We start from the raw sequence: 57,671 nt of genomic DNA, 5'->3' as shown, positions 1-57,671 counted from the left end.
AAGACGGTGAAGCCCGGCGCGACGACGAGAATTATACGTACGTGGCGTCTTGGGAATACCGGGGCGAAAACCAGCCGGAAAAGCTGCACAAAGAACCGTTGAAGTTCGATACGGTTAAGCTGACGCAGCGGAGTTATAAATAAGGTTTAAAGTTTAAAGTTTGAGGTTTAACGTTTCAGACCTTGGACTCAGACGCCAAACGAAATGAATGTTACACTGAAAGTCTGGAGACAAAAAAATAGCCAAACACCGGGCAAAATGGTGGAATATAACTTGTCGGATATTTCCCCGGACATGTCGTTCCTGGAAATGTTCGATGTGTTGAACGAAGACCTGTCGCACAAAGGCGAAGAACCCGTAGCGTTCGACCACGACTGCCGGGAGGGCATTTGCGGGATGTGTTCAATGTACATCAACGGCCGCGCCCACGGTCCGCAAACCGGAACGACGACCTGCCAGCTGCACATGCGGACCTTCAACGATGGCGATACCATTGTAGTGGAACCCTGGCGCGCGCGGGCTTTTCCGGTTATCAAAGACCTGATCGTGGATCGTGATGCGTTCGACCGCATTATTCAGGCCGGCGGCTATGTGTCGGTGAACACGGGATCGGCGCCGGATGCCAACGAGATTCTGATTCCGCGTGAGACCGCCGACGAAGCGATGGATGCGGCCCAGTGCATTGCTTGTGGAGCCTGCGTAGCGGCCTGTAAAAATGCCTCGGCGATGTTGTTTACGGCGGCCAAGGTTTCCCAGCTGGCGGTTTTGCCACAGGGCCAGGCCGAACACAAACTGCGGGCTGAGCGGATGGTTGCCCAGATGGACGCCGAGGGCTTCGGAGCCTGCTCGTTTACGGGTGCCTGTTCGGTGGAATGTCCGAAGTCGATTTCGCTGGATCACATCGCCCGTTTGAACCGCGAATACCTCGGCGCAAAACTGACATCGAATAACGTCTAGATAGCCTGATACCGAATTTGAACGCCCGGTTTTGCAAAACCGGGCGTTTTTTTGTGACCGTTCCCGCAAATTATGGTACGTAGATGTGACTTTTTAATGGTTTCTGCATCACTATTAGGCATACCCTCCTCAACAACCAGCCTGAAAACAGTCTATTAACAGCCGGACTTAACCCTTACGGTACGGTTGAAGATTTTTGTAAATTCTTTGTGACTTTTTCCAATGTCTTGCGTCTGATTAGTGACAAAAAGCTAACAATCTCCCTACCTATGGAAAAGCTAAAACGCAACCGTGCCCAGACTTCTCAGAAAATCATCAATGCACTGGAAGAAGTCGTCGCCGAAAAAGGAATTGAAGGTGTTGGTATCAACCGGATTTCCGAAAAAGCCGGGGTCAGCAAAGTGCTTATTTACCGCTACTTTGGCGGTTTGGACGGGTTATTGACTCATTATATCAAAATGGGTCGATTGTTTCCTTTACTCAGTCCGGCTACGCTGGAACAACTGCGCCCGGTTCACGAGAACGATTTATCCAAACTCTGGTATAAACAAGTGGTGCATACGTACCGGTTTTTCCGGCAGGTTCCGGCCCCTTTTCAGATTCTGAAGGCAACCGTCATGGAAGGCAGTCAGGTGGCCGACGAAGCCAGCAAAGCCTATGACGAAGAACTGACGCGCATCGTTAACCAATTATCGTATGTAAAAGGCGCTGATTTTCAGGCGATTTCTGCCGTCATCACCGGAGCGATGTCTTACCTCACCCTCTTATCGAAGAACAACCGTACCGCCGTTGGGATCAATTTGGCAACGGAAGAAGGATGGCAGCGCATCGAAGACGCAATTCGGGTTATTTATACCGCTTTAAATCGCATGGCGGTCAATTCCGACGACGTATCCCTGGAAGTTCATGAAGCCAGTACGCCTTCGACGTACTGGTGAAACCCAGCTATGAACTTTGGCCCGTCTTTGGATACAGGTTTCCACAGACTAAAGTCCGAAATGCTTCATCGTTCTTCTTCGGTTTCCCAGGAAGAGCGGTAATAATGGCGGAAAAACAGCACCGTGGCGGCTATTCCGCTGGCAATCGCCAGGCCCCAAACCGGCAAGCGGTACATGATCAGCAGAAAATACCCGATAAGCGGCCAGAAGATGCGACCCATAAAACGGTCGCGCTCGTGATGGCGGGTGAGTAGAAAAGTGTATTGCAGCAGCAACAGGCTCAGCCCGAACAACCAGACACCCGCTACGGCAAAAACCGAAACGTCAGCCGGCAATCGGTAAAGAAATAAAAAAGCTTCCGGGCTGATCAGTAAGCTCAGAATCCCTGCGTATGTTACCCCACGTTCGAAGCGCGTAAGCGGTAAATTACGCAAAAGCCGCAGTTGCGTCGCTTCAAACTGATAGAGTTCAAAAACAACGCCCGCGTGAAAAACCGCCGACAACAGCATACCAAGCGCCAACAGTCGGAGGTCATAATCGTCGGTTGGGTACAGAGCAAGGATACCGACAGTCAGCAAACACGAACCGGTTTTGGTCAAAAAAAGCGTTGCTGGTTGTTCGCGAAACAGGTAACGGATGAAAAAGAGGGGGTATGGCGTCGCAAACCGTTGCCGAAACCACGCCCCCAGATGACCCGTAAACTGCTCCGGATTAGGATTCCGCAAGGCCCGCTCTACAAACGGGATGGGCAAAAGGGAAAGAAAACCAACCACCACGATCAGTATTTCGCTAGCGATGGTGGTGGGCTGTTGCTGACCTACCCAACCCATAAAACCGGCGTAGAGAACAACGGGGGCCAACAATTGCAGGTGCAGCAGATACACAATCAGCCAGCGCCGGCCGACGGAAACCAGCCGAAAAAACTGCAACAGATCGTTGGTCTGGAACGTCTGCCAACTGAAGCGGATGGCGTACAGCGTATAAAGCAGCCAGAGCGCGATGTAGCCGGACAGAAAAAACGGGTCGTGCAGGACATACGTGGCCAGCGCAATGTGTTCGTTTGAACTCATGAATCCAAACCCCAGCAGCAGCACCACCAGAAACAGACCGGTATTCTGGAGGTAGAACTGCCGCACAAGGATCTTTTCCGGTACGATCCACAAGGCCATCATCGTCAGACCGGTTCGGGAAGAAGGTTCAGGGTTTGGTTCTGGACAATCCAGACGGAATCGATGGGCAAATCGGACGGATCGACGTCCTGATGCGTTGACAGCAGAAAGCTTACCCCCTGTTGCTGGTTGTGACGAATGCGCTCAAGGACGGTTTTGGTGGTTGCCTGGTCGAGCGTAATCAGCGGCTCGTCGAGTAAAATCAAGGCCGGATTGCCCAGAAAAGCCAGCACCAGCGAGGTCTTTTTGAGCATTCCGCTGGAATAGGTGCCAATGGGCGTTTTGATAAAATCCCGGATGCCGAACCGCTCAATCAGTTCATCCGATTGTCCGGCGGGCGCGCGTTTGGTGGCCGCCACCCAGCGAATCAGTTCCCAGGCCGTCAGAAAAGCCGGATACATCGGTTCGGCTTCGCCGTAATTAACCCGCAGGCGGTATTCAACCGGTTGCCGTCGAACATCATATTTCGCCTGGAGCATCAGATGGCCCTCAAAAGGGATCAAACCCGCAACGGAACGAAAAAAAGTCGTTTTGCCCGAACCGTTACGACCTTTCACCCAATGAATTCCGGCTGAAAAATCGGCTTGGGGAATGGTCAAAACCAGGCGGTTTTGATACGTTTTTCTAAAATTCCGGACGGCCAGCATTAGCGGGAAACAACAACCTGCTTCTTTTTCGCCAGCTTATCCACTACATACTCGCCAACGTGCCGACCCTGCACGTTCCCAAGTTCCAGCGCATCCCGGAAGTGAATGCCGCCGTATAGACGACTGTAAGAAGCTTCGTTGGCCGCATCCCGGAACGATTTGAACGAACGAACTCCGTGGCCGTACGGATTTTCGGTTGAATCGGTAAACGCGACATTGTCGCCGTACAGCAGCGTTAGCACCTCAGCCGCAGCGGCCGAAATGACACTGTGGCCGCTGGTGTATTCCGGGAAAGGCGGAGTTTGCAGATAGGGCGTCCATTTGGGATCGATGAATTTATTGATCACGGTTTCGGGCCGGATGCGGTTGCTCCGGTATTTTTCATCCCAGCAACTGATAAAACCGTCGGCCAGGGCAAAGGACGTCAGGGTATATGCCTGCACACTTTTGGCAAAATCGGCTTTTTTCAGCCGGGAAACCGTTGCGGCAATGGCCAGCCAGTGACCACCCGGCGTCATCTTCTTGGAAGCGTACGAAACGTGGCCGGCCACATTCATGACGAAGGCGTTGTCGTCCCAGAAAAAAGCAATTTTGCGCTGCTCTTCGGTTTGATCAATGCCCAATTGATACACTTCCTCGGCGAGTTTGTAGAACGGGCTGCCCTTGGTCATGTTGTACGGAATGGCTTTGGGCGGCATAAACTGCGAGCAGGTATCCATCACCCAGCAGCGAATTTGCATCCATTTGGGCTCGGCGGCTTCCATATAGGCCGGGGGTGTGGGCACCCAGGTTCCTTCGGCGTTGGTCACGGTATGCTTGAAGCCGCGCGTTTGTTTGTAATGGTCTTTCCCGGCAAATTCCATGATGTGTTTGGCCACCGCTTCGCCGTAAGCCATGGAGCGCTCGATGACTTCCTCAGGAACGCCAATTGCTTTGTAATCCTGGTAAAACTTCTTCTCAAACTCATCGAACATGTCGCCGGAAAACGTCAGGTTTCGCCCGACCGTCAGAAAGGCTCGGGTGCTGGCAAGCGGAAAACAATATTCCTGACCGGGTTCCGGTTTAGGGGGAGCCGAGAAGTTCCGGAGTTTGCCCGCCAGCGATTCATAGCCCGGTTGACTCGGCAACATCGCTTCGTAACCGGCCAGATTGGCGTATCCGTAAATCCGGCTGGCGACGGGTGGGGAGAAAATATCGTGAATGATTACATCCGTCAACTGTTTAACACACTGATGATAACGCTCGGGTTCTGCGGCTTTGGCGTTGTATTCGTCGGGAGTCGCTCTGGGCTGGCAACCGGCCAAAAAAGAAAGGCTACCAATCAATATAACCCATGCTATGGAATTCTTCATGAGCAATTCTGGTCAATAAGGATACAAGAGGACTACAAATTTACCTTAAAAAAAGTATATCTCAGCACTGGTCCGTATTTTGCTTTACGGTTTTTGGGCGATACGGCTAGAATTGGCTTTTGTTTGCCGAAAGACCTGAAGGGTTGTGTCGTTGCGGGCTACCAGCCAAAGCGGCACACCGGCTACCTGGATAGGTTTAATGTCACGAACTTCACCCTCGAGCACAAAACCGCTGGCAAAGGGCGAAAGGGCCGAAAACCGGCTTGAATCGGACGCTTTTTTTCCGTTGTTTTTGATCACTAAGCCGTAATTCGCATCGTAACGCCCCTGATACGTACTGACCCCGTAAAAGTTACCGCCCGCCAGCACATCCGGAAAACCGTCGTTGTCGATATCAGCCGCGCGGAGGGCAAAAAGTTTGGAAACCTGCGCCAGCATCGGCAGGGGATGCACCACAAAATGCCCGTCACCACGGTTTTGCAGATAAACCGACGCAAACTGGTTGACTTCGTAGGTTTCGGCGCCCTCCAGTTCGTCGTCTTGAAACACTTTTTCAATCGGTTGGCTGGCAAATGACGTATAATTCGTAAACCGTTTGTTGATGATGCCCGGCATCTGCCGGCCCAGTTCGTCTTTGAAATTGACCGGATACCAGGCTTTTCCGTCCCGCTGATAAGCCAGAACCTGATCGACACTGCCGTTTTTGTCGAAATCTTTCACCCACATTTTCAGTTTCGGATCGGCCTGTTTGATGAACTTGGTATTCAGGCCGAGATTGCCCGCCATCAGATCCAGATCACCGTCGCCATCGAAATCGGCGGCTGTCAGGCATTGCCAGAAACCGTTCAGGGAAGCGGTTTCGTCCACGATGCTTTTAACGGCCTCGAGTTTACCGTTCTGTTTGGCAAAAACCCGGATGGGCATCCAGTCGCCGGCCACCACCAGATCGAGGTCTTTGTCCTGATCATAATCCATCCAGATGGCATCCGTCACCAGGCCGACCTTGCGCAGCTCCGGTGCCAACTGATCGGTTTTATCCAAAAACCGCCCTTTCCCATCGTTGATCAGCAAGTACGAGTTCGGAACTTTCCCGTAGGCAAACGCCACCACGCGACCACCCACAAACAAATCCAGATCGCCGTCGCCGTCGAAATCGACCGGACGAACGCAACTTTTGTTGTCGTACATTGGCGGCAGGCCGTTCGAGCGCGTAAAACCGCCTTTGCCGTCGTTCAGGTACAGCCGGTCGAACTGTTCGGGCATTTTTTCGAAGAATTCGTTGCCACCCGACACCACGTATAAATCCAGATCTTTGTCGCCATCGGCATCGAAGAAAACCGCATCCACATCTTCGTAGGTCGAATCGACCCGGAAAGCCGGTTGGGAGCTGGTCAAAAACCGCCCGTTGGGTTGTTGAATCTGCAAACTTCCGGCCTGCCATTTGGCGCCTGCCGCGTAAAAATCATCCAGTCCATCGCCGTTCACGTCGCCGACGGCCAGCTTCGGTCCTTCCATCGACACCTTGAAGGGCATCAGCGATTCGCGGACAAAATCGAAATACGTATTTTCCTGATGCTGGTAAGCCATGGGCATCTGGCTGGTCACGTCTTCCAGCAGCGGTTGCGGGTCCGGGGCCGTAAACCGGAACGCGCCCACATTCCGCTGAGCCGCCGTTTGTTTCAGCACCAGCGTCTGATTGGTCTTCACCGCCGTCTGAATTTCCATTTTTTGGCTGGGCCAGATCACGATCAGCGAATCGACGGTATCGAACTCCCCCAACCCGAACGTCAGCACCGGTTCGACGGACGACTGAAAACCGCGCGTTGGCATCAGTTGCTGGAGTTGCAGACCGGTTTTGGTTTTCAGGATCACTTTTGCCCCCACGCCAAACGTGTTCCCCGAGTCGCCCTGAAGCTTGATTTTCAGCCAGTGATGGTTGGGGAAAAGGTCGTTTGCCTGATTCTGATAGAAACCGGCCGGGTCGTTGATGTCGTTGGTGACCAGGTCCAGATCGCCGTCGTTGTCCAGGTCGGCATAAACCGCCCCGCTCGAAAACGTCGGTTTTTCAAAGCCCCACGCCAGCGACTTGTCGGCAAACTTCAAGTCCGGGCTGCCTTTGTAAAGGTAATTGTGCACCTTGCCCTGGGGCATCACGGCAATTGCCTTCTGGTCCAGGACTTTGGAGGTTTCGATGGCGTAACGCAGCGAGTCGTCCGACGCATACTTGACGTAATCGAGGTCGTTGGGCCGCCGGACAATGCCGTTGGAAATAAACAGGTCCTTGATGCCGTCGTTGTCGTAATCGGCCAGCAGCGGTGCCCAGCTCCAGTCCGTTGCCGCCACGCCCGCCAGCGCGCCCACCTCGATAAACTTCCTGCCCGACTGACTGATTTGCAAACAGTTCCGGCTGTATTGGTTCATATAGCCGAAGCTCAGTTTATACAGGTAAATGTCCAGCGGATCTTCGCCGAGCGACATTTTCTCCACGGTTTCGTCTTCGGGGTACATATCGAGCGTCACCACATCCGGAAAACCGTCATTGTTGACATCCGCCACATCGTTGCCCATCGAAAACCGGCTGACGTGCGCAAACGCTTTCCGGACGCTCTCCGTAAAACCGCCTTTGCCGTTGTTGATGTAGTAGTAATCATCCTCGTGAAAATCGTTAGAAACGTAAATATCTTCCCAGCCATCGTTGTTCAGATCCGCCACCGAAATTCCCAAACCGTAACCCATAGCCGCCCCAAAAATTCCGGCCTGTTCGCTGACATTAACGAAAAGGGGAGCGAGGGATTGGGTCGCTTTCTGGCCACGTCCTTTCGACGCTTCCTCGTTTCCGGTTTTTCTTTCTTCCCGCATATTCCGGTACAGGTAATCGCCCGATTCGTTCTGCCGGAGGTTGCGGGCCGTCACGCGGTCGTAGCTGCGGGAGGTATGGACGGCGTGGTTGAGCAGGTACATGTCCAGATCGCCGTCGTGGTCGTAATCGAAAAAGGCGGCCTGAGTCGAAAAACCGGTAAAATCCAGACCGTAATCAGCCGCTTTTTCACTGAATGTGCCGTCCTGGTTGTTGATGTACAGTTCGTTGGAACCTTCCAGCCCTTTGAAGTTACCGACGGCGCACACGTAAATGTCCAGCCAGCCGTCGCCGTTCACATCGGCCATCGTTACGCCCGTTTGCCAATCCGAAAAGCCTTCGACTCCCGCTTTCTGCGTAATGTCTTCAAATTTCATCCCGCCTTTGTTGAGATACAGCTTGTTTTTGCCTTGATTCGAGACAAAATACAGATCGGTCAGGCCATCGTTGTTGATGTCGCCAGCCGCCACACCCGCACCGTTGTAAAAATACAGGTAATCAATGATGTTGAATTTGTCGGTGTTCTGGACCTGATTGGTAAATCCGATGCCCGTCCGGGTAGAATCCAGCGACTGAAAAAGCGGATTTTCGGAAGAAGAGGTCCGGCTTTTGCAGCCAAAAACCAGCACCGTTACGCTTATAAAGAAGAGACTGATTTGTTTCATTATCATAAATCTGAACCAGGATTCCGCAGGTTAAAGGGGATGAGCTGCCGCAACGCATTTTTTAGAGCCGGTTTTTCGTTTCCCGCGTCATCCGACGGGCCCGCCCGGGCGGTGCAAGGCAGCTGCTTCCTTTAATCCAGTTTATAAACTTGCACTCGATCATTATTTTTGGCCGCCACAAACTGCCCTTGGTTCAGCCGGGCCAGATGCCGCACCTGGCCGTGAACAATGAACCCGGAAGCCGTCGGACCGAGCGGTTCGAAGCGGCCCTGTCCCTGCCCCAGCAGCACCAGGCCATAGCTGGCATCGTACCGGCCAATTTCGGGCAAAACATCAAAAAAATTACCGGTCAGCACCAAATCCGGTTTTTGGTCGCCATTGACATCGATTATTTCAATGCCGCAAATGGGCGAAAGCTGCGCTTCTTTCGGGAGCGGCTGGAAAATCAGGTCGCCCTTGCCGGAATTAAGTAATACCGCTGATTCGCCCGTATAAGCCCGCTGCACCACGGCGCTTTGCAACTGTTTTTCGTCTAGAATTTCGGTGAGTTTTTTGCCCGCGAAATCCGTGAACTTGATATACTTTTTCTTGATGCTGGGCATTTCCTTCTGTAAATCCTGCTTCAGCACCATCGGGTACAGCGTGCCGGTTTCGTCGGCGCAGTTGATGATTTGCTCCAGACTACCGTTCTGATCAAAATCCGCCGTATAAAGTTCCGCCGGAATCTGGGCCGTGGCTTTGATCCGCGAATTCAACCCCAGATTGCCAACCACCAGATCCAGGTCACCGTCGCCGTCCACATCACCCGTTTTGAGGCAGTTCCACCAGCCGGAAGCGGGCGTGGTTGAGTTGGGCAGTTTGACGGTTTGCGGATTGACGAGCCGCCCGCGCTGGTTTTGAAAAACCGTAACCGGCATCCAGTCGCCAACAACCACCAGTTCCGGAAAACCGTCGGCGTTTAGATCGGCCCAACTGGCGTCGGTCACCATGCCCAGCTGCGCGACCTCGGGCAAATACCGCTTCGTAAAATTTTTAAAGTTTCCGGTCCCGTCGTTCGTCAGTAAATAGCTGGCCGGATTAAAACCGTACTGCCCCGGAATCAGACGCGTGCCCACAAACAGGTCGATATCGCCGTCGCGGTCGTAATCCGCAGCCGCCACGCAGGAACCACTCGCTTTCAGGTTCGGCAGGCGTTCGTCGCGCGTAAAACCGCCTTTGCCGTCGTTCAGATACAGCCGGTCGAGCAATTCATCGGCTTCGGCTTCAAATTCGTTGCTGCCCGAAACGACGTATAAATCGAGGTCTTTGTCGCCATCGGCATCGAAGAAAACCGCATCGACGGCTTCGTAAGTGATATCCTGCCGGAAAATAGAGGGTGTTTTTTCACTAAACCGCCCATTGGTCTGCTGCACAAAAAGCCGGTGCGGTTTGCCGAAAGCGCCCCCCAGAAACACATCGTCCAGCCCGTCGCCGTTCACATCGCCGGTTGCCAGGGCCGGGCCGCCCGTCGAGAGCATTTGTTTCAGCAGTGGATCGCGGTTGTAGTCGACAAACGGATTTTCTTCGTGCTTGTAATTCAGGCCCGAAACGGCCGTAATGTCCCGAAAGAGTGTTTTCGTACCCGGTTTTTCGGGTTGCCAGAAACCGCTTGCCTCTTGTTGATTGAGCGTGAGCAGTTGGTTGGCTTTCGGCTGGCGAAGGGTCTGCTGCCGGTCGTCCGGCCAGATGACCGTCAGCGAATCAATCGGATGGGTTGACCCCAGGCCAAACACCAGATTGAGGTCGACCGACGACTGAAAACCGCGATTGGGCATTTGCTGCAATACCTGCATCTGGCCCTGCTGGTACAGAAAAACCCGGGCGCCGATGGCGTTGCGATTGGGGGCTTGGCCAACGAGTTTGACGCGCAGGTAATTGGTTTTGTTTTGCTCGACCGACCGGTTTTTGAAAACCGAAACCGGTGAGTTGACATTGTTGACAATCAGGTCCAGATCACCGTCGTTGTCCAGGTCGCCGTAGGCTGCGCCGTTCGAGAAATTCGGGTCGCCCAACCCCCAGACCGCAGCCTGATTGGAGAATTTTAGCTGGCCGTCGTTGCGAAAGGCATAGTTCGGAATCGGCTCCGAGGGCGCTTTATCGAGAAACTCTTTGAAATTGAATTCGCGCTGACGGGCAATCTGGGCCATATTTTCGCGGTCGGCCAGGAAGTGAATAAAATCCTGATCGGTCACGTCCTTGGCAATGCCGTTGGCCACAAAAATGTCTTTCTGGCCGTCGTTGTCCATGTCGAAAATCAGGGCGCCCCAACTCCAGTCCGTCGCGTGTACGCCCGAAAACCGGGCAATGTCGCTGAACAGCGGAATGGTTGTTTTGCCGCCCAAACCGGATTCATTGCCCTGATTCAGATGCAGCATATTCTGCATATACTGGTAATGAAAATCCCGTGCGAGTTTGATTTCCTGCAAATCGTAATTCTCGAAGGCCCCGGTTTTTTTCAGCCGCACATCGTTCCCCGGCAGCATGTCCGTCACGAAAATATCCAGTCGCCCGTCGTTGTTGATGTCGGCCACGTCGGCCCCCATCGACGAGAGGCTGAGGTGCGGCATGGCGTCTTTCACCGACTCCCGAAAGGTGCCGTCGTGGTTGTTCAGATAAAGGTAATCCCGTTCGTAAAAATCGTTGGAAATGTAGATGTCCAGCCAGTTATCATTGTTTACATCGCCGATGGTGATGCCGAGACCAAAACCGATCAGGCTGCCATAGATCCCGGCTTCCTCGCTGACATCTTTAAAAGGCGAAAATGAAGAAACGGAGGAGGGGGGAAGGGTTCCTTTCGTTCCTTCCTTTCCGCTTTTTTCCCGGTTTATTAAATCATTCCTGAAAAGTTTGTGCCCACCCAGGGGGTCGCGTTCGGCGCGGAGGTTGACGTAACCCAATTTCCCGACGGGCAGAAAGCTGTTGTTGAGCAGGTACATATCGAGGTCGCCGTCGCGGTCGTAGTCGAAAAAAGCCGCGTGGGTGGAATAGCCCTGGTCATCTAAACCGTATTCTTTGGCCTTTTCGGTGAAGGTTACCGCGCCATCTTTCGCCACGCCCGTGTTGATAAAAAGTTCGTTCCGCCGGTCGTCGCCGGGGCGGATGCCGGCATTGCAGACGTATAAATCCAGCAGGCCGTCACCGTTGACATCGGCAAAGGTGGCACCCGTGCTCCAGGCCCGTTTTCCGGCTACCCCGGCTTTGGCCGTTATGTCGTCAAACTGCAGGTTGCCCCGGTTGAGGTACAGTTTATTTTCGCCCATGTTGGCAATCAGGAAGACATCGGGCAAGCCGTCGTTGTTGACATCACCGATGGCGACGCCCCCTCCGTTGTAAAAATTCCGGTAATTGAAGATGTTGAAATCCTTGTCATCAACAACCGAATTGATAAACGGGATGCGCGTCGTTTCCGCTGATAGTTTTTCAAAAAGCGGTTCCTGCGATGAAGAATCTGAAGATTGACAACCGATCAGGGCGGGAAAAAACAAAAAGAGAATCCAATAACGCATGGACGGTGGCTACCAGTAAAATCAAGTCTTAAAGATACTCAATAAATCGCATCCAAAGTTGGTTGGCCGGCTCGAAGATGGGGAATTCACAAAACTGAAAAAGCCCGGAATTCCGGGCTTTTTCAGAAAAGGATCACTTTTTTAGTTATACCCCGGATTCTGTTTCAAATTAGGGTTGAGTGAAATCTGATCTTTCGGAATCGGGAACAAGGTCCGGTAGGCTTCTGATGCGGGTTTAAAGCGCCATGCTTTGTTGAACTGCCCGAAGCGAATCAAATCCTGACGGCGGTGGTATTCCCAGGCCAGTTCACGGCCCCGTTCGGCCAGAATTTCGTCCAGTGTCAATTGAGCCGCCGTGTAATCCGCTACGCCCGCCCGTTTCCGGATGACATTGAAATCCGCCAATGCGTCGGCAACTTTACCGAGCCGGAAATTCGCTTCTCCGCGCATCAGATACACATCGCCCAAGCGGAAAATAACAAAGTCGTTACTCATGTCGTTGGTCGTGTTGTTCTTCTGAATCTCGTATTTCTGGCTCCGGGCTCCGGCCAGACGGCTGGCGGGTCCGGCCGGCATTTCGAAGGCGGGAATTTCCGGAGTAATCACCATCGGGGTACCGTCGTCGTCCATCGCTTTTCCGGTGGCGTCATACTGCTGACCAACGATCCACATTTTCTTCCGCAAATCCTGGGCCGAGAACGAATTGTAAAACTCGATAACGGTAGCGTATCCGTTCCAGGGCGAGGCCGGCAGGTTGTAGGTCAACTGGTGTTTGTAGTGGAGCGTGGCCATGTGAATGGTAAAACCGCCCCGCTTCGAGTTGTCAAAAGGCGTCGCCAGGATAATTTCGGGCGAGTTCTGATTCTGTACTTTGAAGTTGTCCAGCAGATCCGCCGTCAGTGAGAACTTGCCCGACCGGATGATGCTGTCGCAACGCGTCGCGGCATCGGCCCAGCGGGCCGTACCGGTATAAATCTGCGCATTGAGGTACATCTTCGCCAGAATCATATTAACAACCGATCGGTTGAAACGACCATAATAAGCGCCCCCCACCGTTGAACTCAGTTTGGGATACACCTCCAGCAGCTCTTTCTCAATCCAGGTAAACACTTCCGTGCGGGTTTTCTGCGCGGGCGTTGTTGTGCCAACCTGATCAGCAATAATCACATTGCCGAACATGTCCATCGCCTTGTAGTGGAAGAACGCCCGCAAAGCCCGGAGTTCGGCTTTCGTCGTTTCGTCCGTAATCGACCCCAACTGCTGGTTGATGGACGTGATGTTGTTATAACACCAGGTCCAGGGACCGTTGAACTGGCCGTTGTCGGTGGTGGGGTCCCAGGTGTGCTGATAAAGCCGTTTCCAGTTATCACCATCTTTCCAGTCACCACCGCGCGTGGGAACAATCTGTTCGTCCGTTGTAGCGTTCAACGCCTGGCTGTTGCCGTAATAATCGGCCAAACCGCTGTAAAGTGGGCCAATCAGGGCTGCCTGCTGTTGGGTTGTCTGTCCAAACTGGTCAGTCGGGATGACATCGTACGTTTTTTCGTCAAGGTCCGTACACGACTGGCCTGCCATCAGCAGAACCAGACTTACGCCCCAAACTTTTATGGTTGAATTAAACATTTTAGTGGCTGATTGTTAGTTGATTACGACGATTAGAACGTCAGGTTAACACCCAGTTGGAACGACCGCGTTTTCGGGTAAATGTTGCTAACGTCTAGCCCAATGTTGTTGGGAGACTGGCTTTCGTTCTGCAAATCCGCTTTTACCTGAAGTTCCGGATCGACTCCCTTGTACTTCGTGATGGTGAACAGGTTGTTTCCACCGATGTAGATACGAGCCGCCGACAGGTATTTGCTGGTCGTCGGGATGTTGTATCCGATTTGCCAGTTATCCAAACGGGCATACGTTCCGTTTTCCAGCCAGTACGTCGACAACACGTTGGTACCATAGTCTTTCGGCAGATCAGCCACCCCGCGCAGCATGTTGGTTTCCAGAACCGAGCCCGGTATCAGCAAGTTGGAGCGCAGGTTATTCAGGATTTTGTTGCCAAATGAACCCCGCAACTGGAAGTTCAGGTCAAATCCTTTGTACGTAAAACCGTTGATGAACGAAGCCGTCAGGAACGGTTGCGGATTACCCTGACCAACCGGGTTTTGTGCTGCAATTCCCGCAGCGGCATCGGCCTTGCTAACGTCCGTCGTAGGCTGATCGCCCGTACCCGGTTTTAGCAACACTTTGCCATCGGCGGTGTATTCCACAAACGTAGGCACATTGTTGAACTCGCCCAACGGACGGCCCGGCCACAGGTAGGAAGCGAAAATATCCGACAGACCGCGGCCACCAAATGCGTTAAAACGAATCAGGCCGGAGTCAAAATCGGCGCTTTTAAGATTAACAATTGTGTTTTTGTTGTAAGCACCCACGATGCGGGCGTTCCAGTTGAAATCGCCTTTCTGGATGATGTCACCCCCGAAGGAAAGCTCAACACCCCGGTTGCGCATGGTTCCCACGTTGGCCCAGATGAAGTTGGTGAAGTATTTCACCCCATCAGCCGGTACCGAATAGCGGTACAGCATGTCTTTGGTCGTTTTGTTATACACTTCCAGCGTTCCTGAGAAGCGACCGTTGAGCAACTGAAAATCCAGACCCGCGTTGGAGGTTGTCAACACTTCCCATTTCAGGTTCGGGTTGGCATTCTGGGTAATCCCGTAGCCCGGCAAAAAGTCGGCCACACCGCCATCGTAGTACGTTCCTTTCTGGCCATACAACTGGAGCGATTGATACGGTTTCAGGCCTTCCGAATTCCCGGTTTGTCCCCAGCCCAACCGCAGTTTCAAATAGTTCAGCGTGGTAGATTTCGGGAAGAAGTCTTCGTTGGTAAGCGTCCAGCCCGCGCCCACCGATGGGAAAATACCCCATTTGTTGTTGGCACCAAATTTCGAACTTCCGTCGCGACGCACCGTGGCCGTCAGGTTGTATTTGTCATTCATGTTCACGGTGGCCCGGGCAAAGAATGACGCGAGGGTGGTGCTGTTGCGGTAAGAGGTGGCGTAGTTCGAAGCCGGACTCAGCAGTGTACCAGCCCCCAATCCCAGGTTATTGTAGGATAAGGTGTTGGTAAGATACTGCGTATTGCGGGCCTGAAAACCGTCATAAACGATGTTCTGGTAGGAGTATCCCCCCAAAATATTGAAGTTGCTGTTGTTCTGACCGAACGCTTTGGTATACGTAGCGGTCAGTTCCAACAGCTTGTTATTGCTCTGGTCCATTTTCCGGAACGCTTCGCCATTCGACGACTGGAACGCTTTGATATTGCGGTCACGCGAGCGGCTTTCGTCCGTATTCTCGTTCTGGAAGGCACCGTTTACCCCCAGCGTTAGTCCGTCAATAACCTCGTAACGCAGATTAACCCCACCAATAATTAACCGCTTTTGCTGGTCAAACTTCTGGCTGTTGAGCATGGCAACGGGGTTGAACAAATCGAAGCTACCACCTACCTCGTAATAACCGCCCACATTATTGGCTCCGGTTGGATCCGTAATGGGCAAAGTCGGCAGGAAGGTAACGGCCCGGGCAACAATTTCACCGTCGTTCAATTTGGAGTTGGTGTTGGTCACCGCCAGGTTATACTGGATGTTCAGGCGGTTATCAATCGCTTTCTGATCGAGGTTGATCCGGGCGGTCATCCGGTCAAAACCGGTGTTCTTGATAATACCGTCGCGACCGATGTAGTTAAATGAACCCCGATAACTGAACGCGGGCGAACCGCCGGAGATAGCCAGGTCGTGGTTGGTAGTAACCCCCGTCCGGGTAATTTCATCCACCCAGTCGGTGTCGTAGTTGCCCGCCGGAAACCGAAGCCGGTCGGCGGTCAGGGCACCAGCGCCCTTGATGGTCGTTACGGCATCCCGATAGCCTTGGGCATCCAGAAGATCCAGGCGTTTCGAGATGGTTTCAGCCCCGATGTAATTGTTGAACGTGATGGTGGTCCGTCCGGACTTTCCGCGTTTGGTGGTCACAATGATAACCCCATTGGCGGCCCGGGAACCGTAAATAGCGGCTGCCGAGGCATCTTTCAAAACATCCATCGATTCGATGTCCGTCGGTGAAACCGTCTGAATCGGAACGCCAATGACGCCATCGACGACGTACAGGGGATCGCTACCACCGGCCAGCGAGGTATATCCCCGCAAACGAACGGTTGGTGCCTGGTTGGGGTCGCCCGACGGCATCGTAATCACCAAACCGGCTACCTTGCCCTGAATGGCCTGCAAGGGGTTCGGCACAATACCGGGGTTGAATTCCTTTGCCGTCACCTGCTGAACGGAACCCGTCAGGTCTTTCCGCTTGGCGGTTCCGTACCCCACAACGACGACTTCTTCCAGTGATTTGGTGTCGGAAGTCAAAATCGCATCGACCACCGAGCGGTTGCCAACGGCAATTTCCTGGTTTTGCAAACCGATAAAGCTGTAAACCAGCGTAGCATTATCGGGAACATTGCTGAGCGTGTATTTACCGTCAGCATCGGTGGTCGTGCCGCGGGTGGTGCCTTTGATCTGGACCGTCACACCCGGCAGGCCAACTTTTTCTTCCGCGGAAGTAACGGTACCGGTCACAGTCCGGTCCTGAGCGGATACCTGGTTTAGACTCAGGCAGAAAATGAACGTAAGTGATAACAGAAAACCAGTGAGCCACTGGATCGGGCTGCCTTGAACCGTCCGGGCGTTGTCGGGCCGGCTTACCTTTTTACGTTCATGATAGAATCTGATAGAAGGATTCATCATAGGTTAACAGATAGAAAGTTTGAAATGAACACGATGTAATCAGGAGTAGGACTTACAAGGTAAAATCACAGTAAATCAGCGCATTAACGGCTTGAGCAAACAAACTGTTTTGTGAAATTGCTTTCATAACTGGTAACCTTGTAAGATTTTATAGAACATAATCCTGATACTTTTCAGCAAATTACAATAAATAATCTGTATAATACAATGTTGAATCATATAAAATTATTCTGAGAATTTTTTGGCATCGTTGTTACCGGATAGTTTGGGGACGGTTATTTTTCTGAAATGCCGGTCAGCGGGAAAAAAACCGGGAAATCGGAAACGAATCAGGAATAAAACAGGCGGCTCATTTCCGTACTGTACCCTGTCTGATAAATTGTATTATTCAAATACGCTGTATTGCCCAACAGTTTCCATATTTCGGCCAGCGTACTGGAAAAATTTGTACCTTTAAGGCCAAAAAACCGGCCCTTTTTTCCGGACCCGGTTTTATTCTGTCTTGGATAAAGTCTTTTATGGTTACTCAGGAGACGTTACAACAGCTTTCTACGCAGTTAGAGGGCGAATTTTACACCGATTCGACCCACCGTACCTTATATGCCACCGATGCTTCAGCCTACCGCGAAATGCCGCTGGCGGTGGCGGTTCCGAAGTCGATTCAGGATCTCAAAAAGTTAATTGCGTTCGCCCGGGAAAACCGCACCTCCCTCATTCCGCGAACCGCCGGAACCTCGCTGGCCGGGCAGGTGGTGGGCAACGGGATTATCGTCGATGTTTCGAAGCATTTCACTAAAATCATTGAACTCAATGAGCAGGAAGGCTGGGTGCGCGTGCAACCCGGCGTGGTGCGCGATGAGTTGAATTTATTCCTGAAACCGTACGGCTTGTTTTTCGGCCCCGAAACCTCGACGGCCAACCGGGCGATGATTGGCGGCATGGTCGGCAATAATTCGTGCGGCTCCAACTCGGTGGTGTACCGCTCCACGCGGGAACATACGCTGTCCGTCAAAGCCCTGCTGGCCGATGGGAGCGAAGCCGAATTTGGGCCGGTGGAAACCCGGGCTTTTGACCGGCTGATTGACGCCGGTACGCAGAAAAACGGGAGCGCGTCGCTGCTGGATAAAATTTACCTGAAAACCAACGAGATTCTGGCCGATTCGGACAATCAGGCCGAAATCCGGCGTCAATTTCCCAAACGCAGCATCGAACGGCGCAACACCGGTTATGCACTGGACGAACTGCTGGAAACCGCCCCGTATACCGAGGGCGCAGATTCCTTTAACTTCTGCAAACTGATTGCCGGTTCGGAGGGAACGCTTTGTTTTCTGACCGAAATCCGGCTGAACGTTGTGCCGCTGCCGCCGAACGAACTTGGGCTGGTTTGCGTGCATTTCAACAACGTGGACGAGTCGCTGCGGGCCAACCTGATTGCGTTGAAATACCAGCCCCGGGCCGTCGAACTGATCGATCATTACATTCTGGAGTGTACGAAAGATAACATCGAACAACGTAAAAACCGGTTTTTTGTCCAGGGCGACCCGGGCGCGATTCTGGTGGTGGAATTTGGCGGAACAACCCGCGACGCGATTGCGCAGCGGGCCGTCGAAATGGAAGCCGATATGCGGGCGGCCGGATTAGGCTACCATTTCCCGGTTTTATACGGCGAGGATACCAAGAAAATCTGGACCTTGCGGAAAGCCGGTCTGGGCTTGCTGGCGAATTTGCCGGGTGATGCCAAAGCCGTGGCGGTGATCGAAGATACGGCCATCGACGTCCACGATTTGCCCGACTACATCCGCGATTTCAACGCGGTTTTGACGAAAAATGGAATGTCGGCGGTGCACTACGCCCACGCCGGTTCGGGCGAAATCCACCTGCGCCCGATTATCAATCTGAAGACGAAGGAAGGCCACCAGCAATACCGGCTGATTGCCGAAGAAATTGCGCATCTGGTCAAAAAATACGACGGTTCGCTTTCGGGTGAACACGGCGACGGTCGGCTCCGGGGGGAATTTATTCCGCTGATGGTGGGCCCCAGGAACTACGAGCTGATGCGGGAAATCAAGCAAACCTGGGACCCGTACGGTATTTTCAATCCCGGAAAAATTGTGGAAACGCCCCCGATGGATACGTTTCTGCGGTACGAAGCCGGGCAGCAAACGCCGGAGTTCAAGACGTTTTTCCGGTTTCACGACCAGACGGTTTTGCAACATGCCGAGCAGTGCAACGGTTCGGGCGACTGCCGGAAAACCGAGTTGTCGGGCGGCACGATGTGTCCCAGCTACATGGCCACCCGCAACGAAAAAGAAACGACGCGGGCGCGGGCCAATATTCTGCGCGAAATGCTGACGTTGTCGCCGAAAGAAAACCGGTTTGATAACCAGGAGATCAAGGAAGTGTATGATCTGTGTCTGGCTTGTAAGGGCTGCAAAGCCGAATGCCCGTCGAACGTCGATGTGGCCAAGCTGAAGATGGAATTTTTGCAGCATTACCACGATGCCAATGGCGTGCCGGTTCGGAGTCGGCTCATCGCCAATTTCTCGAGCCTGTCGGGACTGGCCTCGTGGGTGCCCTGGGCGTACAATGCGGTTCTGGGAACCGAATCGCTCCGGCGGGTGGCCAACCGCGTGATCGGTTTTCACCCCGATCGCACCATGCCGCTGCTGCATTCGACGACGTTGCGGAAGTGGATTGAAAGGAAAAAAGGAGGAGAGGAGGAAAGGAAAAAGCAAGGTTCTTCCTCGAAAGTTTACCTTTTCTGCGACGAGTTTACGAATTACAACGACGTGGAAGTCGGGAAAAAGGCGGTTTTGCTGCTGAAAAAGCTGGGTTACGAGGTCATCATTCCGGAACACGGCGAAAGCGGGCGGGCGGCTTTGTCGAAGGGGTTGCTGCGGCAGGCCAAACGGCTGGCGGAAAAAAACGTCCGGATGCTGAAAGACCTGATTACCACCGAAACGCCCCTGGTGGGCATCGAACCCTCGGCCATTCTGACGTTCCGGGATGAATACCCCGATCTGGTCGATGAATCCCTGCTGCCCGACGCCCGGCGGATTGCCGAAAGTGCGCTGACGTTCGAGGAGTTCATGGCCCGCGAAATCGATAAGGGCGCGATTCCAAAAACCGCCTTTACGACCGAAAAACGATTGATCAAGCTGCACGGACACTGCCAGCAAAAAGCCGTCTCGTCGCTGGTGCCGTCCAAGAAAATGCTGTCGCTGCCCGAAAACTACACCGTGCAGCTCATTCCGTCGGGGTGCTGCGGCATGGCCGGTTCGTTTGGCTACGAAGCGGAACATTACGAAGTTTCGATGAAAATCGGGGAGCTGGTGTTGTTTCCAACGGTCCGCAAACAACCTGAGGACGTGATCATTGCGGCTGCCGGAACCAGTTGCCGCCACCAGATCAAAGACGGAACCGGTCGCAAAGCCAAGCACCCGGCCGAAATTCTCTACGAAGCCTTAGCCATTACCGCATGAGAAACCAACCAAGGGGCTGGCTGGCGGGCCTGGCGCTGATGATTGTGGCCGGACTGGCCCTAACGCACAACCTGCCCTGGCGCTATGATGTCGCTTTTGGCGACGAAATGACCTACCTGGCTTCGGGCCTGGCCTACCGTTTTCCGCCCGATCCGTATCTGGCCCAGTGGGGTTCGCTGTATGCGGCCTGGTTACGGTTTTTGCAGGTTTTTACGCCCGATACACTCGATCTGTTTTATCTGAACTGGCGGCTGTTGGTCATCCTGACCGGCGCTTTGCTGTTTCTGTATTTATACCTGCGCCGGTCCGGTTTTGCGGTCAGTTTGTTTTGCGCGCTCTGCTTTCAGTTTTCCACGCTGAATGTCGAACTCGACCCCCGGATTTCGGCGTTTACGCTTTGCCTGATTCTGGCGGGTTTGGGCGTCATTCAGGCGCGGGACTGGTCGGTTCGGAACGGGCTGCTGCTCACGGCCCTGACCGCTTTGCTCTGTGCCTACGTCCGGCCGGAGTTCTACGTTTCCATGCTGCTGGCCTTCGGATTGGCCGTCGGCACGTTTCTGCTGCCCCGGTTTCGGAACGGGAAAGTGTCGTTGCGGGCGTTTTCGGGCATTCTGGGATTTGTGGCGCTGGCGGTTTTGATGCTGCTTTTGTTTGGGTATCCGCTGGCGCAGGACAACCAGGGCAGCAACCGCAGTTTCCAGGCGTTTGTGCAGCACTTCAGCATCAACTACAACACCTGGCAAAACCGCCCGATTGACATTCCGATTGTTGACCAGTTCAAGCTGATTGCGGAGGTGTTCGGGCCGGAGGTCAAGTCGATGCGGGATGCGTTTCGGGTGCATCCTGATCTGGTTATCAAGCATTTCTGGACGAATATCATCAACACCACCAAGGCCGAATTCAAAGTTTTAGGTAGTTTGTTTTTTGAAACGCCCCTGAAACACCTGAACTCGCCCTACCGGAAATGGATTCTGGCGGTTTTGCTGGCCGGAGTGGGTTTCTTCCTGATCGACTGGCGGGGAACGTTCCGGCAAATGACCGCAGGCAGAATCCGCCTGACCAGCAGGGAGTTGGCTCTCCTGATTTTACTTTTACCGTCACTGGGCTCGGTCGTGCTGGTTTTTCCGCGAACGCACTACCTGTATTTTCACGCCGTTGGACTGATCACGATCCTTGCTTTTTTTCTGGGATACATCAAGTTACGCGTCGTGCAATCGCCGGTTTGGCTGGGCGGGCTGGCCAGTCTGATGATGATCTGGGTCGCGTACCAAACCGTCCGGCAGCAGCAGGAAATCCGCCCGACGCCGGTGGCCGATAACATCCGGTTTATCCGTTCGCTCCCGATCAACGGCACGGTTTCGTCGCTGGAGCGGGAGTGGTACCGGGTGTTTCTGTACGGGCAGGAACAGAAACCGCGCTGGATTCGGGTGGAATTTTACCGGCCCAATACCGACTTCGGGCGTTTCCTGAAGGAGCAGAACGTTAATTTCATTCTGATGACCCGCGACATGCAGCACTATTTTGCCGGTGACAGCGGTTTTTCGGCTTTTCTTTCGGAACCGGGCGGTTTTGTGCGCTTAAAAAGTCCCGAACCCGGTAGTTATCTTCTAATTCGGCCGGAACTGCTGGCGAACGCGCCGGCCGTTTCGTTGCGGTCAGGCCATTAAGATGGTAAAAATCCTGAAGGTGCTCCTGGCGGTTTTAATGGTCGTCACCTGGCTGGCCCTTGGTATCCTTGTCTTCCTTGCCCCAAGCCTATGGGGCAAAGTCGCCATCATTGGAAGTGGCGTTCTCATCAATAGTTTGCTGGCACTCGGGTACAGCTACCTTGGTGACCGTCCGAACAGTCTGCGCGACTGGTTTAAAATGTAGCGCCTGAACAGGTAGAATGATGCGTTCAAAACGTTATAGTAAAGAGTATCAACAATCAACTTCATGAATAAACTGTTTTTTTTAATTGGTATCCTTTGTGCCGTCGCCGACGTTCGGGCCCAGTCCGGGTCGGCATCGAAATACGATCCCCACGAGCTTTTTCACCCGCTGTTCAACATGCAGCCCGGGAATGATTACCGAACGGGTGGGGGCGCTCCCGGTCCGCGTTACTGGCAAAACCGGGCTGATTACAAGATCAATGTGCGGCTGGACGACGAGCAAAACCTGCTGAGTGGCGAAGTCGAGATTGCGTATAAAAACAACAGTCCCGAAGCGCTGTCGTTTCTGTGGCTGCAACTGGATCAGAACGCTTTTTCGGATACGTCGCGGGCGGGCAAGACCACGCCGATTCGCGGGGGGCGCTACGGCAATTCGGGCTTCATGGGCGGTTTTACGATCCAGGCTGTCACGGTCGATCAGGGCAAAAACAAAACCGCCGATTATCTGGTCAGTGACACGCGGTTGCAGATCCGGCTGAGCGAACCGCTAAAACCGGGGGGCGATGTCGTCAAGGTGAAAATCGAGTATTCCTTTAAAATTCCGGCGTACGGCTCCGACCGCATGGGTACATCGCAAACCCGCAACGGGCTGATTTACGAGATGGCACAGTGGTATCCGCGCATGTGTGTGTACGATGATATTGAGGGCTGGAACGTGCTGCCGTATCTGGGCGCGGGGGAGTTTTACCTGGACTACGGTGATTATGAATACGCCATTGATGTCCCCTGGAATCACATTGTGGTCGGTTCGGGCGAGTTGCTGAATGCCCAGGAAGTGCTGACTTCCGAGCAGCAACGGCGGCTGGCTCAGGCGCGGAACAGCGACAAAACCGTGTTGCTGCGTGCTAAAGACGAAGTAAGCAATCCGCAAAGCCGGCCCAAACAGTCGGGGCGGTTGACGTGGCGCTTCCGCTGCCAGAACGCGCGGGATGTGGCCTGGGCCACGTCGAAAGCGTTTGTGTGGGATGCGGCCCGGATCAACCTGCCGAGCGGAAAAAAAGCCCTGGCCATGTCGGCTTATCCGGTGGAAAGCGCCACCGACGATTCCTGGAATCGCTCGACGGAATACGTGAAGGGCTGTATTGAATTTTACTCGAATTACCTGTTTGAATATTCGTATCCGGTCGCGACCAACGTGGCCGGTATTGTGGGCGGAATGGAGTATCCCGGTATTGTTTTCTGCGACCGGCGCGATAAAAAAGACGCGCTCTGGAACGTCACTGATCACGAATTCGGCCACAACTGGTTTCCGATGATCGTGGGCAGCAACGAACGGAAATTTGCCTGGATGGACGAAGGTTTCGATACGTTTATCAACATGTTATCCACCGAAAATTTCAACAAAGGTGAATACAACCGGCAGAAGGGCACGATGCACGACATTGCTCCGGCTTTGTTCAACGTGGATGAACCGATCATGACCATCCCGGATGTACTGCAACCGCTGCATTTGGGCGTGATGGGCTACTATAAACCGGGTATGGGCTTGAAAATGCTGCGCGATGTGGTACTGGGTCCGAAGCGGTTTGATTTCGCGTTTAAAACCTACGTACAGCGCTGGGCCTTCAAACATCCGACACCGTATGATTTTTTCCGGACGATCGAGGATGCCGCCGGTGAGGATCTGGGCTGGTTCTGGCGCGGGTATTTCTACGAAAACTGGAAACTGGATCAGTCCGTCAAAGACGTTCGGTATGTAGAACAAGACCCCCAGAAAGGCTCCGTGATCACCATCGAGAACCTGGAGAAATGGGCTATGCCGGTTATTGTCGAAGTAGAGGAAGTAGGCGGTAAAAAAACGCGGGTCAACCTGCCGGTCGAAGTCTGGCAGCGGGGCGGCACCTGGAGTTTTAAACAGCCGACGACGGCCCCCATCAAAACCGTCACCATCGATCCGGATGAGCAGATGCCGGATGTCAATCCAAGAAACAACACCTGGAGAAACAGCTCGGCGCCGTCTTCTTCAACGGCCAATTAAGAAAGGAATGATGAATTAGGGATGATGAACGATGAATGAATGCGCTGCGGTAGCCAATTCATCGTTCATCATTTTGCATTCACCACTCTTTTTTTACGCTTCCACCAGCATCGCGCCAAACGAATAGCCTCCGCCAAAAACCGTCAGGACAATGTTATCGCCCTTCTTGAATAGATCCCGGTTTTCGGAAAGGGCAATGGCGCAACCGGCGCAACCGGTGTTGCCCAGCTTCTGAATGTTGGAGAGTAGCTTCGATTCGGGCAGTTTCAGCGTATTGATCACATTCAGGCTGATGCGCAAATTGGCCTGGTGCGGAATCAGATAAGCCACGTCGTCGATCGTCAGGTTATGTTTTTCGAGGACCTGCAAACTTACTTTTGGCATGTACTGGCAGGCATTAATGAAGACATCGCGGCCGTGGGGCATGATAACGCCCTTTTCCAGCGGTTTCAGCATCACACCGGTCGTGGCTTTTCCGCTGGTGGCGGCCCCGCCGGTGATGATCGTGCGGATGGTCATGTCCTCGTCGCTGATTCGCTCTTTCGAGATCAGCAGCGCCGACGCGCCATCGCCCCACAAATGCCCCGATACCGTATCCAGTTCGTTGTTGTACGCCGTATTGTGCTCGGAAACGACCACGACGGCCAGCGACGCCTTGTTCAGGGCGAAATAGCCTTCAACCACTTCAACCGCGTTGATCAGCGATGAGCAGGCGGTGGAAATCGATATCACCGGAATGTCGGCAACGCCCAGATTGTGCTGAACAACGTGCGCCAGGGTGACGATGGTGTCGTATGGGGTGTAAGTCGCACCTACAATGAGGTCTATTTGGGAAGGCGAAATCGCGGTATTGTCGAAAAGACGCCGAACGGCTTCCAGCGCCATGGTGTTTGTATTCTCATCCGGTGCTGCTTTGCGACGCTCCCGAATGCCGGTCCGTTCGATAATCCACTCACTCGATAATCCGTTGAGTTTTGTAAAGTGTTCGTTGCCAACTACTTCGCTGGGGAGGTAATGACTAACTGCATGAATATACATCATACGAAATAAAAGAAGGGAATCAAGCTTGGTGATTCCGCACCGAAAATTAAGTATTTCCGGGAAAGCGTAGTATTGAAAATTAGAACAATACTATAAAATCTTTCTTTTTTTATGAAGTGATTGTAGTGACAACTTTTCTGCTACGCGAAGCGGTGCCCGTACGGATTCGGTCAGGCTAATAAATCAACCGTCTGGTCGTAAACTTCCCGGAGTGAAAGGGTGAAATCGAGCGTCTGATGGGTCAGCGAATCGTCGGCCCGGGTCGTTTCCTGACGGAGGGTCCGGAAACCATTTCCCGGCGTGTACCACGCTTCGACCCGCACCTGTTCGGAGTCAATGAGGATCTATTCCTGAAACGAAGGAATGTTCCGGTACAGCATAAATTTCTCGCCCCGGTCGTAATTTTTCGTGCTGTCCGACAGAATTTCGACAATCACCGTAGGATTGAGCAGGGTATCGAAAGCTGCGTCCAGTAGTTGCGGCTCTCCTCAGACAATCACCAGAGCGGGGTAGGTATACGGGCTGTTCGAGGGAATGTGCAGCCGCATGCAGATGAAAAGCTCTGGCAGCGTTTCCCTCTTAAGTAAAAGCCTATTCCAATCGATAAATTTTCCTTGATCCGGTTGGGGTTGCGGGATGCCCCCGCCATTGCGAAAATATCACCTTTGAACTATTCGCTTTTGTACTCCGCATTCCGTTCGAGTTTCAGGTAAACGTCTTCGGGGTAGTGCGGTTTCGGCTGGGCAGACACGGGGTGTCGGTTTAGGGTGTGCGGCATACGGTTTTCCGTTTCCGGCAGGCTGACGCATTCCGGAAAGAATTGCGAAGCACCGTAAACGGAAAACCGTATGTCAGCAACCGTCAATCAATCAAAACCGCCCGGCCGCTCTGCACGTCGTTTTCGACCACTTTGTATTTCACATCCCGCTTGATGGTGCCGTCCATGTACTGAACGCTCACTTTCTCGTTGCGGTTGGCCACTTTGATGGATCGAACCGGCGCCTGTTTCTCGGCGGTAGCCATCTTGCGGGCGTATTCCTGCGGGCCACCGGCGACGGGTTCTTCGTGGTCTTCTTTGTTGGTGTGCAGTTCGGGTTGCGGCTCCGGACGGCGCTGAACCGGGGCTTGCCGAACCTCCTGCTGCACTTCCTCGGCTTCCTGACCCGGAATGTCGGTTTTGGTCAGGAAACTGATGGTGTCGAAATTGACTTTACTCAAAAACCGCTTGAACAGTTCCACCGACTCGAATTTATAAACCAGCAACGGATCTTTCTGCTCAAAAACCGCATTCTGGACCGATTGCTTCAGGTCGTCCATTTCGCGCAGGTGTTCTTTCCACTCCTGATCGATCACCGAGAGCGAAACGGCTTTTTCCATTTCCGTAATCAACTCACGCCCTTCGGTTTCGACGGTTTTGCGGAGGTTCGAAACCACCGTCAGTTCGCGCAACCCATCGGAGAACGGAACGACAATATCCTGAATCTGAGCGCCCCGCTCGGCCAGAATAGCCTGCAAAACCGGCCCTGATTTCTCCCGGATGGCGTGGTTCTTGTCGTGATAGTGGGCATCGGCCTGTTCGTAGAGCTTCTGCGCCAGATCTTTGGCTTTCAGACGGCTGAATTCGTCGCGGCTGATGCTGGTTTCAAAACCGAGTGCCGTCAGCGTTTGCAGCGCAAATTCGTCGTAATTACCTTCGTTGTTGTTCGCCAGATCTTCGCAGACGTCGAACATCGTGTTGGCAATGTCGAGGGCCAGCCGGTCGCCGAACAAGGCGTTCCGACGGCGTTTGTAAATGGCCTCGCGCTGGTAGTTCATCACGTCGTCGTATTCCAGCAGCCGCTTCCGAATTCCGAAGTTGTTTTCCTCGACTTTCTTCTGTGCCCGTTCGATGGATTTGGTAATCATCGAGTGCTGAATCACCTCGCCTTCTTCCAGCCCCATCCGGTCCATGACCTTGGCAATCCGGTCGGAACCGAAAAGCCGCATCAGGCTGTCTTCCAGCGAGACGAAAAACTGCGTAGTTCCCGGATCGCCCTGCCGACCCGACCGACCGCGCAACTGGCGGTCGACGCGCCGGGATTCGTGCCGTTCCGTACCGACAATGGCCAAACCGCCCGCGGCTTTCGATTCCGGCGTCAGCTTGATGTCCGTACCCCGACCGGCCATGTTGGTCGCAATGGTCACCGTACCCGGTTTTCCGGCTTCGGCCACAATTTCGGCTTCCCGCTGGTGCTGCTTGGCGTTCAGAACCTGGTGCGCAATTTTCCGCAGCGACAGCATCCGGCTGAGCAATTCCGAGTTCTCGACCGAGGTTGTACCGACCAGAACCGGGCGGCCTTTTTCCACCAGACTCACAATCTCATCGACAACCGCGTTGTATTTCTCCCGAACCGACCGGTAGACTTTATCTTCCTCATCTTTCCGGACAATGTTCCGGTTGGTCGGAATCACCACCACGTCCAGTTTGTAGATCGTCCAGAATTCCGACGCTTCCGTTTCGGCCGTACCGGTCATCCCGGCCAGCTTGTGATACATCCGGAAGTAGTTTTGGAGCGTAACCGTTGCGTACGTCTGGGTGGCATCTTCCACCTTCACGCCTTCTTTGGCTTCCACGGCCTGGTGCAAACCGTCGGACCACCGGCGGCCTTCCATGATCCGGCCCGTCTGCTCGTCGACAATCTTGATTTTACCATCCATGATGACGTAATCGACGTTGATCTCGAACAGCGAATAGGCTTTCAGCAACTGGTTGACGGTATTGATCCGCTGGGTTTTCACCGAATAATCACGAATCAGGGCTTCTTTGTGCAGAATTTTGTCTTTCTCGTCCAGGTCCGTGCTTTTGTCGATGTTGTTCATGTCGATCGACAAATCGGGCAGGATAAAAAAGTTGGGATCTTCACCCGAGCCGGTGATGTAGTCAATGCCTTTTTCGGTCAAATCGATGCTGTTGTGCCGCTCGTCGATCGTGAAATACAGCGGTTTATCGGCTTCGGGCATCAGCTTCTGGTTTTCGGCCAGGTAGACCGATTCCGTTTTCTGCATGATGGCCTTGATCCCCGTTTCGCTTAAATACTTGATCAGCGGTTTGTATTTCGGCAACCCCCGGTGCGCCCGGAAAAGCGACAAGCCGCCTTCCTTTTCGTCGCCGGCGGCAATTTTCTTTTTGGCATCATTCAGCAGGTCCTGCACCAGTTTCCGCTGTACTTCGGCCACGCGGGAAACGCGCGGTTTCAGTTCGGCAAACTCCTGTTCGTCACCGCGCGGCACGGGACCGGAGATGATCAAAGGCGTCCGGGCGTCGTCGATCAACACGGAGTCGACCTCATCGACCATCGCGTAGTGGTGCTTGCGCTGCACCAGTTCGTCGGTGCCGCGCGCCATGTTGTCGCGCAGGTAATCAAAACCGAATTCGTTGTTGGTTCCGTAGGTAATATCGGCCAGATACGCCTGCTTGCGCGAGAAGGAGTTCGGTTGGTGCTTATCGATGCAATCGACGCGCATCCCGTGGAACTCGAACAGGGGTGCCATCCACTCGGAGTCACGTTTGGCCAGGTAGTCGTTGACGGTTACAATGTGGACCCCGCGGCCAGCCAGCGCGTTCAGGTAAGCCGGAAACGTCGCAACCAGCGTTTTTCCTTCCCCGGTTGCCATTTCCGAAATCTTGCCCTGGTGCAAAACCGTACCCCCGATGATCTGGACGTCGTAGTGCACCATGTCCCATTTGATCTGGGTTCCGGCCGCATCCCAGCTGTTGGCCCAGTAGGCTTTGTCGCCGTTGAGGGTGATGTGTTTTTTGCGGGTGGCAAACTCGCGGTCGAAGTCGGTGGCTGTTACTTCCAGTTGTTCGTTTTCTTTCAGCCGCTTGGCGGTTTCTTTCACGACGGCAAACGCCTGGGGCAGAATATCGAGCAGAACCACTTCCAGCTCTTTGTTGCGGTCGGTTTCCAGTTTATCGATCTGGTTAAAGATGCGCTGTTTGGCATCCACGTCCAGGTCGGGCTGGTCGGCCACCTGCTTCTGGAGATCGGTCAGCTGGGTATCGATGGGCTGCAACCGTTGCGCAATAATCTGCTTCAGTTCAGCGGTTACATTCCGGAGTTCGTCGTTGGAAAGAGATTGTAATTTCTGAAACTCGGCGTTCACCTTGTCGACGTACGGGAGCAGTTCGCGGATGTCCCGATCCGACTTGGTGCCGAAGAGTTTGGTAATTCCCTTGGTTATGAGGTTAATCATTCGAATATCAATTAAACGGATGTTTCAATAAAGTTCTGCAAAATTAGGGGTTTGCGCCATAGAATAGTAACAATTTCTGAATCAGTTTCATTGCGATGCCCCCGGAGATTTTGGATAAACGGCCGGATCAAATGAAAAACCGGTATTTATGCGCGTTGACCTTTCGCTAAATGAGTTGAAAATGGAACGGTACTATTTCGTAAACTGAGCTGAAAATCGGGTCTTTAGTGCGACCGGCCGCACCGGTCATATACTCCTACAACGGTATTTTCTGCCAAATCGCTATGGAAAAATTGAGGGTATTGCTCTGGAACATGGAATGGATGAACGATTTGTTCGATACCGCCGGCAATTTCCGGCCGGACGATGCCATTCCCCAACATTCGCCGGATACAACCGTCCGCACCCGGCGTGATCAGCTGTCGGGCGTGATCGACGAAATCGATCCGGACCTTGTGGTGGTGGTCGAAGGCCCCAACAGCGACCGGGAATTGCAGCGGTTTTTCGACGATGATGTTACCGGGACCTGGATCACCAAAGTCCAGCCGACAAAAGGGTCCTCGCAACTGGTCGGCTGCGCCCTCCGCACCGATCGCGGCAAATTTGATGCCGACAACCCGCTAACCTTTTTTGATACGTTTAATCCCGAAAAGTTTCCGGAATTCCAGCCGTTCGAGATTGATACGGAAGACGACGGCATTATTGAGCGGTATCGCTTCGAGCGTTCTCCGCTTTACGTCGAAATCCGGACGGCGGGCGGTTTGCCCCTGCGGTTTTTAGGGCTTCACCTGAAAAGCAAAGGAATTTTTGATGCCTACGAATGGAGCAAATGGTGGGAAGTGGCCGACGCCAACCGCCGGAAGCTGCTGGCGCAGGCTACCCAGATCCGGCTCAAGTTTCTGGACCCCTATTTGACCGACGAGGCCACCCGTGCCATTCCGCTGATCGTTTGTGGCGATATCAACGACGGGCCGGGGCTCGATGCCAGCGAGAAACGGATTCTGGGCAGCGCCATCGAGCGGCTGATGGGCACGGTCTGGTTCCCGAACCGGTGTCTGGGCAATGCCCTGTTCGATCATTGCCTCAAGCCGGCCGACCAGCAGAACCTGCGGTTTGAAAAAATTTACACCACCAGTTTCCACGATCCGATTTTCAACAACGTCTGGCACAAGGAGTGGATCGATCACGTGCTGTATTCCCGCAACCATCCCCAGCCGTGGGTGACCAGCGCCCGGATTTTCACCGAAATGCCGGATGGGCAGAAAATCTGGACCAAGTATCCGCACGCTTCCGACCACATGCCGGTTCAGGTGGAGATTCGTTTATGAAAAACCGGATTTGAATTTCTTGTTGAAAAGTTGCGGGAAGGATTGTAAGTTGGGATGAAATTAGGACGGGATCAGGTTGGATTCTGTCACCTTACTTTCTATCTGATTATTCCTGAACCTTCATGACTTCCCGCAGAAAATTCCTTCGGCAATCGACCCAACTGGCCACCGGGGTTGGGCTGGCCACCAATTTACCGGCTGATTTACGGCTTTCACCAGCCCAAACCGCCCCGACCGACGAGGTTGTTGTTGGCCTGATTGGCTGCAACAACATGGGGTGGTCCGACCTGAACTCGATGCTGAAACATCCGGGCGTTCGCTGCCTGGCGTTGTGCGATGTGGACAGCAACGTGCTTAACAAACGCGCGGTCGAGCTGGAAAAAATGACCGGCAAAAAACCGGTTTTGTACAGCGATTTCCGGAAACTGCTGGAAAACAAGGCGATCAACGCGGTGATTATCGGGACGCCCGACCATTGGCACTGTCTGCAAACCGTCTATGCCTGTCAGGCCGGAAAAGATGTGTATGTGGAAAAACCGCTGGCCAACTCCATTGAAGAATGCGACCTGATGGTGGAAGCCGCCCGGAAACACAACCGGATTGTGCAGGTGGGGCAGTGGCAGCGCAGCGCTCCGCACTGGAACGCGGCTTTGGATTTTGTGCGTTCGGGCAAGCTTGGCCGCATCCGCTCGGTCCGAACCTGGGCGTTTATGCCGTACGGAAAAACGTTTCCGGTCAAACCCGATGCCGCCGTTCCGGCGGGTGTCGATTACGACATGTGGCTCGGCCCGGCCCCGAAACGCCCCTTCAACCCGAACCGGTTTCACGGCAGTTTCCGCTATTTCTGGGATTATGCCGGTGGTCTGATGACCGACTGGGGCGCCCACATGATCGATATGGCCTTGTCCGGCATGAACGTGACGGCCCCGAAATCGGTGGTGGCCCTGGGTGGCAAATACGGTTTTCCGGACCACGCCAGCGAAACGCCCGATACGCTGCAGGTGGTGTATGATTACGGCAATTTTACGATTCTCTGGGAGCAGTCGCTCGGCACGGGACGCGGCCCATTCGACCGCGACCACGGCGTCGCTTTCATCGGTAATCTGGGCACGGTCGTGATCGATCGGTCGAAATGGGAGCTGTTTCCGGAAGTAGACGCGGGCAATTACCTGATTCCGGCCCAGCCGCCGAAATTCGGCAGCGGACGGGACCTGGACCAGCACACGCTGAACTTTGTGACCTGCGTCCGAACCCGGCAGAAGCCCAATTGTCCGGCGGAAGTGGGCCGGGATGTGGCCCTGCACGCCCACCTGGGAAACATTGCTTACCGGTCGGGGCAGAAGTTGTTTTGGGATGCCGAAAAAAACCAGCTCGCCAACAGCGAAAAAGCCGCTGAACTGGTCAAAGCCCATTACCACGGAACCTGGACCGTTCCGAAAGTATAAGCCGCTCCGCTCAATCATATTTGTAACCGAAAATAGTGACCTTCGGAACCGCCGGTCTTCTAAAGAGGTATGTTTGTACAATAAATATTGATTGACCGGAAGAACGCCTATGAAAACGACTACAAGCCTGGCTGGAGTTCTGCGACGTGTTTTACTGCTGCTTGGTTGCGGATTGGCAGGAAACCAGCTTGCCGTAGCCCAGTGTACCACAAAAAGCACCAAGGATCAGACCGTTGACTTTCGGTTGACGTACGATAAAACCAGCCAGCGAATCACGGCCTGGTACGTGCCCTCATTATCGAGTACGCACCGGTTGGTAACCGGGCAGTTCAGTATCGTGACCCCCGACGGCTTTACGTCGCCGGAGGCCGGTTCCGGGCGGGATTCTCGACTGGAAATCACCAACATCAACGGGGCCTGGCAGGATTTCGTGTTTGACAACGATCTCTTTATGTCGAAAAGCCTTTCCCCGCTGGCGTCGATGGAAGGAGCCGCGGTTCATCAGGTTGGAATGGCTCCGCAGGCCATCGATGTCGGGGCCGTGACGGCCGGCGTTCCGGTTCCGCTGTTTTCGTTTCCGTCCACCGCGCAGGAAGGGACGGTGCGGATTGTGGAAGCGGGCGAGCCCATTCAGAAAGATATTCTGAAACGATTTGGAGGCAACATCGGCAATGAAATTTCCATCCAGGCGCCGGTCAAGGCCTTCGTTCGGGCCGAACAACGCTACTGCAAAAACGACGTTCAAAAAATAATCGAGTTTAAAAAACCGACTCTGGTCGATCTCACGGCCGGAGTAACCAGCAAACCGGCCGGAACGCCGGGCGTACAAACCGTGGGCGTGGCCGGGCTGGATGAGTTGCTGGGTGCGGAACAATTGATGGTAACCCCCAATCCGGCGACAACCGAACTAACCGTGCGGTATCAGCTGCTGACGGCGGGGAACGCGGGCGTTGACCTGGTCGATGCCCAGGGCCGGACGGTTCAGACCCTGGTGGCCCGCAAACACCACGGCATCGGAAAATACCAGTTGAAGATAAGCTTGCAGGATGTGGCCGCCGGGATGTATTTCTGCTCCCTCAAAGGCGAAGACGTTCAGAAAGCCGTCAAAGTAATGATTGCCAGATAGTCAAAAATGTCCTCAGAATGGAAAACCGGAAACGATCTGATTTCCGGTTTTTTTATGCCCGTCTGTCCGCTTTTCCGCTGTCCGTCTGAGGACGCCAACTGTCCGTATTTGGACAGCCGCCCGAACTAGATCCCGCCAGTTAATGCCGTAAGGGCTTGTTTGCCGGTTTGGCAAAGGATTTGTACGATAAAATAGAGACTAATCCCGGAGCCATGCGTCGTACCTACTTAGGAGAGTTTGAAGAAGTTGTTTTGTTGATGGTGGCCATTCTGGACGGCGAAGCCTACGGCGTTACCGTCAGCCAGGCGCTGGAAGAACACACGGGGCGGCTGGTCACGTTTGGCACCGTTCACAACACGCTTATTCGCCTGGAAGAAAAAGGCTTCGTCAGCTCCGAACTGGGGGGCGCCACGGCCGAGCGCGGTGGACGACGAAAGCGGCTTTTTCGGGTAACGGCCCTGGGCAGCCGGGCATTGCAGGAAATTCAGCACTTGCGAAGTCAGCTCTGGCAGTTGGTGCCGCCGAATGCGCTAAAAGTAAGCGGTTTATGAACGCGCCCCAAAACCGTCCCGGCAACTCGGTTGCTCCACCCCGCTGGGCGCACCGGCTGCTGACCGGACTGCACCCGGCCGAAACGCGGGAAGAAGTCGAGGGCGATCTGGAAGAACTGTACGTGTCCTGGTACCGGCGGTCCGGAAAAAACCGGGCAACCGTTCAGTACGTCATTAATGTTGTGTCGGTGTTGCCGCCGTTTGTGCGCCGACGTCAAAAACCGACTCCCGATTCTCAACACTCCTTTTTTCATCCTGCTATGATTCGGAATTATTTCAAACTTGCCTGGCGAAACCTGGCCCAAAGTAAAGCGTACTCGGCAATTACCATCTTCGGGCTGGCACTTGGCCTGGCGGTCAGTCTGTTTAACCTGCTGTACGTTGTGGACGAGTTCAGCTACGACCGGTTTCATACCAAAGCGGAGCGCATTTACCGGATCAACAGCACCATCACCTACGCCGGGACCGAGTCGGAGGGGGCCGTGGCGCCAACGCCCATGGGACAAACTCTGAAACGGGATTTCCCCGAAGTGGAAGAAGCCACCCGGCTGGGAAAATACGGCAGCCATCTGATAAAAAGCGGCCAGGATATTCTGCGTGAGCAGAACGTTTTATACGCCGACTCAACCGTTTTTGACGTCTTTACGCTACCAGTGCTGGCAGGGAATCCCCGGAAAGCGTTGACGGAGCCGCAGTCGGTGGTCCTGACCCGAAGCACGGCGATCCGGTATTTTGGCTCGTTGAATGCCGTAAACCGGGTTTTGACGTTTGATCATGACGATGTTCGGCGCGTGACGGCGGTTATTGAAGACATTCCGGTTCAGTCGCACTTTCAGGCCGACTTCATCCTGCCTTTGTACGCCACCAAAGATGCCAAAGTTAATAAATGGGGCAACCATATTTTTAACACTTACGTGGTGCTGAAACCGGGCACTAGCCCCCGGGCGGTCGAAGCCAAATTTGAACGGATCCTGCAGACGTATGTTGACCCGGCCTTGCGGCAGTTTTTTCAAACCACGCTGGCCGACACCCGAAAAGCCGGTAATAACTTCACGTATTCGCTGATGCCCCTTCGGGATATCCATTTACATTCCGACCGGCAGGGCGAGCTGGCCCCCAACAACAGCATTGAATCCGTCTATCTGTTCGGGGTAATTGCTCTGGTAATTCTGCTGATTGCCAGCTTTAATTTTATCAACCTGACCACCGCCCGCTCGGTCAAACGGGCGCGGGAAGTCGGCGTGCGCAAAGTAATGGGGTCCAACCGGGCGGACCTGATGATTCAGTTCCTGTCCGAATCGTTGCTAATTACTTTCCTGGCTTTGCTGGCGGGATTGGGCGTCGTTTATTTGCTCCTGCCGACCTTTAACACCCTGGCCGCCAAAACGCTTTCTTTTTCGCAGCTGCTGAATGGCGCGTCGCTGGCTTATCTGCTGGCTGGCGCGGTCCTGGTCGGTATCCTGGCCGGGGGGTATCCGGCGTTGTACCTGTCGTCGTTTCAACCCATCAAGGCGCTGAAAGGAAAGTTGTGGGCGTTGCCCCAGCGCCAGAGTCTGCGGACTTACCTGGTGGTTTTGCAATTTGCGCTGTCCATGCTGCTCATCATCGGCACGTTGCTCATCAATCAGCAGCTTCATTACATCCAAACCAAAAAAATAGGGTTCGATAAAGAGCAGGTCGTGGTCGTAAAAACCGATCAGTCGACCGAATCCGAAGTCGTCACCTTCCGAAATGAAATGCTGCGGAAGGCGGCCGTAAAAACCGGAACCGTCAGCGGTTTTCTGCCCGTAACCTCCCAGCGCTGGAACGATATGTGGTATCCGGAGCGGGCCACCGACCAGAAGCTTTCCGTAAACATGCAGGAATGGAAGGTTGACCCCAACTACATCCCGACCTTCGGAATGAAGCTGGTACAGGGACGGAATTTCCGCGCGGCCGGGGCCACCGATAGCGCAGCGGTTATTATTAATGAGCGCGCAGCCAAACGGTTTGGCTACCAGAATCCGGTGGGAAAAATCATCCACAAAACCGGCGGGGAACAGCTGACCATTATCGGCGTCGTGAAGGATTTTCACTACGAATCGCTCCGGGCAACCATCGAACCGGTTGGGCTGGTGGTAAACGCAGGGATGCTGGGCCGCGCGCTTGAAGAATCTTCCCGGGCTGCGGTTTCGTTTCGGCTCAACACCGCCGACATTCCGGCCGTACTCGCTTCGATGGAACAAACCTGGAAGCAAGTGGCGCACGGACGCCCTTTTGAATACTCTTTTTTAAGGGATGATTTCGATGCCATGTACCGCGCGGAGCAGCGAATTGAGCGGTTGTTTACGGTTTTTGCCACCATCGCCATTTTGATTGCCTGTCTGGGACTCTTCGGCCTGAGCGCGTTTGCGGCTGAACAGCGAACGAAAGAAATCGGAGTCCGCAAGGTCATGGGGGCATCGGTGGGCAGTCTGGCGGTTTTGCTGGCCCGCGATTTCTTAAAACCAGTCCTGATTGCCATTGTTCTGGCTTCGCCGGTGGCCTGGTACGCCGTGAGTCAGTGGCTGAACGATTTTGCCTACCGGATTACCATTTCGTGGTGGATCTTCGCGCTGGCGGGCGTACTCGCGGTCGGTATTGCGTTGCTGACGGTCAGTTTCCAGAGCATCAAAGCCGCCTTGATGAATCCGGTGAAAACGCTGCGAAGCGAATGAAAATAAGGAAGTAGCGAATGTGACGCATGACTAACGAACAGTGGACCACTTCGCTATTCGGGGTTCGCTATTCACTATTCGTTGGTAAAAAACCGCTCCATGAAACCCTCAAATCATCCCCAACCACCCCGCTGGGCCAACCGGTTTTTGCGATGGCTTCATCCTTCGGATACGATCGAAGAAGTCGAAGGCGATCTGGAGGAATTATACGGATACTGGTACCGGAAGGCTGGCGAAACGCAGGCGGTTTTACGGTATTTACTCGGTGTTGCGTCGGTGTTGCCGCCGTTCGTGCGCCGACGTCCGAAAAACCGCTCCGATTCCCAACCCTCCAACCTTCATCCCGACATGATCCGGAATTATTTCAAAATTGCGCTGCGGCAACTGGTCAAAAACAAAGTGTATTCGCTGATTAACATCGGCGGGCTGGCATTCGGGCTGGCCTGCTGTCTGCTGATTACCTTGTATGTCTACGATGAGTTGAGTTACGACCGGTTTAACGCGAACTACAGCCACATTTACCGCCTGATCGAAAGGCAGAAACAGCCCGGCGGTATTTTTGACGTGGCCGCTACACCCGGACCGCTGGCGGCTACGCTCGCGAAGGATTTTCCGGAGGTGGAGCGGGTGACCCGGGTTGGTCGCTGGAGTGGCTTGCTCAGTCAGGAACGTCAGTCGATCGAATCGAACCAGATGCTGGTGGTCGATCCCGGTTTTTTCGGAATCTTCAGTTATCCCTTACTGCTGGGCAACCCAAACACGGTTTTTCGCGCGCCCGACGAAGTGATTTTCAGCGAAGCCACCGCGCAGCGGTTTTTCGGTCCGAACTGGCGGACGAAAAACGTGCTGGGGCAGTCGTTCAAGCTCAACAACGAGCAGACGCTCACGCTGGTGGGCGTGGCGCAAAACCCGCCCGAGCAGTCGCAGATTGAGTTTGAGGTGCTGATGCCGTTCAAATGGCTCGAACGCTACGACGAGTGGAGCCTGAAATGGAACAGCAACAGCTACCACACCTACGTGCAGCTCAAACCCGATCCGTCGGGCGCCCCCGTCAACCCGGCCGCGTTCGGCGCGAAAGTCCGGACCCAGCTCAGGCGGTACGATGCGGGCAATGAAACCCCGCTTTTGCTGCAACCCCTGTCGGAAATCTACCTGTACTCCAAATTCGCTTTTGAGACCGACCACGGAAAACGCAGTGACATTGTTTACATCCGCATTCTGGTGACGGTCGGCTTAATCGTGCTGGTGATTGCGGTGATTAATTTTATCAACCTGGCCACGGCCCGGGCCTCGCAGCGGGCCAAAGAAGTCGGCGTCCGGAAAAGCGTGGGGGCGCAGCGGTCGAGTCTGGTGACCCAGTTTCTGGGCGAGGCCACTCTGATGACCGGTTTTTCCATGCTGCTGGCCCTTGGGCTGGCCGAAGGGCTTTTGCCCCTGTTTAACAGCTTGGCCGGTAAAACCCTGCAAATACCGTATCAGCTTCCGGTTTTCTGGCTGATTCTGGTCGGCTTAACCGCTGCCGTTAGTGTATTAACGGGCCTATATCCGGCTTTTTTTCTGTCCTCCTTCCGGCCCGTCAGCGTGCTGAAAACCGGGCTGGCGGGTTACTTTTCCAGGGGAAAGTCCGGTCGGAGTCTGCGGCAATCGCTCGTGGTGGGGCAATTTGTGTTGTGTATTGCGCTGGCGATCAGTACGGTTGTGATTTACCGGCAACTGGCTTACATCCAGCAGGCCAAACTGGGCTTTGACAAATCGCAGTTGTTGTATGTGCGGCTCAAAGGCGATCTGAGGGGCCAGGCGCTGCAACTCCGGAGCGCGGTGGAACAGGTGCCGGGCGTTGCCCGAACCGCCCTGGCGACGAGTAATCTGGTGAACATGAACAACAGCACCCCCATTGAATGGGAGGGGCAGACGCCGAAGGATGAGTTCCTGATCACGCAGATGAACATCGACGCCGATTTCGTAAAAACCGTGGGAATGTCGCTGGCTGCGGGGCGGAATTTCTCGACTCAACTGACGACCGACACCTTGTCAACCCTGGGGGCCTATCTCATTAACGAAACGGCCGCGAAACGCATGGGCTGGACACCCGCCGGGGCGCTGGGCAAACGGGTTAAATTCTGGGGAACGGAAGGGCGGATTATCGGCGTTCTGAACGACTTCCATTTCCGGCCGCTGCACGTGGCCATCCAGCCTTTCCTTTTCCGGTTTCGGCCGAAGGAGTTCTATTTTACGCTGCTGGTCAAGACCAAACCGGGTTCGCTGGCGCCTGTTCTGGCCGACATCGCGAAAGCCTACAAAAAAACTAAAACAGACTATCCGCTCAGCTATGGGTTTGTGGATCAGGATCTGGACGCGCAGTACCAGGCGGAACAACGCATTGGCCGCATTGTGCTCTGCTTTGCCGTGCTGACGATTCTGATTTCCTGTCTTGGTTTGTTTGGCCTGACCGCGTTTACCGCCGAGCAGCGCACGAAAGAAATTGGCATTCGGAAGGTGCTGGGCGCGTCGGTCACCAGCATTGTGGCCCTGCTTTCCAAAGATTTTCTGAAACTCGTGCTTATCGCCCTGCTCATTGCCAGCCCGATTGCCTGGTACGCCATGAATCGCTGGCTGGAAAATTTCGCCTACCGGATCGTTATTCACTGGTGGGTGTTTGCGCTGGCCGGCTTGCTGGCCGTCGGGATAGCCCTGTTGACGATCGGTTTCCAGAGCATCAAAGCCGCGTTGATGAATCCGGTGAAAACGTTGCGCAGTGAATGAGGGAGCGAAATAACGAATAATGAATATCGAATGTTGAAGTAGCGCTGCCTGACTTCGTTATTCGTCATTCATTATTCGTTATTTTCAACGGATCACCCCTCCGCCCGCAGTACTTCCAGGGGTGGGCGAACCAGTACCCCGCGGCTGTTGAACAAACCGATGAGGATAGTCAGGCCGGTCACGATGCCAACCACCGCAAGCAGCGGGACAAAGTCGGGCGTGAACGGCACTTCAAAGACGAAATAAGCCAGGCCCCAGGTGCCGAACAGCGACAAAACGATGCCGGAAAAAGCCGCCAGCATTCCCAGGAACAGGTATTCGATCAGCGTAATGAGCAAAATCTGACGGCGGTTGGCGCCCAGCGTCCGCAGCAGCACGCTTTCCTGAATCCGCTGGTATTTGCTAATGATCACCGAACTACTTAGGACCAGCAAGCCGGTGATGATGCTGAACAGGGCCATGAACCGGATAACGAACGAAACTTTTTCCAGCACCTCGTCGATGGTCTTCAGAACCAGCCCGAGGTCGATGGCCGACACGTTCGGGTAGCGCAGCACCAGATCGCGCTGAAACCGGGCCGACTGCTGCGTGTTATCGACGCGGGTCATCAGGACGTGAAACTGCGGAGCCTGTTCGAGCAAGCCGGTCGGAAACACAATCAGGAAGTTGGTTTGCACCCGGTTCCAGTCCACTTCGCGCGTGCCGCCCACGATGGTCGGAATCAGCGCGCCCTGCACGTTGAACGTCAGCGTGTCGCCCAACTTCAGTTTCATGCGTTCCAGATAGCCTTTTTCGACGGATATATACGCGTTTTGGTTGGCTTGGTACGGCGCTTTTCCGGCGGTTAGTTTTTCCGAACTACTAAGCGAATCGCGGTAGGTCACGCGGTATTCGCGGGTCAGGGCCCAGTCGGGAAATTTGGCGCTGGTGTCTTTCTGAATGGCTTCGACCGTCCGGCCGTTGATTTCGGCCAGCCGCATGGTGACCACCGGAACATGCTGGACCACCGGCAGGTGATGCTGCCGAACCAGTTGCTGGACCCCGGTTTTCTGCTCGTTCTGAATATCGAACAAGATCATATTGGCCTGATTTCCGCTCGCGGACAGTTGCACCCGGCTGAGCAGAAGGGTCTGCGTCAGGTACAGGGTCGCAATCAGAAACGCCCCCAGGCCAATCGAGATCACCAGGATGAGCGTCTGGTTATGCGGGCGGTAGAGATTCGCCAGACTTTGCCGCCAGATGTAACTCCACGAAACCGGGAAAAACCGGCGAACCAGCACCATCAGCAGTTGACCGATGCCGGTCAAAACGCCGAAGGCAAACGCCAGCCCGGCCGTAAAACCGAGGGCCATCGGAAAGTCGCGAATCTGCCAGTACGCAAAACCGGTAATCGCCAGGACAATCGATCCGTAAACCGCCCACTGAAGCGGGTCGCGACCGGCCACATCTTCGTCGTAGGAACTGCGCAGGGTGCGCAGTGGAGCAATTTTCCGGATCACCAGCAACGGCAGCAACGCAAACAGAGTCGCGATGACCAAACCGGCCCCAACGCCCTGCGCTACAGCTTGCCAGGAAACCGTCGTCACGACTTCAACCGGCAGGAAACTTTCAAAAACCACCGGCAGCAGCAGTTGTAAAACCGTACCCAGGGCAGCGCCAAGCAGGGCGCCCACAAAGCCCATCAACGACGTCTGGATGAGATAAATCAGAAAGGCCTGACGCCCACTGGCACCCAGACACCGCAAAATAGCCACCGACGCGACTTTTTCCTTGACGTACAGATGCACCGCGCTGGCAACGCCCACGCAACCCAGCAGCAGAGCCACAAAGGCTACCAGATTCAGAAATTTGGTGAGGTCGGCGAAGGCGCGGCCGGTTTGTTCCTTGCGCTCCGTGACCGTATCGGAATTGATGCCCAGCTTGTCCAGACGGGACTCGATGCGTTCAACGTATTGATCAACGTCAGTTCCGGGTTTAAACTGGTAATAGGATCGGTAGGTTGCCCGGCTGCCGCGTTGCAGTAAGCCGGTTTCCGGCAACAACGCATACGGAATAAAAACCGTCGGAGCCACGGTGGTCGTCACCGCCGTCTGACCCGGAATTTTCAGAACCCGCCCCGCCACGTAAAACATCAGCCGACCAATTTTCACCGAATCCCCCACCTGAGCGTTCAGCTGAACCAGCAGTGCATCATCGACCAGCGCCATCCGTTGCCGGTTCTGGTTGGCTTTCCGAAACAGGCTGACGGCATTGGCGGGCTGGGTTTCCCAGTCGCCGTAATAGGGAAACCGGCCCTGCACGGCTTTCACCTGCGCCAGCCGGACGCCCCCCGAACGCGGAAACATCGCCATCGACGCAAACGCCACCTCGCGGCTTCGCTCGGGGGTGATGCTGGCCAGAAACTGCTCGGTTTTTTTAGAGATTTCCTTGTTGGAAGTCAGCACCAGGTCGGCGCCGATCAGTTCGCGGGCCTGCTCATCAACGCTGCGGGACAGGTTATCGCCGAAGGAATTGATGGCCACTAGGGCCGCAATACCGAGCACAATGGCCGACATGAACAGAAACAGCCGCTGCCGGCTCCGGCGGCTGTCGCGCCAGGCCATTTTCCACAGCCAGGGGTCAAAAACCGAGCTGCGCTGGGGAATTATTTGGGGAAGTTGACGGTCCATCAGTTGGTGGCGATGCGGTTTTCCGTGAGCGTATCCGACACGAGGTTGCCTCCTTTGATCCGGATGATGCGCTGGGTGCGGGCGGCCAGTTCGAGGTCGTGGGTGACCAGCACCAGCGTGGTGCCGGCTTCGCGGTTGAGTTCAAAAATCAGATCGACGACGGTGGCGCTGGTATCGGTGTCGAGGTTGCCGGTGGGTTCGTCGGCAAACAGAATTTTGGGGCGGTTGGCAAACGCCCGCGCCAGCGAAACCCGTTGCTGTTCTCCGCCCGAAAGCTGCGTCGGATAATGATGACCGCGCTGTCCCAAACCGACGCGCTCCAGCAATTCCTGGGCGGTTTTTCCCGCCCGTTTTTCGCCCCGCAGTTCCAGCGGCACCATCACGTTTTCCAGCGCCGTCAGCGTAGGCAGGAGCTGGAAATTCTGGAAAATAAAACCGACGTATTGATTCCGGACAGCCGCCCGCTCGTCTTCGCTGAGGGTGTCTAACCGGATGTTATTCAAGTAAATACTCCCCGAGGAGGCCCGGTCGAGCCCGGCGCATAAACCGAGCAGGGTGGTTTTGCCGCTGCCCGACGGGCCGACGATGGAAAACGTATCACCGGCCTGAATGTCAAAGCTTACGGAGTTTAATACGGTTAATGTACGACCTCCGCTCTGGTAGGTTTTCGTCAGGTTCTCAGCACGCAGAATACTCATAAGTTAAAATTTAACGGAATAAGGGAATAACCAATTCGGTGCGGTTTTATTCACCCGGCCGGACAGATTATTTGATAAAGGGCACGAAATGGGGCTAAATGGATAAAATACCGTTATTTTTGCTGGAGTCGTGCGGAATAGCAACCTAAAAATTGCGTCAACAATGAATTTACCGAAAACAAAGGGAAAATACAACGTTTGGGTGGCCGGGTGGCTGCTGGTGGTTGGGCTGTGGGGGTGTAATTCCAAAACAGAAACCAGCCAGGCAAATGAAGAAAAACCGGCCACGGCTGCCAGCGATCCTGAAAAACCGATGGCCGAAACCAAGAAGACCATTCTGTTTTTTGGCAACAGCCTGACGGCGGGTTACGGCCTGAACCCCGCCGAAGCTTTTCCGGCGCTGATCGGTGAAAAAGCCAAAGCCGCAGGTTATGATTATCAGGTGGTTAACGCCGGGTTGAGCGGAGAAACAACGGCGGGCGGCAAAAGCCGGATTAGCTGGGTGCTGCGCAAACCCGTTGCGGTTTTCGTCCTCGAATTAGGCGGCAACGACGGCCTGCGCGGCATTCCGCTCGACGATTCCCGAAAAAACCTGCAGGCCATCATCGACACCGTTCGGTTGAAAAGTCCGCAGGCGCAGCTGGTGATTGCCGGAATGCAGATTCCGCCGAATCTTGGTCCTGATTATGCCGCGCAGTTCCAAACCCTTTTTGCTGATCTGTCCGCCAAAAATAACGCCGTTCTGATTCCCTTTCTGCTCGAAAACGTTGGCGGCATCCGGAAACTGAACCAGCCGGACGGCATTCATCCGACGGCGGAAGGGCACAAAATCGTGGCCGAAAACGTCTGGAACGTGCTGAAGCCGGTTCTTCAGAAACAGCAATTGTAATTTAACCTTTCTGGCTTAAACCGGTCAGGTTTTCAAAGCCTGACCGGTTTAAGCGTATTCTTTCCCTACCGCCGTGCGCAAACTCCTGAATAACCTGACTTTCCGCGTCCTTGTCGCCATCACGCTCGGGATCATCGTCGGCCATTTTTTTCCGGCCACGGCGGCTAAGCTCAAACCGCTGGGCGATCTGTTCATCAATCTGATCAAAATGGTGATTGCACCCATCATTTTCCTAACCATTGTTCTGGGAATCAGTAACATGGGCGATCTGAAGAAGGTTGGGCGGGTCGGTGGAAAGGCGCTGCTGTATTTTGAGATTGTAACGACGCTGGCGCTGATCATCGGGATTGTGATTGCCAATGTCATCAAACCGGGTGCGGGGGTGCAGACGGCGGCCGTGCAGGGCGGGGATGTGTCGGCCTATACCTCGCAGGGCAAAGAGCTGGACTGGGTCAAGTTTTTCCTGCACATCGTGCCCGACAACGCCATCAAATCCTTTGCCGAGGGCGAAATTCTGCAAGTGCTGGTTTTTTCCGTGCTGTTTGGCGTCGGACTGACGCGCATGGGCGAGAAGGGGCACTCGCTGATTCTGACCTTCGAGAAACTGTCGCGGGTCTTTTTCAATATTCTGAACGTGGTCATGATTCTGGCTCCGCTGGGTGCGTTCGGCGGCATGGCGTTTACCATTGGCAAATACGGTTTGAGCACGTTGCTGCCGCTGGCGAAACTGATGGGGACGGTTTACGCAACCATGTTTTTGTTTATTTTCGTGGTGCTGAACCTGATTCTGCGCTACTACCGCATCAGTTTGTGGTCGGTTTTAAAATACATCAAGGAAGAACTGCTGATCGTTTTCGGAACCTCGTCGTCGGAATCGGCTTTGCCGCAGGTGATGGACAAGCTCGAAAACATGGGGTGTTCGCGCTCGGTGGTGGGGCTGGTGATTCCGGCGGGTTATTCATTCAACCTGGACGGCACGACGATTTACCTGTCGATGGCGACGATTTTTCTGGCGCAGGTTTTCAGTGTGAACCTGACGCTGGGGCAGGAACTGACCATCATCGGGATTCTGATGGTGACCTCAAAAGGGGCTGCGGGCGTTACAGGCAGCGGTTTTATCGTCCTGGCGTCCACGCTGACGGCGGTTCGGGTCATTCCGGTTGAGGGGCTGGCGTTGTTGCTGGGCGTAGACCGGTTTATGTCGGAAGCCCGGTCGATCACCAACATTATCGGCAATACCGTCGCAACGATTTTTATTGCCAACAACGAAAAGGAATTCGACCGGAAGAAAATGCTGAAAGCGTTTGGGCAACTGGAGAAAGAAGAACTAACCAATTATAACTATTAATGCTTTCGATTGGGAACCCGGATTTACCAGATCAAATGGATCAAATCCGCGTGAATCCGTTTGATCCGTGTTCCCAATCCTAAAAAAGCCTTTGCGGTCGTTATAAAAAATGTATTTTTGTTTGCAGGAGCCGTAAACAGTATCAGTGCAATCAACGTAAAGGAATGAGAGTTTCGGGGATTTGGGCAGGAATTGTTGCCATTTTGATCATTGTCGGGTGCGATTCGAGTGAAGACAAAAAATTAAAGCGTTCGGCGAACGCGATGTCCAATTGCGCCGAAGAACAGAAATTATCGGCGGCCGAGGAACGGACCATCCGCCAGCAGATTAACGCCGACGCCAAAATTCAGCAAATTGAAGCCATCATCCGGGGAAAAGTTCGGGCGGGTTTCAATGGCAACGTGCTGATTGCCCAGAAAGGCGTCATTCTCTACAAAAATTCGTTTGGACTGGCGCACCTCGAACGTTCCTCCCGCGACTCGCTCAACGAAAACTCCAAGTTTCAACTGGCGTCCCTTTCCAAAACGTTTACGGCCGTTGCCACACTCAAACTGATCGAAGCCGGCAAACTGAGTCTGAAAGATACGGTTCAAAAATTCTTCCCGGATTTTCCCTACCACGGTATTTCGGTCGAAAATCTGCTATCGCACCGGAGCGGTTTACCCAACTACGCCTACGCGTTTGAAGACAGTATGCGGATCAATTTTTACAAGTTTGAAAAACCGTATCCGAGCAATACCGAAATCATGTACTGGTTTGCCAACGTGCACCCAACGCCCCAGCGCTATAACATTCCGGGCCGGACGTTCAGCTACAGCAACACCAATTACTGCGTGCTGGCGGCCATTATCGAAAAAGTTACGGGAATGTCGTTCGACCAGTTTGCCAAGAAAAACATTTTCGAGCCGCTGGGCATGAGAAACACCTGGGTGTCTACGACCCGCAACGATTCCATCAACCAGTACCGGACGGCGGGCTACCAGTGGAACCGCCGGATTCCGAAAGATTATTACGACAACGTGGTGGGAGACAAGGGGATCTACTCCACCGTCGGCGATTTGTTCAAGTGGTACCGCGCCCTGAACGGCGACTGTCTGCTCCGGAAAACGCTGCTGGCCGAAGCGTTCCTGCCCCGGAGTTTTGAGCGGAAGGGTACCAAAAATTACGGATACGGTTTTCGGATGTACGTCAATAACCAGAACCAGCCGGAATACATCTACCACACGGGTTGGTGGAAAGGCTACAACAGCCTGTTCTGGTTCAGTCCGAAAGATGATTTTGTAATCATTCTGCTCGGAAACCGCTACAACAAGTCCGTGTATCAGGTCAAAGAGTTACTCGAAGTGCTGCACGGTCATCCGTCCAATGCCGAACCGGAAGCCGAAACCGGCGAAGTGGACGTTTAGGCGGTTTCTTTCTCAATATCCTGGTTATAGTGCAAACCTCGGTTATCGTGCCGGGCCATGGCGGCTTTGATCACCAGATACGCCACTTCGATCATGTTGCGGAGTTCACAAATCCGGTTCGACACTTTCGACTGCCGGTACAGTTCTTCGTGTTCCAGATAGATGAGTTCCAGCCGGTCCATTGCCCGCTTCATCCGGCGGTTCGTCCGGACAATGCCCACGTAATTCGACATAATCGATTCCAGTTCACGCTGCATTTCGGTCACGAGAACCAGCTCTTCGGGGTGCGTTGTTCCGGCGTCGTTCCATTCCGGCAGGTTTTCGGGAATGGCGGCTTGCGCAACGTTCTCGACGGTTTTCAGATACGCCCGGTGGCCAAAAACCACAGCTTCAAGTAAGGAATTGGAAGCCAGCCGGTTCGCGCCGTGTAAGCCCGTGCAGGAACATTCGCCGGCGGCATACAGGAAATTAATGTTTGTCTGCCCGTATTCGTTTACCTTGATGCCCCCGCAGAGGTAATGCTGCGCCGGAACGACGGGAATGTAATCTTTCCGAATATCAATGCCCAAATTGTCGCGGCAATAAGCCGTAATGTTGGGGAAGTGTTCCACGAATTTTTCAAAATCGAGGTGCGTCACGTCCAGGTAAACGTGCGGATCCCCGGATTTTTTCATTTCGGAGTCGATGGCGCGGGCCACAATGTCGCGCGGAGCCAGCGACAGGCGCGAGTCGTAGTTTTCCATGAACGTCTCGCCCTTGATCGTCTTCAAAATACCGCCAAAACCGCGTACGGCTTCCGAAATCAGAAAACTCGGTTTTTTGCCCGGTTCGTACAGGGCCGTTGGGTGGAACTGGATGAATTCCATGTCCTTACAGATCGACTTGGCGCGGTAGGCCATCGCAATGCCGTCGCCCGTCGCGATGGTCGGGTTCGTGGTGCTTTGGTAGACATTTCCGATGCCGCCCGTCGCCAGCAGGGTCGTTTTGGCCAGGAACATCTCCACGCGCCCGGTTTGCGTATCCAGCACGTAGGCGCCGAAGCAGCGGTTATCGGTATCGTAGCGGTGGACGGTTTCGCCGAGGTGGTGCCGGGTGATCAGATCGACGGCGTAGTAGTGCGTAAAAATCTCGATGGCGGACAGCGACTGCGCTTTTTCGAGCAATGCCCGCTCGATTTCGGCCCCGGTGATGTCCTTGAAATGCAGAATCCGGTGGTCGGAATGGCCGCCTTCCCGCGCCAGGTCGTAGTCGCCGTCGTCTTCCTTGTCAAACCGGGTGCCGTAGTCGATCAGTTCGCGAATCCGGTCAGGGGCTTCCCGCACCACAATTTCGACCACCTCGCGTTTGCTCAGAAAGTCGCCCGCAATCATCGTGTCCTCGATGTGTTTTTCGAAGGAATCTTCCTCGGCCCACACGGCGGCAATTCCGCCCTGTGCATACTTGGTGTTGGTTTCGTCGGCCCGAACTTTCGTAATGACGGCAATGCGGACGGGGTGGCCGGTTTCTTCAAAATGAATCGCCAGTTTGGTGGCGTAACTCAGCCCGGCAATGCCGGAACCGATGACGAGGAAATCGAAGTGTTGGGGCATAGGAGGTAAAGAGTATTACTGCCACTGTACAGAAAGGGTGTACAATGGAAAATAAGCATCTTTGCTGACGACCGTTGCATCTTCTACGATTGCCTGAGCGATCAGAAGACGGTCAAACGGGTCATGGTGATGAAAAGGCAATTTAGTGAGTTCGATAATATGGCTGGGTAAAATGGGCATCAAATCAATCGCCAAACCGGGCAACTCATTGACAACATCCTGTAGCGAACGGGTTAATGAAATCTTTCCCAGACTTTGTTTGATGCCTATTTCCCAAATACTGACAATACTTACAAGGAGCTGATTACCCGGTTTCTGCAAATCAGAAAGGGTTTTAGCAGGAATTAATGATTCCTTTTCAAGCAACCAAAGAAGAACATGCGTATCCAGTAAGTACGTCATAGATCAGTTTACCTGTAATCCTTAAAATCATCCAAAGGGGCGTCAAAATCATCAGCCATGTAGGTGACAAGGCCTTTCATCGTGCCGAATTTTCTTTCTTTGGTTGATCCCGATAATTCGGATGATACTTCTGTAGCTAAAACGGCTTGCAAAGCCTGTTTTTCTACCGGAGAAAGCTTTTTAACGGCTTGAAGTAACTCCTCAAACCCAACTTGTACGGTCAGCTCCATAACGTTTTCATTACAATCCCTTACTCATTTCCAGCATCCGCAACACCGAGGCTTCGGCTTTCACGCGGATCTCTTCCGGGACAAAAATCTCCGGTTTTTCGTAATACAACGTGTTGTACAGCTTTTCGAGCGTATTCATTTTCATGTATGGACACTCCGAACAGGCGCAGGTGTTGTTTTCGCTGGCCGGGGCCGGAATGATCTTCTTGTTCGGAACGGCCTGCTTCATTTTGTGCAAAATACCGGCTTCTGTGCCGACAATGAACACGTCGTCGGGCTGCTCCACCACGTATTTCAGCAGGGCCGTCGTCGAGCCCACGAAGTCGGCCTGGCTCAGAATGTGTTCCTGGCATTCGGGGTGGGCGATGAACTTGGCCGCCGAGTATTTCTGCCGCAGGGCCATCAGTTTTTCCTGCGAAATGTCAATGTGGACAATGCAGGCGCCATCCCACAAAACAAGATCCCGACCGGTTTTTTTGGCCACAAACCGACCCAGGTTGGCATCCGGTGCGAAAATAATCTTCTGGTCTTTCGGCAGGCTTTCGACGATCTTGACGGCATTGGACGACGTACAGATAATGTCCGACAGCGCCTTGATTTCCGCCGAGCAATTGATGTAACTGATCACGATGTGATCCGGGTGTTGCGCCTTGAAAGCCGCAAACTCGTCGGCCGGGGCCGAATCGGCCAGCGAACAGCCGGCGTTCATATCCGGAATGATCACTTTCTTGTCCGGCGAGAGAATCTTGGCGGTTTCACCCATGAAATGCACCCCGCAAAACACAATGATCTCGGCGTCGGTAGCGGCTGCCTGCTGCGACAAACCCAGGCTGTCGCCGATGTAATCGGCCAGGTCCTGGATGTCACCGTCAACGTAGTAATGGGCCAGAATCACGGCGTTTTTCTCTTTCTTCATCCGCCGGATTTCGTCCATTAATACCTGTTTATCTTTCGGTGTCGAGCGGCTGATGTAGCCGATCTGCCGAATTTCTTCCTCTAACGTAAGTGGAATCGTTGCCATAGTGAGTAAACAAATTTGCGCAAAAATTATTCGCCAAGCGTTTTTTGAACCAATGTGACCAGTTGTTTGAGCGTGGAAAGATGTACGGGTAATCGCTCATAGACGTCATCAAACACCGATTCTTTATAAACATGACTCAGCAGATTTCGGTCGTTGATCGTTTGAAAAAGAGCATCCGTCATCTCTGAACAAATTCAGAAAGTAATGCCGATAGACCAATTTGGGGGCCTTAGGTGACTCTCCACCCAGCTCGTCCAGGATCTGCTTCACGGTTTTCCAGCCTAATTCGGTACAATACTCAAACTTGTGAATGCAGGCATTTTTATAAATATCCAGCTCGATGGCATCTCGGCCGCTGTAGTCGTACTGCAACACCTTTTCAAAGCCGTCAACGGCGCGTATTAATTCATCAATTTTTCTGCGGAGAGGTTCGCTGGGTTGTTCCACCATTGTACAGAATTTGAAGCAATACGTTTAAAATCTGGATCCCGAATTTGAAAAAAATCTACCAAATCAACGGGATACAGCAAATCACTTTCGTCAAAAATGTCCTGCAATTGACTTAATAAAGTTGGACTAACGGGTTCAGGACCAATAATTCCGATGTCGATATCGGAACGACGACGCGCTTTTCCGGATGCCTGGCTCCCAAACAGAAAAACGCCAAACCGGGTGGTGTCGAGATGGTTCAAAATAACTTCCCGGCAATAGCGTAACGCATCTTGCTGCCGTTCACCAAACGTTTTCATAACCTAATACGCTTTCAGGCTCATGTCCAGACTTTTAACCTGATGAGTCAGCGCGCCCGATGAAATATAATCGACGCCGGTTTCGGCGTAGGCCCGCAGGTTGGCGTCGTTGATGCCCCCCGAGGCTTCCGTCACGATGCGCCCGTCGATCAGTTCGACCATTTTTCTCAGTTCGTCCGGTTCAAAATTGTCGAGCAACATCCGGTCCACCTGGCCCAGCCGCAGCACGTCTTCCACTTCCCGCTGATTCCGCACCTCCACCTCAATCGGTAATTTCCGGCCCGTCGTTTTCAGATACGCAACGGCTTTGGTGACGGCCGCTTCGATGCCACCCGCGTAGTCGATGTGGTTGTCTTTGATCAGAATCATGTCGAACAGGCCAAACCGGTGGTTGACCGCTCCGCCGATTTTGACCGCCATTTTTTCGCAAACCCGGAAGTTGGGCGTTGTTTTGCGCGTGTCCAGCAGTTTGGCTTTGGTGCCTTCCAGCAGGTTCACCATCGTCCGCGTATGGGTCGCAATCCCGCTCATGCGCTGCATGCAGTTCAGCACCAGTCGTTCCGCTTTCAGAATCGACTGCGCCCGGCCGCTAACCGTCAGCACGATGTCACCGTAATGAATGGCCATGCCGTCCTGAATATTGACGTGGACTTCCAAATCCGGGTCAACTTCCCGAAAAACCGCTTCGGCCACTTCCACCCCCGCCAGAATACCGTCCTGCTTCACCAGCAAGCGGGCGCGTCGCTGCGCATCCGCCGGAATCGTCGAAAGGGAGGTGTGGTCGCCGTCGCCCACATCTTCGGCCAGGGCCAGTTGAATGAATTCCTGTAAGATCATGTCTACTTATTTCGGCGAAAGTTAGTGGACTTCTTGAAAAATGCCTTAAAAAAACCGATTTGCTTTCTTGCGGAACAATTGCGAAATTTGTTGCCCTCGTTCCGACGAACCGATTTTTAACCTTCTTTATGAAGCAACAACAGCGTACGGACTTTATTCGTTTAACGAGCCTGTTTCTGACCGGCTTGCTGCTGCTGGTGGCGTCGGGCGGTCCGTCGTGGCTGTGTGTTGAACAACTGCCGGCCAAGCAAACTGTTCAAACGCCGAAAAACGAGAAAAAAACCGGTAACACGCCGGAAGCCACGGTACAGGCTACTTCGTTTGATGCGGTCGTAACGCCCGCGCTGACGTTCGGATTTTCGCAAACGGTTTATCTGCTGCCGCCACCCGTCCTGTTTTTTGTCCTGAAACAGACGGTTATTCCCCGCTTTTTTGAAATACCGTATTTTTATTTTTCGTTTTTCTGCTACGTATTCGGGCATCACATCGCTATTAATGCGCCCTGATCGCTGTTTTTTGAAGTGAGAAGCCCGCCCAGGGAGAAAAACCAAAAACCGGCCATCGGACGGTTTTAGTTTCCTGCTTCCGCTCACACTTCCTTTTCCTCAATTTTCTAGTGTCTTACATCTTTTCTCTTTATTCTTAATTAGAATGCAAAACCGAGTCGGAATACTCATTCTGACGGGTGTAATTGCGCTGTTGTGCGTTTACTACCTGTCGTTTACGTTCGTGTCGAACAGCATCAAAAATGACGCGACAAGCTACGCTACCCTGGCAAACGGGAATGTCGATTTTGACAAAAAACAGCATTACATGGACTCGCTCTGGAAAGAGCCGGTTTATCTGGGCAACACGCTGGAGGAAGTAACGGCCCGCGAATTGGGTCTGGGTCTCGACTTACAGGGCGGGATGCACGTTGTGCTGGAAGTATCACCCGCCGAGATTCTGCGCGGTCTGGCCGGGGGCACCCGTGATCCGAAGTTCGAGCAGGCGCTGAAGAAAGCTACCGAAGACCAGAAATCGAGCCAGTCGAAATTTGTGGATCTGTTTATCAATGCCTACAAAGATGCCGCTCCCAACACCAAGCTGGCGACGATTTTTGCCAACAGCGCCAACCGGGGCAAGATCAACTTCCAGTCGTCGGACGCCGAAGTCCGGAAGCTGATCAACGAAGAAGTAGACGGTTCCATCAGCCGGGCGTTCCAGATCATTCAGGCGCGGGTCGATAAATTTGGCGTTGCCAATCCGAACATTCAGCGGTTGCCGGGTTCGGGCCGAATTCTGATCGAATTGCCGGGGGTTGACAATCCGGAGCGCGTGCGTCGGCTGCTGTCCGGAGCCGCCAAACTGGAATTTGCCGAAGTCTACACGCTGAGCGATGTTGCCGGTGGACTGGACCAGCTCGGTGCTTACCTGGTGCAGATCGAAGCGGAACGCAAACAGGCGGTTGCCCAGAAAGCGGGCGGAACCACCGCTTCGGCCTCTACGGATACGACGAAAAAAGACAACTCCCTGGCGTCGCAGCTGGCGCAGAAGAATCAGCCGGCCAAGGGAGATACGGCCAAAACCGATACCTCGGCAACAGCCGCCCAGAATGCCGCGCTGACGAGCCTGTTCGTGCCCATTTCGCAAAACCAGCTGGGCGTTTACCTGAAAGATACGGCCCGTGCCAACGACATTCTGAGCCGGGCGAACGTGAAAGCGCTGTTCCCGGTTGATGCGGTTTTGTTGTGGGATCGCAAAGCCATCGTGACCAACGACAACAAGGAAATCCTGCCGCTGTATTTCATCCGGAAACCGGCGGGCAAAGCACCGCTGGAAGGCGATGTGATTGTGGATGCCACGAACGACTACGACGACCGGGGCCGTCCGGAAGTGACCATGCGGATGAACGCCGAAGGCGCCCGCAAATGGCGGACGTTGACGGCGGCTAACATCAACCGCCCGGTTGCCATCATCCTGGATAACCTGGTGTATACGGCGCCAACGGTCCAGAACGAGATTCCGAACGGGAGCTCCAGCATTTCGGGTAACTTCACCGTGGATGAAACCAAGGACATGTCCAACATCCTGAAAGCCGGTAAACTGCCCGCTCCGACGAACATCGTCGAAGAAGCGGTGGTGGGTGCTACGCTGGGTTCCGAAGCGGTTTCGGCGGGGGTCATTTCGTCCCTGGTTGGCTTGGTCATTGTGTTGATTTTTGTGGTTGCCTACTACGGCAAAGCCGGTTTTATTGCCGACATCGCCCTGTTTGTCAACCTGTTCTTCCTGCTGGGGATCATGGCTTCGCTGGGGGCGGTTTTGACCATGCCCGGTATTGCCGGTATCGTGTTGACGATCGGTATGGCCGTCGATGCGAACGTCTTGATTTTTGAGCGGATCAAAGAAGAACTGGCGCTGGGCAAGCCCTTCAAGCAGGCCATTGCCGACGGTTTTACCAATGCGTATTCGTCCATCATCGACTCCAACGTAACAACGCTGCTGACCGGCGTGATTCTGTTCATCTTCGGAACGGGTCTGATCCTCGGTTTTGCCACCACGCTCGTAATCGGTATCCTGACCTCGCTGTTTGCCGCCATCTTTGTCACCCGGATTATCCTGGAGCAATACGTGAAAAACGGCAAAACGCTGGCGTTCGGGACCAGCTGGTCGAAGAACCTGTTCAAAGACTCCGCCTTCGATTTCGTATCGCGCCGGAAACTGTATTACACGATTTCATCGACCATCATTGCCCTGGGGATCATTTCCGTCATTTTCAAAGGATTCGGTCTGGGCGTTGACTTCAAAGGGGGCCGGTCGTATGTGGTGCGGTTCGAGAAAAATGTGACCACGGATGATGTCCGGAACGCACTCGAAAACGAACTGCCGGGTTCGCTCGAAGTAAAAACCTACGGCGGAACCGGCGTAGGCGGTGCCAATCAGGTTCGGGTAACCACCAGCTACCTGGCGGATGCCACCACCCCGGAATCGGATAAAGAAACCGAGTCGAAACTACTCGCCGGTGTTGCTAAAATTCAGGGCAACAAAGGCCGCATCGAAAGCTCGCAGAAAGTCGGCCCGGCCATTGCCAACGACCTGATCTACTCCGCGCTCTGGTCGATTCTGCTGGCCGTTGCGGTGGTATTCGGGTATATCCTGATTCGCTTCAAAAAGCTGGCTTTCGGCTACGGAGCGGTGGTGGCCCTGTTCCACGACGTTCTGATCATTCTGGCTATTTTCTCGATTGGTAACGGTTTTCTGCCATTCTCGCTGGACATTGATCAGGCGTTTATCGGTGCTTTGCTGACCATCATGGGGTACTCGATGAACGATACCGTGGTCGTTTTCGACCGCGTTCGTGAGTACCTGCGGGATACGAAAGGCCGGAAAGAAAGCATTGCCGTGATCATCAACAACGCCCTGAACAGCACGCTGAGCCGAACCGCCGTAACCGGTCTTTCGACGATGCTGGTGCTGATCGTCCTGTTCATCTTCGGTGGTGAAACCATTCGCGGATTCTCGTTCGCAATGTTGATCGGGGTTATTGTCGGTACGTATTCGTCCCTGTTTGTGGCAACGCCGATTGTGGTCGATTCCCTCAGCCGGGATCAGCTCAACGAAGCAGCCGCTACCCCGGAAGTAGCGGTAACCGGAAAAGCCGCCCGCTCCAAGGCGTAAGGGTTCCAGACGGAAAAGGGATAAAGACTTAATGATCTTTATCCCTTTTTTATTTTCCGTTTTCCGGTATTGACTAAGGCTACAAAAGCGTTATTTTGCAAAACATTTATTTCGAAAAATTTTATTCGGTTCTATATGGAGTCTACCAAAGCATCAACACCAGCGACAAATCAACTTTGGGCGAAGAAATCGATCTCGAAGCTCATGGAAGAAACGGCGGCCGAACCCGGAAGTTTGGACCCGATCGGCCATGAAGGCGGTGGTCTGAAACGGACGCTGAACGCAACGAACCTGGTCGCGCTGGGAATTGGAGCCATCATTGGAGCCGGGTTATTCGTGCGGACGGCAGCTGCGGCCGGTGGCCATGCCGGGCCGGGCGTTACCATTTCGTTCGCCATTGCGGCTTTTGCCTGTGCGCTGGCCGGTTTGTGTTATGCCGAATTTGCGTCGATGATTCCAATTGCCGGAAGTGCCTATACCTACAGTTATACCACCATGGGCGAGTTCGTCGCCTGGATCATTGGCTGGGATCTGGTGCTGGAATATGCCCTGGGAGCGGCCACGGTTTCGATTGGCTGGTCGCAATACCTGAATGCCCTTTTCTACGATTTTTTCGGGTTTCACATACCCTATCGATGGTGTCACTCTCCTTTTCAAATCAGCGACGGGCTGGGCATGTACACCGGAGAAGCCGGAGTGCACGGTCTCATCAACCTGCCCGCCGTTTTTATTCTCCTGATGCTGAGTTTGTTACTGATCCGGGGTACACAGGAGTCGGCTTCTTTCAATAACATTATTGTGATTGTCAAAGTAAGCATTGTCCTGCTGATCATTGCGCTGGCCTGGAAATACATCAATCCGGCCAACCACGTTCCCTACCTGATTCCGGCCGATGCCGGAACCGCTACGCTGAGCACCGGCCAGGTCCACAACTACGCCGATCCGCTCAACCACGGCTGGCTGGGCGTTCTTCGGGGCGCGGGGATTGTCTTTTTTGCGTTCATCGGTTTTGATGCGGTTTCGACAGCCGCGCAGGAAGCCAAAAATCCCCAGAAAGATATGCCGGTCGGCATCCTGGTTTCACTGGGAATCTGCACGGCCCTGTACATTCTGTTCTCCCACGTATTAACCGGTATTGCACCCTACAAAGATTTCATCGGGCACGGGGGCGAAGCATCGGTGGTGTACGCCATCAACCACTACATGCCGGGTTTCGAGTGGCTGGCTTCCCTGGTAACCGTGGCAATTCTGGCCGGTTTTTCCTCCGTGATTCTGGTGATGTTGCTGGGGCAGACGCGCGTGTTCTACACCATGAGCAAAGACGGTCTGGTACCGGCGGTTTTCTCCCAGTTGCATCCGAAATACAAAACGCCGTTTCGGTCGCAGTGGCTGTTTTTTGTGTTCGTTTCCATTTTTGCCGCCTTCATTCCGGATAGTGTCGTTGGTGATATGACCAGCATCGGCACCCTGTTCGCGTTTGTTCTGGTCTGCATCGGCATCATGATCCTGCGCAAAACCGATCCGCAGCTTGTTCGTCCGTTCAAAACGCCGATGTACATGATTGTCTGCCCGTTGGGTGCCCTTGTGTGTCTTTCCATGATTCTGAGCCTGGGCTGGGAAAACTGGACCCGTCTGATTGTCTGGATGGTGATCGGATTGCTTATTTATTTTGTTTACGGCCGTTACCACAGCAAACTCCGCTCCTGATACACGGGCTGGCTTGACCTGATCAGGGAACTAAAACTCCTAAAACTCTACCGAGTTTTAGGAGTTTTTTATTTTTACACGAGTAGCTTTGCAACTAGCCAACCGGAGGTATGAACGAAGTAGCGGGCTTTGCAGCGGCAGGAATGGTGGGCCTGGTGATTGGGCTGGCGGGCGGGTGCGGCTCCATCCTGAGCGTGCCGGTTTTGGTGTACCTGTTTCAGCTCCAGCCCTTGCTGGCAACGCAGTACTCCCTGTTCGTTGTGGGAGCCACTTCGCTGGTCGGCTCAGTCGGATACGCCTTTAAAAAGCAGATCGATTACAGCGCAACGGCGGCTTTTGCCCTCCCAGCGTTTTTGTCGGTATTCGTCACCCGCCGGTTTTTAGTCCCGGCCCTGCCGGATCCGCTTTGGCAGTACGGTTCTTTTGTTTTGCCTAAAAACGAAGCCATTCTCTATTTTTTTACCTTTGTCATGGTCATAGCCGCGCTGGCGATGCTGCGACAGCCGGGTCAGGAGCCGCCGGAGGGTGGTCGGCCCCGGTTGAGTCTACTGGCTCTGAACGGTCTGGGCGTTGGCGTTTTAACCGGAACCGTCGGAGCCGGGGGCGGTTTTCTGATTGTGCCGATACTGATGTTGCTGGCGGGTTTACCGATGCGCCGGGCCGTCGCCACCTCGACCTTCATTATTGCCGTTAATTCGTTCGTCGGTTTTTCGGGTGATCTAGACCGGAATGAGCTGGACTGGCGGTTTTTACTCGAATTTACGGCCTTTTCCGTTGGCGGACTGGGGCTGGGCATTTACCTGTCCCGGTTTGTGCCACCCGCGCAGTTGAAACGCGGTGTCGCAAGTCTGATTTTAATCGTAGCGGCCTATATCCTAATTAACGAACTGAGCAAGTCATGATCATCGAACAATTGTATACGGGTTGTCTGGCCCAGGGAGCCTATTACATTGAAAGTGAGGGAGAAGCTGCGGT

General features: G+C 53.9%; 41 protein-coding genes (2 of these 41 only partly in view). 21 read left to right on the top strand and 20 right to left on the bottom strand.

The window, feature by feature from the left end:
• From ACYVHX_RS08010 to ACYVHX_RS08000, 3 genes are all read left to right on the top strand, one after another.
• On the top strand, positions 1-143 hold the 3' end of the coding sequence (locus tag ACYVHX_RS08010; RefSeq protein ID WP_460671344.1) for a fumarate reductase/succinate dehydrogenase flavoprotein subunit. It extends 1,795 nt beyond the left edge of the window; 143 of the gene's 1,938 nt are visible here — the last part of the coding sequence; its start codon lies off the left edge, out of view; its stop codon occupies positions 141-143.
• A 61-nt stretch (positions 144-204) separates the two neighbouring features.
• A complete protein-coding gene (locus ACYVHX_RS08005; RefSeq protein ID WP_460671113.1) occupies positions 205-957 on the top strand; it encodes a succinate dehydrogenase/fumarate reductase iron-sulfur subunit in 753 nt (250 codons plus the stop codon).
• A gap of 269 nt (positions 958-1,226) precedes the next feature.
• The gene (locus tag ACYVHX_RS08000) at positions 1,227-1,895 is read left to right on the top strand and encodes a TetR/AcrR family transcriptional regulator (protein WP_460671112.1); all 669 of its coding nucleotides are present in this window, start codon (positions 1,227-1,229) and stop codon (positions 1,893-1,895) included.
• A 65-nt stretch (positions 1,896-1,960) separates the two neighbouring features.
• Here ACYVHX_RS08000 and ACYVHX_RS07995 read toward each other — a convergent pair whose 3' ends face one another.
• The 7 genes from ACYVHX_RS07995 to ACYVHX_RS07965 all read right to left on the bottom strand — a co-directional run bounded on the left by ACYVHX_RS07995 (position 1,961) and on the right by ACYVHX_RS07965 (position 16,749).
• The gene (locus ACYVHX_RS07995; protein WP_460671111.1) at positions 1,961-3,067 is read right to left on the bottom strand and encodes a hypothetical protein; all 1,107 of its coding nucleotides are present in this window, start codon (positions 3,065-3,067) and stop codon (positions 1,961-1,963) included.
• Positions 3,068-3,069: 2 nt separating this feature from the next.
• On the bottom strand, positions 3,070-3,711 hold the full coding sequence (locus ACYVHX_RS07990) for an ABC transporter ATP-binding protein (protein ID WP_460671110.1): 642 nt from the start codon (positions 3,709-3,711) through the stop codon (positions 3,070-3,072).
• Positions 3,711-5,063, bottom strand: coding sequence for a vanadium-dependent haloperoxidase (locus ACYVHX_RS07985; protein WP_460671109.1), 1,353 nt, complete (start codon positions 5,061-5,063; stop codon positions 3,711-3,713). The genes ACYVHX_RS07990 and ACYVHX_RS07985 overlap by 1 nt, the downstream gene beginning before the upstream one ends.
• Before the next feature lie 84 nt (positions 5,064-5,147).
• Complete coding sequence (locus tag ACYVHX_RS07980; RefSeq protein ID WP_460671108.1) at positions 5,148-8,585, bottom strand: VCBS repeat-containing protein; 3,438 nt, start codon at positions 8,583-8,585, stop codon at positions 5,148-5,150.
• Positions 8,586-8,716: 131 nt separating this feature from the next.
• Positions 8,717-12,130: a VCBS repeat-containing protein gene (locus tag ACYVHX_RS07975; protein ID WP_460671107.1), complete on the bottom strand. Its 3,414-nt coding sequence runs from the start codon at positions 12,128-12,130 to the stop codon at positions 8,717-8,719.
• 141 nt (positions 12,131-12,271) lie between these two features.
• A complete protein-coding gene (locus ACYVHX_RS07970; protein WP_460671106.1) occupies positions 12,272-13,753 on the bottom strand; it encodes a RagB/SusD family nutrient uptake outer membrane protein in 1,482 nt (493 codons plus the stop codon).
• A 32-nt stretch (positions 13,754-13,785) separates the two neighbouring features.
• Positions 13,786-16,749: a SusC/RagA family TonB-linked outer membrane protein gene (locus ACYVHX_RS07965; protein WP_460671105.1), complete on the bottom strand. Its 2,964-nt coding sequence runs from the start codon at positions 16,747-16,749 to the stop codon at positions 13,786-13,788.
• A gap of 686 nt (positions 16,750-17,435) precedes the next feature.
• Between ACYVHX_RS07965 and ACYVHX_RS07960 the strand changes: the two genes are divergently transcribed.
• The 4 genes from ACYVHX_RS07960 (at position 17,436) to ACYVHX_RS07945 (ending at position 24,308) form a co-directional block, all read left to right on the top strand.
• The gene (locus ACYVHX_RS07960; RefSeq protein WP_460671104.1) at positions 17,436-20,399 is read left to right on the top strand and encodes an FAD-binding and (Fe-S)-binding domain-containing protein; all 2,964 of its coding nucleotides are present in this window, start codon (positions 17,436-17,438) and stop codon (positions 20,397-20,399) included.
• Positions 20,396-22,066 carry a hypothetical protein gene (locus ACYVHX_RS07955; protein ID WP_460671103.1) on the top strand — a complete coding sequence of 557 codons (1,671 nt, stop codon included), beginning with the start codon at positions 20,396-20,398 and terminating at the stop codon, positions 22,064-22,066. Before ACYVHX_RS07960 ends, ACYVHX_RS07955 begins: the two co-directional genes overlap by 4 nt.
• 1 nt (position 22,067) lies before the next feature.
• The gene (locus tag ACYVHX_RS07950) at positions 22,068-22,271 is read left to right on the top strand and encodes a hypothetical protein (protein WP_460671102.1); all 204 of its coding nucleotides are present in this window, start codon (positions 22,068-22,070) and stop codon (positions 22,269-22,271) included.
• 63 nt (positions 22,272-22,334) lie between these two features.
• Positions 22,335-24,308 carry a M1 family metallopeptidase gene (locus ACYVHX_RS07945; protein WP_460671101.1) on the top strand — a complete coding sequence of 658 codons (1,974 nt, stop codon included), beginning with the start codon at positions 22,335-22,337 and terminating at the stop codon, positions 24,306-24,308.
• 93 nt (positions 24,309-24,401) lie between these two features.
• On the opposite strand, the gene ACYVHX_RS07940 is transcribed toward ACYVHX_RS07945, so the two are convergent.
• The 4 genes from ACYVHX_RS07940 to secA form a co-directional block, all read right to left on the bottom strand.
• Complete coding sequence (locus ACYVHX_RS07940) at positions 24,402-25,346, bottom strand: 3-oxoacyl-ACP synthase III family protein (RefSeq protein ID WP_460671343.1); 945 nt, start codon at positions 25,344-25,346, stop codon at positions 24,402-24,404.
• Between the two features lie 173 nt (positions 25,347-25,519).
• A complete protein-coding gene (locus ACYVHX_RS07935; protein WP_460671100.1) occupies positions 25,520-25,672 on the bottom strand; it encodes a hypothetical protein in 153 nt (50 codons plus the stop codon).
• Positions 25,673-25,693: 21 nt separating this feature from the next.
• The gene (locus ACYVHX_RS07930) at positions 25,694-25,786 is read right to left on the bottom strand and encodes a hypothetical protein (protein ID WP_460671099.1); all 93 of its coding nucleotides are present in this window, start codon (positions 25,784-25,786) and stop codon (positions 25,694-25,696) included.
• 424 nt (positions 25,787-26,210) lie between these two features.
• The gene (gene secA, locus ACYVHX_RS07925) at positions 26,211-29,585 is read right to left on the bottom strand and encodes a preprotein translocase subunit SecA (RefSeq protein ID WP_460671098.1); all 3,375 of its coding nucleotides are present in this window, start codon (positions 29,583-29,585) and stop codon (positions 26,211-26,213) included.
• 284 nt (positions 29,586-29,869) lie between these two features.
• Here secA and ACYVHX_RS07920 point away from each other — a divergent pair, with 284 nt between their 5' ends.
• The 6 genes from ACYVHX_RS07920 to ACYVHX_RS07895 all read left to right on the top strand — a co-directional run bounded on the left by ACYVHX_RS07920 (position 29,870) and on the right by ACYVHX_RS07895 (position 39,494).
• Complete coding sequence (locus tag ACYVHX_RS07920) at positions 29,870-30,913, top strand: endonuclease/exonuclease/phosphatase family protein (protein WP_460671097.1); 1,044 nt, start codon at positions 29,870-29,872, stop codon at positions 30,911-30,913.
• 122 nt (positions 30,914-31,035) lie between these two features.
• Complete coding sequence (locus ACYVHX_RS07915; RefSeq protein ID WP_460671096.1) at positions 31,036-32,358, top strand: Gfo/Idh/MocA family protein; 1,323 nt, start codon at positions 31,036-31,038, stop codon at positions 32,356-32,358.
• A gap of 109 nt (positions 32,359-32,467) precedes the next feature.
• On the top strand, positions 32,468-33,484 hold the full coding sequence (locus tag ACYVHX_RS07910) for a T9SS type A sorting domain-containing protein (RefSeq protein ID WP_460671095.1): 1,017 nt from the start codon (positions 32,468-32,470) through the stop codon (positions 33,482-33,484).
• 212 nt (positions 33,485-33,696) lie between these two features.
• Complete coding sequence (locus tag ACYVHX_RS07905) at positions 33,697-34,035, top strand: PadR family transcriptional regulator (protein ID WP_460671094.1); 339 nt, start codon at positions 33,697-33,699, stop codon at positions 34,033-34,035.
• On the top strand, positions 34,032-36,731 hold the full coding sequence (locus ACYVHX_RS07900) for an ABC transporter permease (RefSeq protein WP_460671093.1): 2,700 nt from the start codon (positions 34,032-34,034) through the stop codon (positions 36,729-36,731). The genes ACYVHX_RS07905 and ACYVHX_RS07900 overlap by 4 nt, the downstream gene beginning before the upstream one ends.
• Before the next feature lie 99 nt (positions 36,732-36,830).
• Complete coding sequence (locus tag ACYVHX_RS07895) at positions 36,831-39,494, top strand: ABC transporter permease (RefSeq protein ID WP_460671092.1); 2,664 nt, start codon at positions 36,831-36,833, stop codon at positions 39,492-39,494.
• A 92-nt stretch (positions 39,495-39,586) separates the two neighbouring features.
• On the opposite strand, the gene ACYVHX_RS07890 is transcribed toward ACYVHX_RS07895, so the two are convergent.
• Together ACYVHX_RS07890 and ACYVHX_RS07885 are read right to left on the bottom strand one after the other, a co-directional pair.
• The gene (locus ACYVHX_RS07890) at positions 39,587-42,097 is read right to left on the bottom strand and encodes an ABC transporter permease (RefSeq protein ID WP_460671342.1); all 2,511 of its coding nucleotides are present in this window, start codon (positions 42,095-42,097) and stop codon (positions 39,587-39,589) included.
• Positions 42,098-42,162: 65 nt separating this feature from the next.
• Positions 42,163-42,861, bottom strand: a complete 699-nt coding sequence (locus ACYVHX_RS07885; protein ID WP_460671091.1) for an ABC transporter ATP-binding protein — start codon at positions 42,859-42,861, stop codon at positions 42,163-42,165.
• A 163-nt stretch (positions 42,862-43,024) separates the two neighbouring features.
• On the opposite strand from ACYVHX_RS07885, the gene ACYVHX_RS07880 reads away from it, so the two are divergent.
• The 3 genes from ACYVHX_RS07880 (at position 43,025) to ACYVHX_RS07870 (ending at position 46,504) form a co-directional block, all read left to right on the top strand.
• The gene (locus ACYVHX_RS07880) at positions 43,025-43,750 is read left to right on the top strand and encodes an arylesterase (RefSeq protein ID WP_460671090.1); all 726 of its coding nucleotides are present in this window, start codon (positions 43,025-43,027) and stop codon (positions 43,748-43,750) included.
• 73 nt (positions 43,751-43,823) lie between these two features.
• Complete coding sequence (locus ACYVHX_RS07875; protein ID WP_460671089.1) at positions 43,824-45,098, top strand: dicarboxylate/amino acid:cation symporter; 1,275 nt, start codon at positions 43,824-43,826, stop codon at positions 45,096-45,098.
• Positions 45,099-45,361: 263 nt separating this feature from the next.
• Entirely contained in the window at positions 45,362-46,504 is a 1,143-nt protein-coding gene (locus tag ACYVHX_RS07870; RefSeq protein WP_460671088.1) for a serine hydrolase domain-containing protein, read from the top strand.
• Here the strand turns inward: ACYVHX_RS07870 and nadB are convergent.
• From nadB to nadC, 7 genes are all read right to left on the bottom strand, one after another.
• Positions 46,501-48,093, bottom strand: a complete 1,593-nt coding sequence (nadB, locus tag ACYVHX_RS07865; RefSeq protein ID WP_460671087.1) for an L-aspartate oxidase — start codon at positions 48,091-48,093, stop codon at positions 46,501-46,503. The two genes, ACYVHX_RS07870 and nadB, sit on opposite strands and share 4 nt — an antisense overlap.
• A gap of 15 nt (positions 48,094-48,108) precedes the next feature.
• Entirely contained in the window at positions 48,109-48,495 is a 387-nt protein-coding gene (locus ACYVHX_RS07860; protein ID WP_460671086.1) for a type II toxin-antitoxin system VapC family toxin, read from the bottom strand.
• 8 nt (positions 48,496-48,503) lie between these two features.
• Positions 48,504-48,725 (bottom strand): DUF2281 domain-containing protein, encoded by a 222-nt coding sequence (locus ACYVHX_RS07855; RefSeq protein WP_460671085.1) that lies wholly within the window; start codon positions 48,723-48,725, stop codon positions 48,504-48,506.
• Positions 48,726-48,735: 10 nt separating this feature from the next.
• Positions 48,736-49,746, bottom strand: a complete 1,011-nt coding sequence (gene nadA / locus ACYVHX_RS07850; RefSeq protein ID WP_460671084.1) for a quinolinate synthase NadA — start codon at positions 49,744-49,746, stop codon at positions 48,736-48,738.
• 123 nt (positions 49,747-49,869) lie between these two features.
• Positions 49,870-50,196, bottom strand: a complete 327-nt coding sequence (locus ACYVHX_RS07845; RefSeq protein WP_460671083.1) for a nucleotidyltransferase substrate binding protein — start codon at positions 50,194-50,196, stop codon at positions 49,870-49,872.
• Positions 50,148-50,495 (bottom strand): nucleotidyltransferase domain-containing protein, encoded by a 348-nt coding sequence (locus ACYVHX_RS07840; protein ID WP_460671082.1) that lies wholly within the window; start codon positions 50,493-50,495, stop codon positions 50,148-50,150. The genes ACYVHX_RS07845 and ACYVHX_RS07840 overlap by 49 nt, the downstream gene beginning before the upstream one ends.
• 3 nt (positions 50,496-50,498) lie before the next feature.
• On the bottom strand, positions 50,499-51,332 hold the full coding sequence (gene nadC / locus ACYVHX_RS07835; protein ID WP_460671081.1) for a carboxylating nicotinate-nucleotide diphosphorylase: 834 nt from the start codon (positions 51,330-51,332) through the stop codon (positions 50,499-50,501).
• Between the two features lie 128 nt (positions 51,333-51,460).
• On the opposite strand from nadC, the gene ACYVHX_RS07830 reads away from it, so the two are divergent.
• The 5 genes from ACYVHX_RS07830 to ACYVHX_RS07810 form a co-directional block, all read left to right on the top strand.
• Positions 51,461-51,838, top strand: coding sequence for a hypothetical protein (locus tag ACYVHX_RS07830; RefSeq protein WP_460671080.1), 378 nt, complete (start codon positions 51,461-51,463; stop codon positions 51,836-51,838).
• Between the two features lie 145 nt (positions 51,839-51,983).
• Positions 51,984-54,989, top strand: coding sequence for a protein translocase subunit SecDF (secDF, locus tag ACYVHX_RS07825; RefSeq protein WP_460671079.1), 3,006 nt, complete (start codon positions 51,984-51,986; stop codon positions 54,987-54,989).
• Between the two features lie 204 nt (positions 54,990-55,193).
• Positions 55,194-56,696, top strand: coding sequence for an amino acid permease (locus ACYVHX_RS07820; protein WP_460671078.1), 1,503 nt, complete (start codon positions 55,194-55,196; stop codon positions 56,694-56,696).
• 110 nt (positions 56,697-56,806) lie between these two features.
• Complete coding sequence (locus ACYVHX_RS07815; RefSeq protein WP_460671077.1) at positions 56,807-57,598, top strand: sulfite exporter TauE/SafE family protein; 792 nt, start codon at positions 56,807-56,809, stop codon at positions 57,596-57,598.
• Positions 57,595-57,671 carry the 5' portion of an MBL fold metallo-hydrolase gene (locus ACYVHX_RS07810; protein ID WP_460671076.1) on the top strand. Its footprint extends 1,330 nt past the window's final position, so 77 of the gene's 1,407 nt are visible here — the first part of the coding sequence; the start codon lies at positions 57,595-57,597; its stop codon lies off the right edge, out of view. Before ACYVHX_RS07815 ends, ACYVHX_RS07810 begins: the two co-directional genes overlap by 4 nt.

The sequence above is a fragment of the Larkinella ripae genome (assembly GCF_054780775.1).
This window is presented reverse-complemented; position numbering and strand designations above follow the sequence as displayed.

Excerpts from the sequence above, each read along its gene's own strand:
- ACYVHX_RS07890 (WP_460671342.1), bottom strand. The coding sequence starts at position 42,097 with ATGGCCTGGCGCGACAGCCGCCGGAGCCGGCAGCGGCTGTTTCTGTTC.
- ACYVHX_RS07870 (WP_460671088.1), top strand. The coding sequence starts at position 45,362 with ATGTCCAATTGCGCCGAAGAACAGAAATTATCGGCGGCCGAGGAACGG.
- ACYVHX_RS07945 (WP_460671101.1), top strand. The coding sequence starts at position 22,335 with ATGAATAAACTGTTTTTTTTAATTGGTATCCTTTGTGCCGTCGCCGAC.
- ACYVHX_RS07990 (WP_460671110.1), bottom strand. The coding sequence starts at position 3,711 with ATGCTGGCCGTCCGGAATTTTAGAAAAACGTATCAAAACCGCCTGGTT.
- nadC (WP_460671081.1), bottom strand. The coding sequence starts at position 51,332 with ATGATCTTACAGGAATTCATTCAACTGGCCCTGGCCGAAGATGTGGGC.
- ACYVHX_RS07915 (WP_460671096.1), top strand. The coding sequence starts at position 31,036 with ATGACTTCCCGCAGAAAATTCCTTCGGCAATCGACCCAACTGGCCACC.
- ACYVHX_RS07905 (WP_460671094.1), top strand. The coding sequence starts at position 33,697 with ATGCGTCGTACCTACTTAGGAGAGTTTGAAGAAGTTGTTTTGTTGATG.
- ACYVHX_RS07920 (WP_460671097.1), top strand. The coding sequence starts at position 29,870 with ATGGAAAAATTGAGGGTATTGCTCTGGAACATGGAATGGATGAACGAT.
- ACYVHX_RS07895 (WP_460671092.1), top strand. The coding sequence starts at position 36,831 with ATGAAACCCTCAAATCATCCCCAACCACCCCGCTGGGCCAACCGGTTT.
- ACYVHX_RS07900 (WP_460671093.1), top strand. The coding sequence starts at position 34,032 with ATGAACGCGCCCCAAAACCGTCCCGGCAACTCGGTTGCTCCACCCCGC.
- ACYVHX_RS07960 (WP_460671104.1), top strand. The coding sequence starts at position 17,436 with ATGGTTACTCAGGAGACGTTACAACAGCTTTCTACGCAGTTAGAGGGC.
- ACYVHX_RS07955 (WP_460671103.1), top strand. The coding sequence starts at position 20,396 with ATGAGAAACCAACCAAGGGGCTGGCTGGCGGGCCTGGCGCTGATGATT.
- ACYVHX_RS07980 (WP_460671108.1), bottom strand. The coding sequence starts at position 8,585 with ATGAAACAAATCAGTCTCTTCTTTATAAGCGTAACGGTGCTGGTTTTT.
- ACYVHX_RS08000 (WP_460671112.1), top strand. The coding sequence starts at position 1,227 with ATGGAAAAGCTAAAACGCAACCGTGCCCAGACTTCTCAGAAAATCATC.
- ACYVHX_RS07940 (WP_460671343.1), bottom strand. The coding sequence starts at position 25,346 with ATGTATATTCATGCAGTTAGTCATTACCTCCCCAGCGAAGTAGTTGGC.
- ACYVHX_RS08005 (WP_460671113.1), top strand. The coding sequence starts at position 205 with ATGAATGTTACACTGAAAGTCTGGAGACAAAAAAATAGCCAAACACCG.
- secA (WP_460671098.1), bottom strand. The coding sequence starts at position 29,585 with ATGATTAACCTCATAACCAAGGGAATTACCAAACTCTTCGGCACCAAG.
- ACYVHX_RS07880 (WP_460671090.1), top strand. The coding sequence starts at position 43,025 with ATGAATTTACCGAAAACAAAGGGAAAATACAACGTTTGGGTGGCCGGG.
- ACYVHX_RS07910 (WP_460671095.1), top strand. The coding sequence starts at position 32,468 with ATGAAAACGACTACAAGCCTGGCTGGAGTTCTGCGACGTGTTTTACTG.
- ACYVHX_RS07970 (WP_460671106.1), bottom strand. The coding sequence starts at position 13,753 with ATGTTTAATTCAACCATAAAAGTTTGGGGCGTAAGTCTGGTTCTGCTG.
- ACYVHX_RS07820 (WP_460671078.1), top strand. The coding sequence starts at position 55,194 with ATGGAAGAAACGGCGGCCGAACCCGGAAGTTTGGACCCGATCGGCCAT.
- ACYVHX_RS07830 (WP_460671080.1), top strand. The coding sequence starts at position 51,461 with ATGAAGCAACAACAGCGTACGGACTTTATTCGTTTAACGAGCCTGTTT.
- ACYVHX_RS07815 (WP_460671077.1), top strand. The coding sequence starts at position 56,807 with ATGAACGAAGTAGCGGGCTTTGCAGCGGCAGGAATGGTGGGCCTGGTG.
- nadB (WP_460671087.1), bottom strand. The coding sequence starts at position 48,093 with ATGCCCCAACACTTCGATTTCCTCGTCATCGGTTCCGGCATTGCCGGG.
- ACYVHX_RS07975 (WP_460671107.1), bottom strand. The coding sequence starts at position 12,130 with ATGCGTTATTGGATTCTCTTTTTGTTTTTTCCCGCCCTGATCGGTTGT.
- ACYVHX_RS07950 (WP_460671102.1), top strand. The coding sequence starts at position 22,068 with ATGGTAAAAATCCTGAAGGTGCTCCTGGCGGTTTTAATGGTCGTCACC.
- ACYVHX_RS07840 (WP_460671082.1), bottom strand. The coding sequence starts at position 50,495 with ATGAAAACGTTTGGTGAACGGCAGCAAGATGCGTTACGCTATTGCCGG.
- ACYVHX_RS07885 (WP_460671091.1), bottom strand. The coding sequence starts at position 42,861 with ATGAGTATTCTGCGTGCTGAGAACCTGACGAAAACCTACCAGAGCGGA.
- ACYVHX_RS07845 (WP_460671083.1), bottom strand. The coding sequence starts at position 50,196 with ATGGTGGAACAACCCAGCGAACCTCTCCGCAGAAAAATTGATGAATTA.
- secDF (WP_460671079.1), top strand. The coding sequence starts at position 51,984 with ATGCAAAACCGAGTCGGAATACTCATTCTGACGGGTGTAATTGCGCTG.
- nadA (WP_460671084.1), bottom strand. The coding sequence starts at position 49,746 with ATGGCAACGATTCCACTTACGTTAGAGGAAGAAATTCGGCAGATCGGC.
- ACYVHX_RS07985 (WP_460671109.1), bottom strand. The coding sequence starts at position 5,063 with ATGAAGAATTCCATAGCATGGGTTATATTGATTGGTAGCCTTTCTTTT.
- ACYVHX_RS07995 (WP_460671111.1), bottom strand. The coding sequence starts at position 3,067 with ATGATGGCCTTGTGGATCGTACCGGAAAAGATCCTTGTGCGGCAGTTC.
- ACYVHX_RS07855 (WP_460671085.1), bottom strand. The coding sequence starts at position 48,725 with ATGGAGCTGACCGTACAAGTTGGGTTTGAGGAGTTACTTCAAGCCGTT.
- ACYVHX_RS07860 (WP_460671086.1), bottom strand. The coding sequence starts at position 48,495 with ATGACGTACTTACTGGATACGCATGTTCTTCTTTGGTTGCTTGAAAAG.